The sequence below is a fragment of the Ekhidna sp. genome (genome assembly GCF_040220215.1).
Lineage (GTDB): Bacteria > Bacteroidota > Bacteroidia > Cytophagales > Cyclobacteriaceae > Ekhidna.
On record NZ_JAVJTR010000016.1, the window covers coordinates 461,372 to 519,042 of the forward strand.

Here is a 57,671-nt window from a genome sequence, read left to right on the forward strand (position 1 = left end):
ATTTTTGGTGGAACAGGTAATAATGGAGGCGATGGATTAGTCATTTCCCGTTTACTTATCGGTCGAGGATGGGATGTTAAAACATTCGTCATAGGCAACCTTGAAAAAGGGAGTCCTGATTTCACTGCTAATCTGAAAAGACTCGACTCCTTTGCGACAATATCTAAGAAAAATGAATTCCCAAAGACCCCAGACGATGCTGTCATTATCGATGGACTTTTTGGTTCTGGGCTGTCCAGGCCGGTTGAGGGGCTTTATGCTGAGTTAATTCAATACCTAAATGAGCAAAACGCTCAGCGAATAGCCATTGATATCGCATCTGGTCTTTATGCGGATCAGTCTCTGGCGAAAGATGCAGTCGCATTTAAAGCAGATTACACAATCTCTTTTCAGGTGCCAAAATTGTCTTTTTTTCTTCCCGAGTGTTCAAAATATGTAGGTGAGTGGAGGGTAATGGATATTGGTCTGGATAAGGAGTTTATTGAGAAACAAGAAACAGTATTTAGTGTTACAGAGAAAAATGATGTCATAAATCTAGTACCAGAGCGTTCAAAGTTTGCTCATAAAAATTCGGTTGGTCGGCTTTTGGTTGTAGCGGGGAGTAAAGGAAAAATGGGAGCGGCTGTTTTATGCACACGAGCCGCATTCAGGGCTGGTGTTGGATTAGTGAATGTATGCGTTCCGAAATGTGGAATTGATATTATGCAAATCACTATCCCTGAAGCCATGGTTTTGGATGGAAAGGGAACGAGTGAGATTCAATCTATTCCTAATACAGATGACACGGTAATCTTAGGTCCGGGCTTGGGCACGGGTTCGAAGACCTTGGATGCATTTGAGAATTTCATCAGATCAGCTAAACACCCACTTGTTATTGATGCTGATGGCTTGAATTTATTGGCTAAAAAGAAAAGTTTATTGAAGGAAGTTCCGGTCGACTCGATACTCACTCCGCATCCGGGTGAGTTCAAAAGATTGGTTGGCGATTGGAAAAATGATTTTGATAAGTTGGATAAGTTGAGGGCCTTTTGCCAAAAGTATAAAGTGAATGTGGTTTTGAAAGGCGCAAACTCAGCAGTTTGTAATTCAGGAGGTGCAGTCCATTTTAATCCGACAGGAAATCCCGGTATGGCAACTGCCGGAAGTGGAGATGTGCTAACAGGAATAGTAGGAGCGCTACTTGCTCAGGGCCTGATTCCATTTGATGCATTGAAGCTTGGGGTATACCTCCATGGAGCTGCCGGAGATGAGGCAGTTCGGGAATTAGAAATGCCCTGGATCCAAGCCTCAGATATTATTCGCTTTATACCTAATGCGGTAAGCGCATTACTCAATCAATAACTAGGTTTTCTTTTTTAATGAAATCCTTTTCTTATCAGCCCGTACTACTTGTTTATGAAAGTCAGCGAATTCATCATATGTATCTGGATCGAATTCGCCTTTTTGCTGGATGAATTCTCTCCGGTATAAAACCTTATCACCATCAAGTCTTGAAATCTCAGCTTTGTAGGACCCAAATTGAGATTCTATTTGTATTGGGTCAAAAAAGGCTTCAACCATATGGTTTTCTGGAAGTTTATAGATGATGGAATCTCGTTCGCTTATTGGATAATCAATACTTATAACTCGTTTTCTATCGCTATTCTTATTAGGTATGAAAGTATTCTTGTTCATTAAGTTGGGTTGAAGAAAATACCTTGTGCCAGACCTGCTTGTCAAATTTCGAGCCACAAGAGATACATTTAACTGTGCAGTTGGAAGGATTAATTTGTTATTCGTAAATTCAAAATCCTCCATAATGAAGGAAGATATTTTAATGTTTTTTTCAAGCCATTTTTTTTGATTTTCCTTTCCAGATAGTATCACACCCATTACATTGTCATACTTAAGGCCCGAATAGAATATATTACTTTTTATCCTCGCGTTACCATCTTCAAATAATTCAACCTCAGACTTAATCAACTGGACATTATCATTGGGTCCATAGGAAGGTGTTCTAACGATTTCACCTCCATTTTCTTTAATCACGAATACTTCTCTGTCACTTGTAAAGTCACCTAAAAATCCGAAAGGCACTTCCTGATTTGTGCATTCAAGCCAGATGGTATCACCATTGTTAGGAACACAAAGGATTATGTGGTTAAAGGTATCATTTGGAAAGTCCAAATCGATTTTCGGAGGGTTACTGCCTGCGTGAACCCAGGTATAATAAGATGTTATTCCCGCGGCTTTTAACAATGATTGAGTGTAAAAACTTAGCGCTTTACAGTCACCATACCCTTCTTCATCTACAAATTGGGCCGTAAACGGCTGAAACCCGCCGATTCCTAATTGAAGGCTCACATATCTTGTGTTCGACTGCATGTACTCATATATCGTTTTGATTTTATAGTAATCGGACATTCCAGCCGTCATTTCAAGAACTTTATTGACGGTTTCCTTTGGCAGCTTATCCCTACCTGCGTTTAGACTATTTTGCCATTTAGCTACGCCATCCCATGTTGACATATCACCCTGATATCCCTCGAACTCAAATTTGGACGGGGATAGCAGTACTTTTGGGGTGATATCACTGAGAGGAGAGCTGTAAGGTTCATATGAAATTGCCTGAATATTCTTTTCGGACCAAGTGGCAGAGAAACTCTTATCATCCTCTAGTATTTCAGGATCATTCACATTAAAAGTTCTGAAGCGAGGCTTAAGATCAATGGGACTCTTTACTGTATAGGAAGATGACTCTACGCTTTCATCATACGCATCAATAAAATGCCAATCTGGAATTGAGTATAAGTACTTGTAAGTTACTTCGTATTCGATCTCAATGGTATATGGAAATTGATCCTGCCGTAAATCATACCACATGATTCTACTGTCATCAAAGAAACTGCCTGATACTGCACTTTCATCATTAAAATCTGATTTTTTGATTTTCTCAATCCGTTCTCCATTGAGATCATATTTATAGGCTTCAAGGCTATTCACATTGCGTAAGTCATCATAAAAAACTCTCAACAAAGCATTGTGATTGCCCTTTTTATTAATTATGGTAATTACTCTTTTCATATGAAACCTTGCCTTGTCAATGGAAAGAATTTCAAATTCGCCAGTATAGCTCCTGGTCACTGCATCCATTCCCTCTTTCAGTTCATCCGGAATAGATGCCGCAGAATAATCCTGTGCCTTTAGTTGGCTAAAGGCTAACAATGACAGGATAAAGATGAAACAATTACAACCTGGTTTTTTCATTTTCTTTTCAATACAATTTGTTCTCCTTGTTTTTCAATCATCTGAGCATAAAATTCCCGCAGATATGGATACAGCTCGGCCGGAAACTCTGCTTCATTTATTTGAATTCGACAGGTCACGGTTAGTAAGTTTCCATTTTGCTGAACATTGTATAGAAGTCTGCCACCATTATTGGGTAATGCAAGCATAATAGGCTCAGGAACTTCATCTACTACAAATTGATCTCCTATATCGATTTGGTAATAATGAGTTTCATTTATAGGATAACCATAGTTTATCGGAAAGCTACGTGTTGGTGCCTTAAACGGATTATTTACTGTTTGCCCATAAATAATAGGATTGAGATATAAGATGTCGCCAAGGTCATCGACTTTACCTTCAATCTCAACCTCAAGCGTTTCATCAAGTTTGTACTCCTCTTCAAGTTCTCCTATTTCATGTGATTCTATCATCCACGTTTCCATGTTTTCATTAAATGATTTTTTGTAGGCTTCCTCATCTTCATTGTCGTCAAGGAAATCCCATGCGTAGTAGCCTGATCTACGTTTGGTAAACTCGCCTGTTAAGTAGCCTTCCTCTAGATTGAAAGTACCTCCATAGGTAATTGAATTGTTATCAAATGGCTTAAGTGGAACCCAGGCTGGATTGTTACTTATAAGAAGTCCTTCCCCATTCAGGCAGTATTTTGGAAGTACTCTGAAAGGAATGTTTTTCTCAGTAGCATCCATTAGAATCTTTTCATCACCGATTGTTACCTGAACCAATGTGAAGTTGAATTGACGATCGATGGGAATGTGTTTAAGGACTCTTCCATGACTTCTTGTACTGATTCGGACCAGGTTAGTCTCAAATCCAGCCTCATTCATAATTGCAGCCAGCACACGGTTGATCTGGCTTGAGGTTCCTTTTTGTTCTTCAAAGACTTTTTTCTGGTTTGATAGATCAATTTCATAGTCTTCTTTAAAGTTGTCTCTCACATAATGATAAATGCTTTCAACAAGTTGGAGGCTATCGGAGCTAGTGCTCTTAAGCACTTCGACTACATCCCTTGTGAATTTGGAATCGGTAACACTTCCGTGCCAATAGTCACTTTCATAGTATTGTTTAGCTATTTCAGAGAAACTCTCCGGTATAAAAACCTTCGGAGGCTGATTGGGCAAATCATACCTTTTTAACTCAAAGTTGATTTTGCTCATATAGTCATCCCTCGTGGTAATGTACGGTTCATTTTCAAAGGCCGGAACATTTTCAGCAACATAATTATGAATTTGATGGTTGGCTGTTAGGCCTGAGGTGATTGGTAAAACCTTATATTCAACATCTGCTTTTTTCAAAGGAAAGTAGCCCTGATAAACTCGCTCATAATTAAAGTAAGTTGGTATGATTAATTCGTATTGACTCTTTATTACTGGGAGTGATGTTTGAAAATACCAGGTGTTTAGACTTTTGATGGAACCGTAATTAACCCTGTAGGTGTATTCTATTATGGAGCCTTCTTTTACATTGGGGAAAGTGAAATTAAAGCTTCGTGTGTTGTTGTTTACATCTTCAATGATGACATCCTTCCTTTTGATTTTGCTTTCCATAACCTTTCCATCAACCATATTATATGTTGCGGCTTCAAATCCACTCACACGGTCCCCTTTGGAAAAAGGAATTTTTATATCTGCCCGATCATATTCTTCGGGAGATAAAATTTTGAGAATGACATGGTGAGTAAACTCAATTTCAAAATTGTTATCAAACCTTGATTTCCCATAGTCGCTGAGATAAAAAGCCCCCGCTGAGGAATCGTACGGGCAGTGGGACATTGTAAAGTAGCTCTCGTCGAAATTATTTAGTTTGATTTTTTTCTGACTTTGACCCGAAAGTTGGAGCAACAAGAATAAACTTGTTACAATTGCAAATCTCATTGTATTAAATAGTTAGGTTAAGCATACAATTATAGAAATCATTTATTTCAACACAACTTTGATTTCTATCCGTGCTTAATCCTTTAGACAAAAGGTTGATATTTTTCGACGTAACGCAAAATCTCACCCCAATCGATTTAAATCAATTATTTCATCGGAAAGTACAATGGAAAACGCCCTGATTAACGTTAATTAACGACTATTATTTTCTGGTCATTAGGAACAATTTGAAAAAAATTGCGTAATTTGTATATCACTACCATGCGCAATAAACTGATCATATTATCGTTCGCACTCGCCCTAAGCGGTGTATCTCTTGCCCAAGGGAGATCAGATATATCTCAGGAAGCGCAAATCAGTATATATCCAAATCCGGCGGTCGAGTCTATCATTGTTCAAATTGATGGAGACTTTAACAATGCGGAGTTTGAACTCAATTCTATGATTGGCAATAAAGTTCAAATCAAACCGGAAGAAGTAGGAATTGGAAAGTATAAGATCAATGTAAAAGATTTAGCCACTGGCTATTACTTCCTCATCATTAAAGATGAAGAAAAACGTTTCAAAAAGGCTTATAAGTTTTTAAAGCATTAATTGAGCTATTTCAAAATAAAGCATAAAAAAAGCTTCAACTCAGTTGAAGCTTTTTTTATTCATAACCTTATCTCCCACTTTGTAATTGTGAGTAATAGGTGTTGAATAGCTCTTCGTACGCCGCAGCTTTTTCCCTGTCACCATTTGCTCTATATGCTCTTGCTACTTCGTTAAGTGAAAGTAGTTGCTTTTGAAGTTCATTAGTTTCGGTACTTCCGGTAGCAAAATAATAATCCAACCACTGAGAAGCATAAGTGGATGTTCGTTCAGCAACAAAATCTGCAAGTTCCTGTTCACCTACTTCTAATAACATGCCTACTTGCTGCACACTAAAGAAATCAAATGGAACCGCTTCGTCAGGCATTACCTCAATGCATTTTTTCAGAACCTCAGCTGCTCTTTCATAATCACCTTCTGCTATTAAATCTTCGGCAAGGGTGTTGAACGTAGATCGTGAATTCAAAACAAATCCAACATAATCCTGAGTGTAATAAACACTTGGATCATCCAGGTTGGTCCATGTAAACTTGTTCATCACATTATCATACATCACTTCCGTATTTACCGGATATCCTGACTGAGCATTGCTGTTTATTGGAAGCACCCGGTATGCCATGCCTTCCTGCACCACATTACCTCTCAAGTCAAAGTTTAATTGAGCAATTGAAGTGTTATTTAAATAAATAGGTCGCTCCCAGTTGGAATTGATAAGTAGATCTAAAAAGGCAAGATCCTTTTTTTCCAAAGCTCTTCCCTTCACTTTGAGGATCATACGGTTTACAATTTTATCATGCATATCCTCCGGCACAATTTGCTTCGCTTTGGCAGTATCAATATCCAGAAACAATGTTCTGGCAGGTACTGAATTATACGCACTGATAGAGGTAGGGATTTGAAGTCCCGGATTTTCATCTTTTATGAATTTAAGAAGCAAGCGAGCATTGATGGCATTTCCTTTCAGCTCTTCCCGCTCATAGACTGGCAGGTAATCATTCAATCCTCCTTGCTGATAATGTCCGATGGGTAAACCATAGGGCAATGGATCCGATTCATATGCTTGTCTGGCAGATTGCTGAATGTACCAATCTGTGTTATAGTAACTCAGCACCAGCACTCTGGCATCTGTTCGGAATCCTTCTACCTCCTGCGCGTACCATAATGGGAAGGTGTCATTATCTCCACCAGTAAAAATGATGCCATTTGGCCCTACAGATGAAAGGTAATTTTTCGCCGCATCGACCGAAAAATACCTACCGGATCGATCATGATCATCCCAGTTTTCACTGGCCATCAAAACAGGAATAGATAACCCAAGAACAGTGGCAATGACTGCAGCAACTTTCTTTTGCTTTGAAATATTTTTAAGTACATCATAAAGTGCCATCACTCCAAACCCAATCCAAATCGTGAAAATGTAGAATGAGCCTGCATAGATGTAGTCCCGTTCACGCGGTTCTATCGGTGGGGTATTCAGGTAAAGTACAATGGCAATACCGGTCATAAAGAAGAGTAAAGCTGTTGCTGAAAAGAGTTTTACATCTTTTTTGTATTGCACGAACATTCCGAATAACCCCAATAGAAGCGGCAGTCCGTAGTAAATATTACGGCCTTTATTATTTGCCAATACATCAGGTAAATCATCAAATGCGGCTGCAATACCGACCCAGCCAGCTCCCTGAATATCATGCTCCCGACCGGAGAAATTCCACATGAAATATCGGAAATACTGGTGGCCCAGTTGATGGACAATCAGATAATAGAGATTATCACCCCAGCTTGGTTTCTCGCCATCTCGCAATCCGGTTACCTGCCGATATTTTCGAATATGGTTGGGATCCGAACTGTACATTCTTGGAAGGATAGTGGTGTGCTTCGGGTCATAGACCTGCGTTACTTTGTAGTCTTTAATCACATACTCATCCTTTCCTCTCATGTAAACAGGATTGCCTTTTTTATTTTCCTGAAGCTCTGCAGTATAGTAGGGCCCTTTGAAAAGAGGACGGCTTCCATATTGTTCTCGTTTCAGATAAGAAACGAAGGATATGATTTCTTCCGGATTGTTTTCATCAATCGGTGGGTTATAGTTACTTCTGATTACTGCAATTGAGTAAGAAGAGTATCCGATTAAGATGAAAGCCAGTGCAAGTAGTGAAGTGTTTAGTACATATTTATTGTGTTTGATGGAGTAGTGAATTCCATACACCAATCCTCCAATAACCGCCAGGCCAAAGAAAATCACGCCTGATCCAAAAGGAAGGCCTAAGCTATTGACGAAGAAAATCTCGATTTTTCCAGCCATGGAAGGAAGCCCTGGGATCACACCTTCAAGGACAATCAGTACAATTGCCGCTGAAATGGCCATGGTATAAATAATGCCTTTTCTTGTGACTTTCTCGTAATATTTGAAATAGACGATAAGTCCCAATACCGGAATTGCCACAAGGTTTAACAAGTGAACTCCGATGGAAAGCCCCATCATATAAGCAATTAAGATCAGCCATCTGGCTCGATCTTGTTCTTGCGTCATATTCTCCCACTTCAGGATAGCCCAAAATACAAATGAGGTAAAGAAGGCTGACATTCCATAAACCTCAGCTTCAACCGCTGAAAACCAAAAAGAATCTGAAAATGTACAAGCAAGAGCACCGACAAGACCTGTCCCCATAATGGCTATTGTGTCAGCGGTTGTTTCTTCGCCTTTTTTGATTTTCATCACACGTTTTGCCAGGTGTGTGATTGACCAAAAGATGAATAGTACGAAAAAGGCACTACTTACTACGCTGAGCATATTTACCCAAAAGGCTACTTGAGTAACATCACCCCCTGCAAGCATGGAAAACATTCTTCCTGTTAATAGGAAGAACGGAGCTCCCGGTGGGTGGGGAACTTCCAGCTTATAAGAACAGGCAATAAACTCTCCTGCGTCCCAGAAACTTGCGGTTGGCTCCACGGTAAGACAATAAGTAACTAAAGCAATTAAGAAGGCTATCCAGCCAGTGATGATGTTAATCTTTTGGTATCCCATAGTCGAATTTATGTGAAGGGCGAAAATAGCAATTTACCTGAAGATATCAGGAGATAATTATGTTGGTTTTAGAATAACTAATTGATTCGCAAGGTATTGAAAAAAAATGTTCGGTATCGGATGATATACGAACATCTGTGCCGATGGATGAGGTTTTTAACATCTTTTAATTTAATAGACCGCCACATAAAAGAGCAACCAAATCAAAAAGAAGAGGGCATAGGTACTCAAAACGATGTAGGATGAGATTTTCAAGTTTTTCCCACTCAAAAAATAAATGCCTAATACCAAAACCGGCCAATATAAAACCTCGAATATATTAACTGACTTTAATGGGTAATGCCATTTTGGATCGATTTGTGTGTAATCCACCAGGTTGATAAGAGAAAATGGATAGAATGCCATGTAATCGTTATAGTCAGGATCAGTATAAAAAAGAGTAAACCATAATACTTTGACTATCTCCGGTAAAAAGAAAACAATTTCTGCCAGCATCACCATTTTCCAGAGTTGATTGAAATGAAGACGATAGCCAAACATGAAACAACCGATCCATAATGTCAAAGTAGTCCATGTCCATTTCCATGTAAGAAAAATGGGTACACTTAAATATTGAATGCCGTATAAAATGTCAAAAACCCAGATATCTCCTCGCTCATTCAGCACTTCGAAAGCTGCAATGGAGTCAATGATGAAAATTCGTTTGACAAAGAGTAGCGCAATGTATGTGAGGCAGATAATGAAGAACATGCCTACACCGTTGAAATCAAACCAATCTTCTAGAAATTGTTTTCTGTATTTAGTTAATCGCTCTGTCATTTAGATTTGCGTCAAATGCAATTGAACGTCAAAAATATCACCCTGTCAGTGCTAATCCTATTCTCGGTCAACTGCTTTGCTCAACGGGCGGAGGAGACGGTCGATGGTGATAGTTTACGCTACAGTTTATTAATCAATCCATTCATTGAGATAGAGTCAACTGAGGCGATCAATTCGATGTACAATTTTGAGTTTAAGAAAGCGCATAACCATTTTAACTATTTGCAAAAGCAGTATCCATGGCATCCACTTCCTTATTTATTGAAAGGGTTGAATTATTGGTGGCGTATCGTTCCTAATTATAATAATCATGAGTGGGATGAGGAGTTTTTGGCATATATGGATACCACGAAGATGTTGGCAGAGAATGTCCGAGATAATTACAATGAAATTGAAGGGTCGTTCTTTCTTGCTGCAGCATATGCATTTGAGGGCAGGCTCTATTCGGAAAGGAGGGAGTATCGAAAGGCGGCACTGGCCGGAAGTAGATCATTAAAGTATTTAGGTGAATGTAGAGGACATGAAGAATATAGTCCCGAGCTCTTATTTGGGGATGCACTTTTTAACTATTATGCAGAATGGATTCGTGAAGAATATCCTTTATTGAGACCGCTCATGGTATTTTTTCCTCCCGGAGATAAAAAGGAGGGTATCGGGCAGTTGAAGATTGTCGCTAGAAATGCTTTCTATTCACGGACAGAAGCTCAATATTACCTGATGAGAATCCTGGCAACTGAAGAAAATGATATAGGTGGCGCGCTTCAAGTTAGTGAGTACCTGAACCAGCAGTTTCCCGACAATGCCTATTTTCATCGGTATTATGCTCGTCTTTTATATCAAGCCGGCCGATACAGTTCCACAGAAGAAGTCTCGCATGAAATTTTGGAAAGGGTAGAAAGTGGGCAAACAGGCTATGAGGCTAATAGTGGTCGGTATGCTTGCTTTTTTATCGGTCACGTAAATGAAATTCGAAAGAATTATGAGAAAGCCAAAATATACTATCTGCGAGGACTTGATTATGCAGAGGAGGCGGACGCTACCGAGATGGGATATTACTTTTTTTCGCTCATGCATTTGGGAAGAATAGCCGAGGAAGAGGGGAATGCTAAGCTTGCGAAGGAATATTATAAGCGTGTAAAAAAATCTGCTAAGAGAAGTCACTCTGCTCATGAACAGGCCAGGGAAAGATTAAAGGATTTGTGATGCCTTTTCCGTAAATTCGTTTAATGGAGGTGTTGAATGCTGATAAAGTACGGGTGAAGGAAGAAATACTTTCTTTCTTTAAGAAGGGAGTTACGAAAATTGATCCAGATGCAGAATTATACCTGTTTGGATCCAGAACCGACATGGAGAAAAGAGGAGGTGATATAGACTTTCTAATTCTGTCTGGTAAAAAATTGTCTTCCGAAACTTTGAGAGAACTTAAATATAGTTTTTGGCGGCAGTTTGGAGAACAGAAAGTAGATCTGGTCAACTTTACATTTGAGGAGGATGCTACCTTTAAAAAACTTATTATGTTGGATGCCATTAAGCTATGACAGAAAGGAAACAGCTACAAAAAAAACTATTGTTTGAGTATGAGGATATTTTGAATAAATCAATCGAAGCATTGGATTACTCATTTAATAAGTGTGTTGCTATTGGCCTCAAAAAAGACTATACACTTGATGAGTCAGAAACATTTGAGGCTCTAACCTCCAGGTTTGCAAGAACATCTGATATTTTCACTCAAAAGTATCTGAGATGCTTCTTCGAATTAATTGAGGAGTATCCCAATACAATGATTGATATGTTAAATAATGCAGAGAAAAAGGGATTGATAAATCAAACGGATGCTTTGCTTGATGCTAGAAAACTTAGAAATGACATTGCTCATGAGTATTGGATTGAAAATTTGAAACAAAAGTTTGCCGAATGTCTAAAACTCTCGCCCATTATGATTGGAGAGGTAAAAAATAGTTTTTTAAGGGTTAGGGAAATTGTTCAGTCAATTTGAAACGCCTTCAGCCACTTATCCTTATTGGCTTCCACACTGAAATCCTTTTCAACCGTTTTTCTGCCGGCCTTACCCATCTTTTTTCTTAAGTCTGCATCTTCAATAAGTATCGAAAGTTTTTCTACCCACTCATCGGTAGATGATGCATGAAAACCATTTTCACCATCCTGGATAATATCTGAATTCACTCCAACTGGTGACATAATTGTTGGAATTTCGAGTGCCATGTATTGGAGGCCTTTCATGGCGCATTTACCCCTGGTCCATTCGTTATCGGGGAGTGGCATTATGCCGATATCAAGTTCTGAAAGGTCTTCGGCTTCTGTTTCACTATTCCATTTTAAACCTTTAATTCCGAGCGGCCGAAACTCATATGTCGGGTCGCCTATTATTTTGAAATTAACTTTCTCACCAAAAGTCATCTTGATTTTTTTCAAAGCAGGTAATACAGTTTCAAAATGCTTGATGGTAGAAAAACTTCCGGTCCAGCCAATGCAAATACTATTATTTGATTTTTTTTCAACTTCATACTCTTTCAAATCAATTGTACTTGGTATGATAATTACATCGTCATTGAATTGTGAGGCATACTTTTTAAGATATTCATTGCCAACAATTACACGATCAGCAAGGGAGCAAATAGTTGCTGTTTTATCAGGATTCTTTAACCTATTAAAGATGCCCTGATTAGGATTTTCATCTCTTAGCCAGATGGCATCATCAAAGTCATAAATTATTTTAACATTCTTTCTTTTGAGCCATTTTTCAAAAAAGGCCCCAAAGAAAAAAGCATCACGGTAGATATATACAACATCGTAATTACTAGCTCTAAGAACACTGAAGAATCTTCGAAATAAAGCTTTTATGCCGACCCAAATTTTTAAGAACGTCTGATTTCCATAAAATGTTTTATCCTCCTTTTCAGTCTTTAAAAGTGGTCTAGCTGTACATTTAATACCTTTTTCAGAAAGATGCCGTAGGTATTGCTCGTGCCGGTAGCGCTGGCCAGGAGATCGATCTTTTCTATGTAAACCCAGAAACAAGGCTCTCATAACATCCACTTTTTATACCATATCTGAAAAACATAAATCGTCCACAGCGTGGAATGAACATCTCCGGGGTTTTGAGAAAATAATTTTTCCTTCAGCCCCATCACTAGTAATGGATTAAAGACTCCTTGATCTTTAAGAAACGGCTCATCAAAAACAACTTCATTGATAGAGGTATTTAACTCATTCTTCATCCAGCTAAGCATCGGCACTTCAAATCCTTTTTTCGAACGATGGTGAAGCTCTTTGGGCAGAATGTGTTCGAACGCATCCTGAAGAACGGTCTTTCTTCGATTTTTATCTACCTTATAATGAGGAGGAAGCGAACGAGCAAAAGCGACCAGATCCTTATCCAGGAAAGGCACACGAACTTCCAGGCTGTTGGCCATGGACATTAGATCAACTTTTGTAAGCATATCCCCTGGTAATACAATCTTAAGATCAAGGTCTAGAAAATCATTCAGATTGATCTCACCATTCTTGATTTGGGACTTCTCTATGAATGAGTTAATTAGATTGTAAGCTGGAGGATTAATCATCAATTCATCTGCCAACGCATTAAATGAAGCAAGATGCCAATACTTGTCATATGACTTCATTTGCAAGAGCTGTGCATACTTTCCAGCTCTTCGGGCTAAATTTCCAGATTTTGATGAACGTGATGATGGTAATGCTTTCAATAATGGAGCCAGCCATTTAATAATGCTGTTCGGCAAGGTATTTTCTCCTGATCTTTGGAATGCCAAATGCTTATAGTAACCGCCAAATAATTCATCAGCACCATCTCCTGAAAGAGCTACCTTGATGTGTTTACTTACATGTTGAGATAAAATGAATGTCGGGATAGCTGATGAATCTGCGAACGGCTCATCAATATAGTCCAGAACGCTATCCAGGCTATTAAGGAGATCGTCATTAGTAAGTGAAAAGGTGATGTGGTTTGTATTGAACTTCTTAGCAACCAATTCTGCAAAGCTGGTTTCATCGAAAAAATCATGATCCCTATAGCCAATGGAAAAAGTATGCAGGTCCTTGTCAAATTTGGAGGCCATGGCAACTACAGCAGAAGAATCTGTACCTCCACTTAAAAATGACCCCAATGGGACATCAGCAATCATCCGGCGCTGTACCGACTGCTCCAGTAGCTTAACTGTCTGATCTTTGGCATCTGTGTAATTACCATTGAATGAAGATTGCTCCTCCAAACTCCAATAGGATTCCACCTTCACACAGGAATTGGATATACGAATGAAATGACCAGGTTGTAATTTTTTTATCCCCGCAATCATACTCATGTCTGCTGGTAGATAAGTCAGGCGGAGATACCAGTATAGCGATTGCTGGTCAATTTTTCTCGCAATCGGATAACTTAACAAAGCCTTCATCTCTGATCCGAAAGCAAAGAAGTCTCCATTCTGATAATAATGAAGTGGCTTTATGCCCATCCGATCACGAGCGATAAGTAACGATTCTTCTTTTGAGTCATAAAAGGCGAAAGCAAAAAAACCATTAAGTTTCGTTAGGCATTCTTCGCCTTCCTCAATCAGGAGGTAAAGTAGAACCTCCGTATCTGATGTTGAATTAAAGTCTACCTCAAGCGCATTTGCAAGTTCCCGATAGTTGTATATCTCGCCATTGAATATGAGTGTATATCTGCCTGAATGGTCAGTCATCGGCTGATTAGCCTTATTTGAAGTATCAATAATTGAGAGCCGGGTGTGTCCCAGGCCGATTGATTTATCTAAAAAGGTAGCTTGATTGTCAGGACCTCTGGATAGCAACGATTGAGTTGCAGCTTCCAAACTTTTTTTCAGTTCGGGAGCATTATTTGAAAGAAGTATGTATCCGGTTATACCACACATTCGGTCTTAGGTCGAAATTCTGACTGCTATGTTAGCATCAATTTGTTTATTTGCTACGAAGAATAACGCAAATGTCAGTTTACGCAGGGAAAAACATAGCCATTTTAGGGGGGTCGGGTACGTTAGGTCGTGCTTTGGTACGGGAGCTTTCTGAGACAGAAGTGAGTAGAATACTCGTTTTTTCCCGGGATGAAATCAAGCAATTGGAGATGATGGAGACATTCCCTTCTGAGAAATATCCGATGCTTGATTACAAGCTGGGAGATGTTCGTGACCTTCCACGACTTAAGGAAGTTCTGGAAGGAATGGATTTTGTTATTCATGCTGCAGCCATTAAACATGTGGTTATGGCTGAAAAGAATCCTGAGGAGTGCCACAAGACAAATGTGATTGGGACTCAAAATGTAATAGAGGCTTGTAGAGTGAATAATATCACTAGAGCGATTTTGATCTCTACAGATAAGGCAGTAAATCCGATAGGCGTATACGGTAAATCCAAGAAGGAAGCTGAAAGAGGCTGGTTGACTGCTAATGAACCAAATTTTGACATGTTTAAAGTCGTTCGCCTTGGAAATATCATAGGAGCACGTGGATCCGTTTTTGAAGCTTTTGAAAAACAGCGAAAAAGTGGAGTAATTAAAGTTACTCATCCGGATGCTACTCGATTTTGTATTTCACAGGAGGAGGCTGCTCAGTTTGTTCTTCAAGCTTTTGAGTCTGAAAAGCAAGAGGTTTTAGTTCCTCAAATGAATTCATTCCATGTACTTAAGCTTGCCAAAAAGATTGGACCTGAGTGTAAAATAGATATTATTGGTTTAAGACCTGGAGATAAATTGCATGAGGAAATTAATGGGGTTAGTTCATCTTCAGCGCTTTTAGAACTAAAGAAGATTTAAAATTGGGAAGCCAGGATTTAATAGTTACACCAATCTATCTTATTCTGCTAAGTACATTGGCAATTATTGTACGACCATTTGTAACAAATAAATTTACAAGAAAGTACTTTTTAATTGCACTTTGGGCTCGATTTATTGGAGCGATTGGATTGGGCTTAGTTTATCAATTTTATTATCAAGGCGGTGATACTTTCAATTATTGGACTCATGGAAGTCGATGGATATGGGAGGCTTTTTTAGATAGTCCTCTCACCGGAATCCAATTGCTTATTGATTCGGGAGGAGGGGATCGGTCCGATGAAACATATGAGTATAGTCAGCATATATGGTATTACCGTGATATCAAGTCATTTGCCATCGTACGAATTGCAGCGCTTTTTGATTTGTTTACTTTTCATACCTATTCAGCTACAGCCTTATTATTTGCTAGCTTTAGTTTTTCGGGTCAGTGGGCTATGTATTCATCAATAGTCAAAATTTATCCTCATAATAGATATCTTCACATATCACTTTTATTTATACCGTCTGTAATTTTTTGGGGCTCAGGAATTTTAAAAGATACTATCACGCTTGGAGCCTTGGGTTGGCTGATGTGGTCCGTCATCAATTTTCTTATCTTAAAAGAGAAGAGAGGTATATCTGTTTTGGTGGCACTCTTAGCAGCAGCACTTATATTTCAGATCAAGTCCTATATTTTATTAAGCTTCATACCGGTTGTGTTTCTACTTATTTATCTGCTCAATATTGGAAAAGTAAGAAATCGGATATTGAAGATAATGATGATACCTTTTTTGTTACTTGTTTTCAGTGGCCTAGGTTTTCTCTCTACTATTTACGCTTCTACTGATGAATACAATATTAATAATATAGCCCAACGAGCAGCAATAACCTCTTATGATATCCGATACGGATGGGGAGCTCGAAATCAAGGAGATGGAGGATATGATATTGGTAGGCTTGACGGTACATGGCAAAGTATGATCAGCCATGCACCAAAGGCAATCATTGTAAGCTTATTTAGGCCTTTTATATGGGAGGTCAAAAATCCTTTAATGCTTTTAGCAGCTTTAGAATCATTCGTTGTGCTGATTTTTAGCTTAAGAATGTTTATGAAAGGGCGAATAGGACAAATATTAAAAGATCCTTTTCTCACTTTTTGCTTTACTTTTTCCATTTTATTTGCTTTTGCCGTAGGGGTTAGTACTGGAAATTTCGGAACGTTAATGAGATACAAAATACCAATGTTACCTTTCTTTTTTTCTGCTTTAATATTAGCTACAGATAAGCCATTAAAGAATTCGAGATATGCAAGTAAATAACTATTATATAAAGAAAGGATATATAGAAAATCTCAATGATGAGGGTGAAGTGGTCAAACAATATACGAGTCCTCCAATGGATAAAATATGGCAAATAGAGGTTTATAAATTTGCTGCTGCTGTTCTAAAATTACATGGACTTGAAAAGGTAATTGAATTTGGATCTGGGTCGGGATATAAATTGATTAAATATATTTCCCCTATAACTAAAAATATTACCGGAATTGATTTTGAGCATTCGATCAGATATTGCAAAAACACCTATAGAGTTGGTAATTGGATTTCGCTTGACTTAGATAAATCGAACCAGGACTTTGATGGACCATATGACCTAATTATGGCAATTGATGTTATCGAGCATTTAGTTAGTCCGGGAAAAATGCTCGAGCAAATGAAATCATGTGCTAAAGAAAATTCTCTTCTGTTGATCTCTACTCCGGAAAGGGATTTGGTTAGAGGTTATGACACGTACGGTCCACCTGACAACAAAAAACATGTTCGCGAGTGGAATTTTGAGGAATTCAACAAATATATTTCAAGTCAGGGCTTAAATATCGTTGACCATAGGCTGGTTAGAGCAAAAAAGTATACTGCAAGGGAATGGTTCTACCATATAAGGAAGCGAAAACCATTGAACACATGTCAGGTAGTGTTATGCAAACTAGCTTAACAAACCCGCTAATTAGTGTAGTCATTCCGGTTTACAATGCCTCGGATTATCTTTTATCATCCATCCAAAGCATTCTAAATCAATCATATAATAATCTTGAAATCCTGATTGCTGATGATGCATCTACCGATGAATCATGGACTAAAATTCAATCATTAAAAGATGATAGACTGAAGGTTTTTAGGAATAGCATCAATAAAGGCTATTTAGAAACTTGTAATTTTCTTTTTGAACAGTGCACCGGAGATTTAATTACATTTCAGGATGCTGATGATATTTCAGATTTACAAAGAATCGAAATTCAGGTAAATGAATTCATTAGAAATCAAAAATTAGGAATCTGTGGAACCTCTGTATACCGGATCGATACAGAAGGACGCATTATATATGAGGAAAAAAAAACGGAAAAGGATAATGAAATAAAAGCTAGAATAGCTCAATCCCCTCAATTTTGTGGTGCTACTATCATGATAACTAAATCAGTGTTAAAGGAGGTAGGCGGATACAGGACTTATTTTAATAGAATTGGTTCAGAGGATTATGACTGGTCATATCGGATAGTTGAGAATAATTATTCTCATAACATTGATCAACCATTATATTACTACCGTCAGCACTCCAGTGCTTTGTCGAAGGAAATCGACGTAAGAAAAATGATAAGTGCGAAAATGGTTCAATATTTTGGTAGGCAAAGAAGGGAATTTGGAATGGATGATCTTGATAATGGAGCATTTGAGATGATCAAACAAAAAGAGAGTGAGTTGACCGCCCCATACATTGCAGATCGATCTCTTATTTATGTAGAGTATGCTTCATGGTTTATGTATAACAGAATGTATCGTTCAGCAATAGATGCAGCTACAAAGGCGGTCAGATCAAATATTTTCTCGTTTCGGAATATCAGAACATTGGCTTATTGCTTAAGAATTACTTTATTGAATTATGTGCGGACTGGCAGGAAGGATAGGATATAATAGTCCGCTAACAGTAGATCGGAATTTTCTGTCGGGAATGGGAGCATTCTTAAAAGAGAGAGGTCCTGATTTTGAGGGTTATTACATCCATAATAATATCGGCCTGGCACACACCAGATTAAGCATCATAGATTTGTCTGAAGCAGGAAATCAACCGATGACGCACTTTGGGATCACAATTGTGTTTAATGGAGAAGTCTATAACTACAAGACCCTTAGACATGAGTTAGAAGAAGAAGGGGCCTCATTTAAATCTCATTCAGATACAGAGGTGATCATCGTGGGTTATACACATTGGGGGTTGAGTGGCTTGCTTGAAAGAATAGATGGCATGTTTGCTTTTGCATTGTTTGATAAGCGAATTGATCAGGTATTTCTTGTAAGAGATCCCTTTGGAAAAAAGCCTTTGTATTATTTCAGTGATGATACCGAGTTTCTTTTTTCTTCTGATATTCGATCAATTTGGAGTGTGGCGAGAAACAAGCTGACAATCAATTCAGATGCAATGGATTATTATTTTGCGGAATTGACCTCCCCTCAACCATCTACAATTTGGAGGGAAATTTTTCAGGTAAAACCAGGTCACTTTATTTCGATAAACACACGTCACCCATCTAAAACAGAGACTCGCTATTTTTTTCTGGAGGAACAGGATTATACAGGAATTACAGAAAAAGAGGCTCTTGAATTGACCGAAAAGCTTTTGACCCGATCAATTGTTAAGCGAACCGTGGCTGATGTTGAGGTGGGCTGCTTTTTAAGTGGTGGAATAGATTCAGGACTGGTGACCTCAATTTTAGCGGCCAATTCTTCTGAGCCTGTAAAGTCATTTACGGTAGGGTTTGAGATTGATGAATTTAATGAAATTCCTCAGGCACATCAAGTGGTAGACAGATACCAAACAGATCATGAGGATATTGTTTTAAAACCAATAGAGATATCTGAGATTGTAGATTTAATGGAGTATTATGGTGAACCTTTTGCTGATTCGTCTGCTATTCCTACGTTCATGATCAGCAAAGCAATCGGAAAGCATGTGAAGGTAGCCCTTTCAGGAGATGGTGGGGATGAAAGTTTTGGAGGATACCCACAATATCTACTCGCATATAAGGCAGAGAACTTTCAACAGAGATATCCTTCTGACTTGATTCAAAAAATAGTGACCCCCATCGATAAAGGGTTATCAAGAGTTATCCCAAAGTCCGATAACTATGGTTCTTTAAAGGAATATAATGATTGGCCTGGCTCCAAACGCTTACTTCGAGATATCGGATTCAACACGGAAGAAAGACGGTTGATCCTAAAGTCATTTAGCAACTATAGTCAGTCATATCTTGAGGAAGTTTGGTCTGCTCAAAGCCGATATAATCCGGTGAAGCAACTTTTGAGAGCTTCTTTTGAAACACGTTTACTGAACGATTACCTGGTAAAAGTGGATAGGGCCTCTATGAAGAACTCATTGGAAGTGCGATCTCCATTCCTTGATAAAGAATTGGTAAGCATGGCTATTAACCTTCCAGAGAATCTTTTATTCAAGCATAATCAAAGTAAGTATTTGCTTAAGAGACTCGCACAAAAGTATATTTCCATGGACGTGATGAAACGTCCAAAAATGGGTTTTGGAATTCCACTCGCACATTGGTTGAGAAATGAATACCGAGAGCTAATAGATGAATATCTTAGAGATGAAAAATTTCGAAATAGATCATTTTTTAATATTGATGTGGTAAATCGCATTCTTGATGAACATCAGTCTTTAAAAGCTAATCATGGGAATAAGATATGGTCACTCATCTGTTTTGAGATATGGTGTAGAAAGTTTTTAGACTAGCATAGAAAAGCCGAAAGTTTGAATATTATCTATTTTGCAAACCCGAACTCCATCCATGATATTAAGTGGATATCGTATTTTTCTGCAAAACCAGAAAACTCCTGCTACATTATACCGCAAAAACATCAATTAGAATCTGCTTCTAAAGAAATTCATCATAGGCTTGGCGAGGCAAATATTCACTACGTTCCTCCATTAGGGGTTTTTTCCATTCCTAGATTTTTCTACACACTAAGAGCATTTCGCCAATTAAAAAAGATAATCAAGGATAAAAACATTGACATTATACACGTACTTTATGGAGAACCCAATGCACTTTGGGCGCTGGGGAAAAACTACTTGGGAGTTAAATTTTTTCTAACGACAAGAGGAACTGATGTATTAGTGACCATTCCCGACCACTTTAGAAATTTCTCTATCCAAAACCTTTACGTTAGGTGCCTGTACAAAAAAGCATTTTCTTATTACGATCGTATCATTTCAACTTCCCTAAAGCAAATTGATTCAATCAAAAAACATTTTAAGATTAAATGCGAACCTGTCATCATAAGAACAGGTATTGATATTCCAAATGCGGATGAATACAGTGACTCACTTCTACCGGATGATTTGAAAAAACGCAATTTCATATTAATGCCAAGAAAAATGAGCGCGATTTATAATCATGAATTTACGATTTCAGCTTTCCAATTTTTACCGTTAGAAATTAAAGAAGACTATGTTTTTGTTTTTCTGGATGCGGATTCTGAGAAAAGGGATTATGTTCAATTAATCCAAGAATTAATAGCTGAACAAACAGATACCGAGATTCTGTTTTTACCTTCTCAAAACCAGAATGAGCTTTATACCTTATATGCTTACGCAAAAGCTGTGATAATGAATCCTAAATCAGATGGTGCCCCTGTGAGTGCAATGGAGGCAATGGCTTTCAAAAAGCCATTGATCCTGGGGCCACTTGAATATGATGAGGACCTATTCGGAAAAGGAGTGATGAGACTTTCTTCTTGGGATGAAAAGGAATTGGCGAATAAGATTCGAATGGCTGTTACAGAAGAGGTAGAAGGAATGGTAAATGCAGCTTATGAACGAGTGCTCAATTTGGGAAATAGATCAAATGAAATGAGCAAGCTTGAAAAACTATATCAGGAAGAACTGAAATAATGGAATCAAAGCAAAACATTCTCCTAATATCTCCTGAGTCCTGGGATCATCTTGCAGTTTCCAAACATCATTACGCCAGAACTCTTGCAAGAAAGGGCCACCGTGTTTACTTCTTAAATCCACCGGCAGAAGACAAAGAATATTCTGTTACTAAAACTTCGATTGAAAACTTATATATTGTTAATTATAATGGATTTGTCAAAGGGCTTCATTATTTACCCGGCTTGGTCAGAAAAATCAATCAACGAAAAATTTATAAGAGGCTGGAGGAATTGGTGCAGACCTCATTTGATATTGTATGGTCGTTTGATAATTCGGTATTCTTCGACCTGGATGCATTATCGGCATCAATTAAGATTTCTCATATCGTTGATTTAAATCAGGATTTTCAGACAAAAAGAGCTGCTAGTTCGGCAGATTTTTGTTTTGGGGTCACAGACGAGATAATAAACCGTCTCTTAAAGTTTAATCCGCGAACCTTTAAAATAAGCCATGCGCTGAATATTGGTGAGGCAGACGTAATTGCGAAACTTCCGGGCAAGAACAAGGTCAAAGCTCTTTATGCTGGAAATTTGGCAATGAAACACCTGGATTGGCAAATTCTTTATCAAGCCTCAAAACAAAATATTGATCTTGATTTCGTATTCATTGGCAGTGGAGGCAGCATTCTAGCCGCCTATAATTCTACACACGTTTGGAAAGAGAAAATAATGAATTTAGATAATGTTTTCTTCCTGCCTCCGGTTTCCAGCGATGAAATTCACAGCTATCTTAATGCTGCGGACATATTGATGGTTGCCTATCAGCAAAAGCATCATAAAGATCAAACAGATTCTCATAAAATACTAGAGTATCTTAACACGGGAAATCCGATAGTGGCAACCTTCACAGCTGAATATGAAGGAAGAAATTTGCTGAATATGGTATATCAAAACGAGGAGTGGCCGGGCCTTGTCACTAATGTTGCCAAAAACCTAACGGCATTAAATACTTCCGAACTGGTAGAAAAAAGAAAGTCATTTGCTCGCAGCAATACATATGAAAAAAGGGTTGAGCAAATAGAAAACATATTGTTTCCAAAGTGAGTGAATTAGTTTCCATAATAACTCCTGTTTTTAATGCAGAAAAGTTTTTAAGAAAAACGATTGATTCCGTTTTGAATCAAGTGTATGAAACCTGGGAACTATTAATTATAGATGATGGAAGCACAGATTTATCTTTAGCTATAGCAAAATCATTTTCGGATGAAAGGATAAGGGTTTTTCATCAAGAAAACTTCGGGGTAGGTGCTGCTCGAAACCTGGGCTTGCAGAAAATGAAAGGAGCTTTTTTCTGCTTCCTGGATGCTGATGATATTTTACCACCAAATGCAATCAATAGTAGGATATTGAAATTTAGATCAGATCGCGATTTAAATTTTGTTGATGGAGTTGTTATCTATGTAAATGATCATCTTGAGCCTATGAATGAGTGTTATAGGCCTGCTTACACAGGTAGACCCCTTGACCGGCTGATTGCTTTAGACCGTTCCTGTTTGTTTGGAAATACATGGATGATTAAAAAGCTTCCTAATGTACTTTATTGGTTCGATGAAGATATGACACATGCTGAAGACCTTTATTTCTATATAACTATATGTAGTCAGCATAATGGTAGGTATGACTTTGTGAATGACGAGGTGCTTTGGTATCGACAGACAGACTCGAATACAATGAAGAACCTTAAAGGGTTGGAGGATGGATACTATAAGCTAATAAACAGGATAGTTTCTCAACAAATAGGATCATTTTCACAAAGAGTCTACCTGAAGGCGAGGGTCACCAGAATAATGGCGCTATCTCACTTATTAGACGGGAAAGACATCTTTTCAGCATTCCGATGTTTATTGAAATACTGGATTTAAATGAAAGGTAATACGCTGGTATTTATTTACAATAGTTTCAAAGATCCGCTTTTTCAGAATTTGATGCTAAGCTATCTGAAAACCCTTGCTCCAAACAGGGTAGGCAAGTTCTATTTAATCACCTTTGAGCAGGTACGCTACCGTATGTCAAAAGAAGAAAAGCTAATAGCTAAAAAAGAATTAGCAAAGATTGATATATTCTGGTTGCCTCTAAAATTTCATACTGGTAAGTTCTTGTTACTCAAAAAAGCATGGGATTTGTTGTGCGGATTCCTTTTGGTTTCATGGATTCGCATCCGTTATCGAACTCAAATTATTTTTTGCTTTGCTAATGTCTCAGCAAGCTTTGGCTATGTTTTTAGTAGGTTTTTGAATATGAAGCTTATGGTATATTCTTATGAGCCGCATAGTGAGTTTATGGTAGATTTAGGGTATTGGTCTTCATCAGATTTTAAGTATCGGATTTTAAATAAACTGGAATGGAAAGCCGGGATGCATGCAGATGTTATTATGACCGGCACAAAGTGGATGGTAGAAGAACTGCAAAGGAGGGGATCAAATGCGAAGCTATTTAGGGCACCAACTGCAGTGGACCCTAATATTTTTAAACCTAGTCCTGAGCTGAGAAAATCAATCAGAAAAAAAATTATGATTGAGAATCATGAGAGGGTATTTATTTATGTCGGTAAGTTCGGAGGATTGTATTATGAAGAAGGTATTCCTAGATTATGTAAGCATATCTTTGAAAATATAGACTCATGTAAATTCCTTATTGTAACCTCAAATGATCACAAGGAGATATCTGCTCTTTTTTCTAAATATCTACCAACGGATTCTTTTATCATCACTGGAAATCTGTCTCAGGAAGACTTGCTTGGTTGTTTGAATGCTGCTGATTTTGGGATTAGTGGAGTACCACCAAGTCCGAATCAGAAATATCGATCACCTACCAAAGTTGCGGAATACATGCTAATAGGATTACCCTACATTACTACATCAGGCGTTGCTGAAGATGACATCTACGCAATAAAACATCAGATTGGCGTAGTAACTCCAGACTTTAACATGGCACCTGACCCTCCATTTTATAAAACGATTGAAGGCTTATTGCTTGAAGAAAAAACGGATCAAGTAGATCGAATCCGAAGGGTAGGAATTGAGTATCGTTCTAAAGAACGCATAGATGAATTACTTAGAAAAATCTATGGTATCTAGTTTTTGTGGATCAAAGATTAAATCAATTTCCTGATATCCCTTTTTACTTTGATCAGGATGTATTTTATAATCGAATACAACAAATTGATATTTTAAGTGGAGTTGATTGGCAAGCCGGTAAAAATCCGTATAGAAGGCCGGAGGCTTTCCAAATAATTCAACAATCCGTGTCCCAGGATTGCACATGAAAATATTTGTAAGACCCGCACCGTGTGCTCCGATGATGATTTTAGATTCTTGAAATACTTTCAATTGTTCTAAAACGGTTAATTCTTCCAGATAAATTTCTTCAAAGCCATTAGACTTGATCCAAGATTTATAATCTGATTCATTTAGAAACCTCCTACCTCTACTCTTTTGACGAGATACAAAAATTTTCCTGTATGCTGAAGAGGTCTTAACTTGAATGCAAGACTTTAACCATTTGAATGGTCCTGGATGTAAAAGATCCATGGGTTTCATTTTGGTTCTATTAGTGGAGTAGAGAATCAGATTATCGATCTTCATTCGCTTACCTTCCCAGCTTATTAACTTATTATCCGGAACCCCGATTTTGCTCAAAAATTGTAATTGTTGCCGTGGTATGTTGTTTGGTATAATAACATAGGGTTCCATGCCAGCTGATTTTTTAAAATGCTGCCAAGCTTCCATGAGTAGAACACTATCATTGACCCAGTGGAAATAATTAAAATTTCCACCAATATTGTAAAGATTAACGATGCTTATAGCGTTCTCGATTCTTTTTACTTTGCGCTTTAAAAATGGAATACTGAGGAAAAGCGTTCCTGAATTTTTGAGTGAATAAATGTCTAAAAGACAGCTTTGTAGATATACTCTACCAAAAGTATTTACAGCAATGGCAGCTGCACCAATCAAATTAATATTTTTTAATACTTTATAACCTACCTGAGATAATTGAAAGGTCTTGCCCATGTAAGCGGCCATTTGATTCGAAGGATCTTCTTTTAATTGTTTTTCATCGAGATCGAATGAGACTTCATTATGAGGGTGCAATTCAATGAAGGACCTGGTTGCAAAACGCTTATGATCTTCAATTCCAACTTTCAAAGATGATCTCAACCTCCAATACAGATCATATAATATTCCAGGATATATCTTCATAAGATTGGTTGTCGATTTGAATAAGGTTGCATTTGGTCTGCCAATTTTACGATTTGTTCGGAAAATGGGATGAACTCAGTGATCAAAACTTCATTTTCGCTCATTATTGTATTAACCTAGTTATTTTGCTGAAGACAGCACTTGATTAATGAAAAAAGTACTTGTACTTTCAATATTCACCTTACCTTCAGATGTCACTGCATCCTATCGGACAATGGCATATCTAAAACATTTTAGTAAAAATGGTATAGATCCAACAATATTAACCCAATTCGTCACTCCGAAAGATTCTCCGACAGAGGTGTTTAAGACAGGAAGGATCATACGGGTACCTCGTAAAAAGACCCTGACAAGTGCATGGCTAAATCTGATGGAATCACTGCCATTAGTAAATAAGGTGAGCATATTCATTAGATGGATGCTGGGATATCTTGATAGCTACATCCACGATATGGAAACCTATCAGGGCATGATTGATTATTGCCAAAACCAATTAGACTTGAAAGAATTTGATTTAATCATCGGAATTTTTTCTCCGCACCATCATCTTAAGCTTTGTTATAAACTTTCCAAAAAGTATAATATACCATACGTGCTTGATTTCAGAGACTTATGGCACAACAGAATAATTCATAAAAATTATGCACCATCCTTTGTTGAGAGGCTGCAGGATGCGATTACAAAATATTATTGGAGTAAGTGGCTAGATAGCGCACTTTTTTTTACGATTACCAGCACGGAGTGGATGGAGAAACTTAAGTCCCTGACTGCTATAAATGGATATGTTATTACTAATGGATTTGATAGGGAGGAATTCAAAAGATCTGTAAATACAAATACTGTAAATACAAATAAAGTGTTTACCATAATTCACTCTGGCTCCCTTTACGAACATCAGGATTTGGATACATTTTTAAAAGGAGCCAAACTATTTCTTGATAAAGAAAAACCAAAGCACTTTATGATCAAGTTTGTTGGAGGTGATCGTGCAGGAGGTATAAAGGAAAAAGTAAGTGGGTTTATGTATGAACCGGTGAAGAGAATAAGGCAATATTTATCTGAAGAATATTGTTTGGTGACTCATCGAATTCCAAAAAATGAAATGATAAATGAATTGACCAAGTCGGATCTTTTATTATTTCCTTCTTTTCCTGACGCTCCTGGAACCTACGCAAGTAAAATATTTGATTATCTGGGAGCTATGCGCCCCATTTTGATGGTGCCGGATGATAATGGTGTTGTTTCTAAGCTAATTAAGGAAACAAAAAGTGGGTTCATCGCTAACTCTAAAGAAGAAGTATACAAGATTTTAAAAATTCAATATCAGACCTGGTTATCTGAGCATAAACCCCCATATCGTGGTGGGGATATAAATCAGATCAATTTTTACTCCAGGGAAAATCAGGTGAAGATCATGTCAAGTCTGATTCAATCTCATCTATCTGATTCTGGAATTAATTAAATAAGCATAAAGAAGATTCTTAAATGAGTAAAGAAATACTATCTGATTTATGGAATAGCATTAAAACGATCAAAACCAAAGGATCATTTACTCAAAACGTTTCCATAGTTTTCTCAGGAAACGTTCTCAATTTTATTCTCCAGCTAGTATTCTCTCCTATAATCAGTAGGATATTTACTCCGGAGGCGTATGGCGAATATGCTTATTACAACTTGATCATTACCAATATTATATTCTTCTCATCTCTCTCTCTTTCCTCTGTCTATGTGCTCCCAAAATTTAAGCTGGATTTTTACGCACTTTTAAAGTTGGTATTTATTCAAGCAGTTGTAGCATCTATTATAGCACTCGCTATATTTCTTATCGCAGATGGCTGGCTTTTCAATTTTGAAGGATCCGTCCTGGCCATTCCACTGATACTGACCATGATCATGCTCGAAGTACTTAATGGGGGCTTTTCCTCATTCAATATTCGCGAAAAAAGATTCAAAAGGAATACGACTTCTTCACTGATTACAAATTTCATTTCCAGGGTGAGCACCATTCTTATTGGACTTTTTGCTTTTGCAAATGGTATTGGCTTGCTCTTAGGTGATTTCGTTCGATCCATCTCCTTGTTGTTCACCCAGACCTCATCAAAGACAAAACTTATATTCCTTAAATATTTTTTTAAACCAAATATTAGGCACCTTAAGCAGGTGTTTTTCGAGAATATAAATGTGCCAAAATTTATATTCCCTGTTCAACTACTTAACAAATGGGCAGCAGACCTCCCACTAATAGCTATTGGAGCATTCTATAGTATTGAGACAGTAGGTGCATATACATTCGCAGTTGCCTTGCTCAATATTCCGGGGCGTTTGTTTGAAAGCTCTCTGCGTCCTGTTTTCTTTCAGAAAGCAAATGAGGTATATCTGGAAAACCCATCTAATCTTCCATCTCTTTTCTTAAAAACATTTAGGATATCATTTTTTGGCAGCTTAATTCCCACCACTGGCCTCTCATTATTAGCACCGATCATTTTTCCATTTGTCTTTGGAGACGAGTGGCAAGTGGCAGGGTATATTGCCATGCTATTAGGTATTAAGTATGTAATTATTGCTGTTTTGTCTCCATATACAGGATTTTGGAGGATAATGAAAAGAGAAAAACAGCTTTTTAAGCTGAATACATTATCACTCGTTTTTCGGCTTGCACCACTTTTACTGCCCCTATTCGATGTTGGGGTTTATAATTTTATGATTTTATACGCTATTTTAAGCTCTTTTGGTACTCTTGTGAATTTAACTGATTTGATATGGGTACTGTTGAAAAAAAACACAGCAATCAAACTATTAATTGGTATTGTTTTCACATTTGCAGTCTGCTTCTCTGTGATTGTTTTAATTGCTTACAGCTACCATCTACTTTAACCTTGCACCATTATGAATCAATTCGAAGAGAAAATTAAGTTCTTAGAAACCCAGACTCATTTAATTGATAAGAAAATAAGGGAATGGTGGAGTAATTACTTAAAGAACAATATTGGTAGATATGAATTTTCATTGGGTTTTATAAACGCCGATAAACGGGACTCTGTGCTAGAGATAGGTAGTATCCCATGCCACCTAACCTATCTTTTGTCAAGTGAATGCAATGTTACCGGTGTAGATCTGGAACCTAATAGAAATAAGGAATTTATCAATTCGAACGGCTTGCACATTGAGAAATGTGACATTGAAACGGAAAAACTTCCCTTTGATGATCAGTCTTTCGATAAAATAGTTTTTCTCGAAGTGTTGGAGCATTTAAGGATCAATCCAATTTTTACCCTAAAGGAAATATCTCGGGTATTGAAACCCTCGGGAAGATTAATTTTAAGTACACCGAACGTTTCTGTGCTTACCAGATATGAATACTTGAAGGGGTTAGGTTATCAGGGCGATCCAGTGGAAGAATTCAGCAAATTGGAAACAATCGGCCATATGGGACATTTTAGAGTATTTGACTTTGGAGACATAAAAAGCATGCTTAATCATGTCAATCTTAATATCTGCAAAACCGACTACTATGGAGCAATCCCACAAGGGTTTGTGTCATCAATTTTGAAACCTTTTTATGGTAAAAAACTAAAACAAATCATTTTTATTGATGCGGAAAAAAATGATTCTTGATCTAATTGAGTTCATTGTAACCCTCCTTCCGCTTTTTATAAAAAAGAAGGTTTTTAAACTAATTAATATCTACCTACTTAGGAGAAATTTCAATATTTATAGATTTAATGATGTTGCTTTTATGGGAATTCTTAGGGCAACACATCCTAAAAATATAATCTTGAAAAAGGGATGCGTTATAGAACGGAATGTTAAGCTCGAAAATGAACGTCTTGTTATCGTAGAAGAAGATCAGGTTTTGGCAAAAGGATCAATAATTAGAAATGACTTGAATGACAAAGGCCCCCTAATCATAGGCTCTAGAAGCAGAAAAATCGAAAGTAAATCATCCCAAATTGTTTTTGTATTAGGTACAGGAAGGTCAGGGACTAACAGTATAATCAGAACACTCAATCAAAATACTAAAATTCATGGGATACATGAGCCTTCAGATGAACTGGTTCCTTTAGCATACGAATTTCTCAATAATGGGCCATCCAAACAAAAGATAACTTATTGCTTGCATACCATTTTAGATTCCATTGATCAAAAAGGAAAATTGGTCATTTCAGACCAAAAACTAGTTCCATTCATCGATTTTTTAGCGAACCACTATCCTGACTCAAAGTTTATATGGCTGATTAGAAACCCTGCAGATGTTGTTAATTCAACATATCACAGGGGATGGTTTGCTAATACTGAATTTGGATATGATGTGGTGGCTTCTGAACCAGATGTCTATTCATCGAAAATATTTAGCAAATTTCGGATTAATGGATATCTATGTAATGAATTTAGTGAAAAAGAATGGAGGGAAATGGACTCATTTGAAAGAAACTGCTGGTATTGGAAGTATTGGAATCAATTGATTGAAAATCAGCTATCAGCTGTAAAAAGGGAACGGTGGATGGTGCTAGGTTTGGAAAGCTTAAATAAAAAATTAGATGATCTTATCTCATTTATTGGTGAGTCTGACTTTAACTATTCCGTTACTAAATCAAACCAGGCCAAATACGCGTTAAAGGATATAAATGAATGGCCAGAACAGTGGACCGATCATCTGAGAACGTATTGTGTGGATTACTATAATCATTTAAAGCAGGATTACGCTATCTAGCAATGAGACTGGTTTTACATTTGATTTTGGCGGTGATTCTTGCTCCGACTGTTCTGACAGCTCAGGTTATAAATGTATCCTATCCCGAAGACTTATGCATAAATGAAAGATTTGAAGTAGATAATCAATCTACCGGATTCTCCGAATATCAATGGGATTTTTGCCCTGGTGATCTAAATAAAACTCCAACCGCAGGTTTTCTGACTAATTCTAGTCTCCTCAATGGTGCATTTAGTGTTGAATTACTTTACGATAATGGATGGTTAGGTTTTTTTCCAAGCCGAAATGGAGATGCTTTATACAAAGCTGATTTTGGATCAGACTTAAAAAGCACACCTTCATTAAGTGAAGTCAGTGTAGAAGATGGTTTTATAGACGGTCCCGTTTCTATCTCTTTTCTGGATAGTGCTGATCATTATTTCTGTTTTTTGATGAATAGAGATGATGGGAAAGTGATCCGATTAGACTTTGGCGATGATCTGTCTTCAGATCCTACTGCAAATGACTTGGGTAATTTCAGCCAAATACCAGCTGCTGTCGCAGATGGACTTAAGGTTGTTGCTGATTCTATTGGCTCATATGTGATTTTGGTTACTTATGGTTCTACTATTGGGATAATTAACCTTGGAGATTCTCCTACTTCAAGCGGAACATTCAGCTCGTTCTCAATTGGTAGCAGTAGCAGACTTTTTGGGATTGATGTGATAAATCATGAAGGTAATTGGTATGGATTAGCAACTTCATTCGGAAATGGAAAAGTCTACCATCTTGATTTTGGAGAACGTATCACAAATTCTGCTACAGTAACCGAACTCTCGAACGGGGGGCATTCCCTTGGGTCACCGGCTGATATAAGATATGTAAAAGATGGAACGGACTTCTATGCTCTTATGCAAACCAGGGCTGGTAGTTTATTTCTATATGACTTTGACCAAGATCCATCTTCTACATCTCCTGATATAACCAATCTGGGAGCCTTTAGCCTATTTGACAATAATAGCTCTGGATTAGATGTAGTAAAAGACAGTTCAGAGTGGATTGCAATTAATACAAACTTCTCTTCGAATGAAGTGCATTATATAAGCTTTAAAAAAACATGTGATGTTTCCGATGAATTTATAAATAGTTCTAGTCCTAATGTGTCTTATAGTTCGGCCGGAGATTTCCCCTTTGAAATTTCTTTCGTAGGAGATTCCACCATTCAGTATTTAATTGATACAATCACCATTAATAGCAATGTTGCACCCGCAATTGAATTCACATTTAACGAGAGCCGATGCATTACATCTGCCAACACCTTCACTCCTTCGATTCTGGGTCTCACATCGTATTCCTGGGACTTTGATGGTGATGGGATGGAGGATAGCAATGCGGAGAGTCCTCAGGTGTTGTTTGATACCTTGGGGGGCGCAGGTACATACATGGTTAGGCTGGAGGTAACCGATGGTACCTGTAGTAACAATTATGAGGAAGAGATTATTATTTATGCAGAGCCGCCGGTTCCATCGTTTACAGTAACCAGCAGTGGTTCATTGTGTACAAACAATGAGCTGACACTAACGAACACGACAGATGAGACTGGCTATGATGATGTACTTACGTATCAATGGGTCATAGATGGTGAAGTAGCGAGTCAGAAGGACACGGTTTATACGTTTACAGAATCGGGTGAAAAGACGATCACACTTCAGAGTTTTTTGCCAGGTTGTTCCTCAGCCATTACAGAGCAGAACATCACCATAGTAGATGGTCCATTAGTTAGCTTCACTTATTCAAACAATTGTTTTGAAGAAGCGATAGTATTTACGAGTGAGGTAGAGGGAACGGGGATTACCGGATACAGTTGGGACTTTGGAGATGGAACGGGGAGTTCTACAGATGCCAACCCTACCTACACTTATTTAGCTACCGGAGATTATACCGTAAGCCTCACGGTGACCAATGATGCTGGTTGCGAGACAGAATATTCGGAGTTGCTTACTGTGAGTGATACTCCCGCCGCGGATTTTTCTGTGGATGTCACTACAGAGAATCTTCCGACCCGTTTTTATGGGGAGGATTTAACCCACAGTGGGGATTCGGTGGAGACATGGTTATGGAATGTGGAAGGTGCGGAGTTTGGTGAAGATACTATTGAGTATACATTCACTGCACCCGGAGATTACCTGGTATCCTTGGATGTCACCACCTATCAGGGGTGTGCATTTACTGTTTCAAAGACTGTTACGATTAATGCTGCTAGCGAACCTACTTCATTATTTTCATCGGTGGACGAAGCTTGTATAGATGAGCAGGTAACCTTTGTCAACGAATCTGCTAATGCAGCATCATATGAATGGGATTTTTGTTCGGAAGATATTTTGGTGACACCACTGACATCAGAGCTGGAGTCACTGGCATTGACAAATCAGCCATTCGAGATAGAAGTGGTCGAGGATAATGGCAGTTGGTATGGGTTCATAACAAACCGTAATTCAAATACATTATTGCGTTTGGACTTTGGTGCTGATTTGCTGTCAGACCCTACTGAAGTCGATCTTGGTGATTTCGGAGAGCTACTGGATGGCCCGTCAGGTATTGGCTTACTACAAGTAGGCACAGTTTGGTACGGTATTACGGGCAATCTGGATGACGGGCTCATTCACCTTTTGACTTTTGGAGATGGTATAGACCAGTCGCCAACGATAGCGAATATATCGGTCACGGGAATCACCACCACCGATGGAGTGGAATTGATCAACGATAATGGTAGCTACAAAGCAATTATACTCTCGGGAGCAAACCTCCATATACTGGATTTTGGAAGCGATATTACATCTGCACCTACACAATCAACTGTCAGTATAAGTGGGGCCACCCGGCTGTGGGATATAAGTTTGATTCGTGAGGGTGGAAGTTGGTATGCGATTTTGGATGCTTTTACATCAGGGAAGCTATTTCATTTAGATTTCGGAGCGACGATTACAAGCACTTTCACAGTCACACAAATCGATATGAGCGGGATTACGTTTAACTCTCCGACTGACTTGAATTTGGTAAGGTCCGGCTCTGACGTATACGGTCTGGTGAACCTTCGGTCGGGTAATTTGGTAAGGTTGAATTTTGGCCCGGACGTAGAAGACCTGACACCATCAATAGAGGTATTATCAGGGTTAAACCTTGGTAATGACCTGGCTGGTCAATCTTTGGTCAGTAAGGATGGCAGCCTGATTGTATTTACAACGGATTTTATCGCCAATTCGGTGAGCAGACTGGTGTTTGAAGATAGCTGTTCGGTTAGCGGGCTGTTTTCAACGCAGGAGATGCCAGATCCGATAAGTTTTACTGAGGCAGGGAGCTATGAGGTATCCCTGACAGCCATCCATGAAAACGGAACAAAAGACATCTCAACAAAACTTATAGTTGTCAATGATCAGATGGCTCCAGATGCCAGTTTTTCCATCGATGACTCGCGCTGCATCACCAATGCCAACACCTTCACTCCTTCGATTCTGGGTCTCACATCCTATTCGTGGGATTTCAATGGTGATGGGATAGAGGACAGTGATGCGGAGAGTCCTCAGGTGTTGTTTGATACCTTGGGGGGCGCAGGTACATACATGGTTAGGCTGGAGGTAACCGATGGTACCTGTAGTAACAATTATGAGGAAGAGATTATTATTTATGCAGAGCCGCCGGTTCCGGGTTTCAATGTTTCGGCATCAAGATATTGCATTGGGGCAGACATTGATTTTAGCAATATAACAGATGATGCTTCGTATACGGGTCCTTTGACTTATGCTTGGGAGTTTGTTGATGATGCTACCTCCACCATTGTAGGAACTTCAAATGAAGAAAACCCATCATTTGCGTTTACAACATCGGGATCAAAAACAATTATTCTCACCTCTAGCATCCCAGGCTGTGAAGATCAAACTCAGCAAACGATCACTATTAATCCAAGCCCAACAGCAAACTTCTCTGCTAACTCCGTATGCCAAAATGAATCCATGCAATTCACGAATACCAGCACAGATGCAATTTCCTATCTATGGGATTTTGGCGATGGATTTACTTCAACAGATGAAAACCCAAGTCATATATTTACTGAAGCAGGAAATTATTTAGTGGACTTGACTGCTGCAAATGAAGATGGATGCGATCAAACAACAACTATTGAAGTGGCTGTCTCAGATAATCCTCAAGTCAATTTTGATTTCGAAATACCATGCGACTCGGATAATGGGGTAACATTTACTGATCTAAGCACCGTTTCCAATGCTGACCTGGTTAGTTGGATATGGTTTGTGGATGGAATGGAAGTATCTACTCAGCAAAACCCAGTTTTAAATTTCACTGAAGCAGGTATTAAGAATATTTCTCTGGCTGTCACCAGTTCCAATGGTTGCGAATCTACTTACAATGAAGACATAGATATTATGACTGCTCCTGTCCCTGATTTCACCATTACTGTAGGTTGCAAGGGTGAAGAATCACTTTTTGAAGATGCTTCAACAGGTGGTTCCCTAAATTCCTGGCTATGGACGGTGGATGGTATAAACTATAGCTCTGAAGATATCAGTCATATTTTTGTAGATGCTGGAACTTACGAAGTATCATTGGAGGTAACCGGTCAAAATTTTTGTTCTGAAAGTATTACGAAATCCATTGAAATAATTGAGCTACCCACCGTTGATTTTTCGCTAAGCGGAGATTGCGATAATGAATTGATAAGCGCTATAGATATGTCTACTAGTATGGTTGATCCAATCATTTCAAGAAGATGGATGTTGGACGGAGCTAATGTTGGGAATGGGTCGCAATTATTTCTCGAGCTTACTGATGATTCTTACGAACTTCAGCTTGAGGTGGAAACAGCCGGAGGTTGCATGACAAGCTACACTCAAACAATTCAGATTAATGATTCCCCGGTTTCATCTTTCACCAGCTCTAAAACGTATGGGACACCAAAAGAGGAATTAACATTTACCAACACCTCGAGTGGTGGCGTATCCTTTCAGTGGCTGCTAAATGGTGAGTTTATAAGTGAAAATCCCGAAGATGAGCGTATAGTTTTTACAGAATCAGGAATACACGAAGTTAGTCTGGTGGCTCAAAATAGTTTGGGTTGCGTCGATACCACCACTCAGGAAATTGAAATTGCCATCCCTGTAGTTGACCTTTCCATCGGAAGTTTCGAATTAGTAAATGAGAACAATACTGGAAAAATATTCCTTGAGATTCAAAACAATAGTAATCTGCCCGTTGAGCTAACGGATGTGGAAGTGACGCTGGAAGGCCAATTTACTATCATAGAGCAGATCTTGGAATTCATTGATGTGGGTGAATCCAGTTTGGTTAGTCTAAATCTAGGGATTCCAATTTCCACCAATTCTCAGACCAGCTATTTGTGTGCAAAACTAAACTCTCAATATGTTGGATATGATGATGTTGATCCCCTTAACAATGAAAAATGTCTAACTATTGAACCAGAAGTAAAAGTTGAAGACCCATTCCCTAATCCTGTAATTACAGATCGATTTAGGATGAAAGTCATCACACCAAGAGACGGGCAAGCCCATTTGGTTCTGACCAATTCTGCCGGTAAGATTGAAATGGATCGAATGTTTGAATCAAAAGCCGGACTCAATAACTTTTTTGTTGATATGAGTTCGCTCGATCCGGGTATTTACTTCATTTCTATTGAAGTGTTAGGAACCCTTCATAAGCGAAAAGTTGTCAAACTTTAATCGCATCATCCCGTTAGGGTCTTTCATCAATTAATTGTTAAAGGTTTGTAGTTTATTTAAATGGCAGCCAAAACTTTTGATAATCCTATTAAATTTGCAGCGAATAAAATTCTGTTATTCCGAATCGGACTAATGAAACCGAAAGAAAATCAACAATTCACATGAAAATACAATCATCGCGTATTAAGCTGGACAAAATCGATCGCAAGATTTTGGATATTTTACAGTCAAACGCAAAAATCACCAACGCACAACTTTCTAAAGACATTGGACTATCGCCTGCTCCAACATTGGAGCGTGTGAAAAAGCTGGAAACTTCAGGTATCATCAAAAGCTATCATGCTAAGCTAGATACTGACAAGGTAGGGCTCGGTGTTCACACATTTGTTCAGGTTTCCTTAAAAGGTCACAATAAGCGTAACATTGATGCTTTTATCAATGCCATCAATGCCATTTCTGAAGTTATTGAATGTCATCATATTACAGGTTCCGGAGATTTCATTTTGAAAATTATCTCAAGTGACATCCAATCTTATCAAAAGCTGATGCTGGAAAAAGTATCGGAAATTGAGGTAGTAGATGGCTTGCAATCCATGATAATACTCTCTACTTTCAAGGACAGCAAAGTAATGCCTGTGCCTGAAAATGAGTAGCAATCAGATTTTAACTCAGCCCAAAGTAGATCAGATCATTCGAAGGATCGCCTACCAGATTTATGAAAATAACATGAATGATGAAGTGGTGCTGGTAGGTGTTGATTCTGGTGGAAGAAAATTAGCTGATCAAATCAACGAAACACTTGCTGAGATTGCGGGGAAAAAGTCCATATGCCACACAATTTCATTGGACAAAGAAAATCCGCTAAACAAAGACATCCTCATTGATGGGGATGTCTCTGATTTGAAGAACAAAACGGTTATTCTATGTGACGATGTGCTTAATAGCGGACGAACACTCGCATATAGCCTTACTAAGCTTTTAACCCTCCATGTCAAAAAGGTAGAGACTGCTGTTCTGGTTTTGAGGACTCATGGTAGATTCCCTATTTACGCCAACTATAAAGGGTATGAACTTTCAACGACCATTAAAGAGCATGTGGAAGTAAAGCCTGGTGATGGGGTGTTTTTAAATTGAGATAAATTCTTCTCTCTAAGTCCTAATGTACATTTTAGTTGGTTAGAATTTAGCGACAGGAGTAATAGAATTATTAATGCCTACGCACACCCTTTCATCCCTGAAAGGATCCTGCCCTCCAGCGTTGGTTGTGCTTGAATGGCACCCCTTTAGGGGCTGGGGGTTATTTATTAGTAATCCTTATAAAGATTTGGTTTTCTCGTGAGCATTTCCAGGCTCATTTCTACCAAATCACCCATACATTCACATTTCAAGAACTCTTTCTCTTCGTAAAAATCAGCAAGCTCTTTCTTTAGCCTCTCAATATTTTCAGGTTTCGAGAGTTTGTCTTTTTTCATAGCCATTAGTAGGTCCTTCACACGTTTGTGCTCAACCTTTAGTCGGTTGGCGATATTAGACCTTTCTTCCCGTTGATATTGTTTCACTGTTTCAGGGGTCATGTGTTTCAGTCCGATTTTAATGATGGGATTGTTCTGTGTATAATATTGAGGTAGGTAAATAGCCCTTCTACCTTCATAGGATTGCTGGTCAAAATCTATCGCCCTTAATCGATACTCAACATCTTCAAAATCAGGGGTGATGTCAATGACAAAGTTGCTGCTATGCATATCTCCAAGTAATCGAACAAAGCACCGCTCATTGAATTTCACAAATTCTTTTGCGAGGCGGATTTCATTCAAATTGGCACTTCCAAGGTATTTTTTAATAAAGAGTTCAGCAGGGATGCCTATTATATGCTCCTCAATCAGTGTTTCTCTATTGACCACATAGCTGATTTTATTTGGGGACAATAGGTGTTCCAGCTCCAGCCCATAAATTCGTGATGCATCTGCATTCTTAATGTAGAAATAGTCGAAGTTGTCATTGATCTGATTGACAACCCGCACTCGAAAAGGCTGTGTGTTCCCATATGCGCACAAGTCCACACGATCGATGATGAGGTGATCCATCACGGAAAGATCCCCATCTGATTTCATTATGGCATAGACTTTCTTTAATGAGGCATTAATGTGCTGCATATCTCCCTGCGGGAAAAACACCGTTTCCCAAAGTGTATCGTTACCCACCTTATCATAAAGTGGAATCGAATTATCATAGCGAAGAAGGTCGCCATAGTAGATGGGCAAATCCATCTCTCGATCATATTTTTTTATGTAGGATCGGAGGGCTTTCGTTATTGGAAAAATTTCTTTCTTCTTACTGATTATTGCCATGTAGCAATTTGTTTAATCCATATACTTTACTCCAAACCGACCAATTTTAGGCTCGATCGGGGCAGGTACTGTTTCGCTTCTGATCATTTCCAATAAATCAATTTCGATATTACGAGTGATCGAATTGATTGGAGTATCAGCAGCTCGTCCTTCAAAAGGATCTTCCGTAACTGCACCTGATTTTTCCAAAATAGTAAAAACAAAAGAGATGGCTATAGACATGGGTATAGCTCCCCATTGCATTTGTGAAGCAAGTGCAAAAGGTAAACATATCACAAAAAGCCATAGAAAAACTCCGGTAAAGTAATTATAGTAATAAGGAAATATTGTGCCTTTAATTCGTTCAGCTTTTCCTTGTAAATCGTAAAACTCTTTTATGACATTCATCAATTCCATATGTCGGAAATCTTCGATTATTTGATCTTCATAAGCGTTTTGAAGTCTTTCGCTTTGTTTATGAAGAATTTGAGTAGGTTTATTATGCAGTTTTTTTATTGCCTCTATTTCTTTTTCAGATATATATCGTTCCAGATCACTCCAATGATTGTGCTTTCTAAGATGCATGATCAAGGCATATAGCCACCCGATATGACGGTGGATTAATTCCTTCCTCCAGGCCTGTACTTTATCGTCATTGACCTTGCCTTTTGAAAAATGGGTGGAAGAGAAGGTACATATCATCACCCCAAATGTTCTACTGGCATTTACAATCCCACCCCAGATTTTTCGGGCTTCCCACCACCGATCATAAGCGCTATTATTTCTAAATCCTAGAAATATGGCTAATGCTCCCCCAAGTATGGTTACTGGCACCATGGGCAGTATAATAGGATCCCACATGAAAATCTCACCAAATTCATTTTGCAAAACGGCAAAGATGGAAATAATAGTAAATAGCAAAATGTTCCTTCGGTTGTAGAAAGTAATCCCCAGGATTTGTTTGAAGGGATTATCAGAGTATTTAATGATCATCTGTCAGCATTTTTAGGTACGTTTTTGAAGAGGTATGACACCACTTTCTGAATTCATCCCCAACATCTTTGTGATTTGGAAGATACTCTAACAAAATATCTAAGTCAAAAATTTCACTCGATACCCCGGCACCAGCCTTCCTGGCATCTAAGGCATTGCATGCTTGTTCATAATGTCCCTCTACCGGAACCATTAAAACTGGTTTGCCCAGATACATTGCCTCACATACTGATTCAAAACCTGCGGTGGTCAGGTACCCTTTACATGAGGTCATGTAGTGAATAAATTTCTTATCATCAAGCTGGTGAAATGTAAGTGTCTCATCAATTTTTAAAACTGAAGGCTCATCCTTTTTGTCCCAGAAACAATGGATTGGAACCTCAGGATGTTTTTTGTGAAAGGCCTCAACTTCTGCAGAATACCCATGATTAACCATATATATCAGAAAATGATCACCTACCAAGGGTGATTGTTTTTTTATTTCTTCCCTAAGTAATGGCGGTACAACAAAGAGTCTTTTCTCTGATTCATCCTTCATAAATTGAAAGGATAAGCCTAATTTTTTGTCTGCCTTATATCCTGCTAGCTTATTACCGGCAAGTAATGACGATTTATCATAAAATCTTCCTTTGGGAAACTCAAACTCAGAGTGACTTAGCAAAAATTGATGTGCCAAAGCAATATGTCGAAACTTGGGTCGCTTCAAGAGAAAATAAAGTCCTCCTAGAAAATCGTAAAAATTTATAATGGCAACCGGCTGTTCTTTTTTAGCAATCCGTTCTATTTCATTGATGCTGTTTAGAAACGTTTGATACTTTCTGAGATTTGCTGTTAATGTTTTAAATACATTAACAGATCTGTTGTTTTTGTCAGTGACAAAATTCGGACTTTCTAGCTGAGTAATGGGAGCTTTGATTTGCTCTAGGAAAAATTTCGGCAATTCCCTCCGTTTACTTTTCCCAACGATCACATGAGGTACTTCATGTCCATTTTCTGTAAGAATCCGGAACAAAGAAATGGCTTGGGTCATGTGTCCACGCCCTTCTCCCTGCACGATAAAGATATACTTCAATAGAGCTGATATTTAGCTCGCAAACTTAAGGAGAAACTCAGTGCCTTCACCGATCTGGGACTTTGCGGTTATGTTACCGCCATGCTTCCTCATTATTTGTTTAGAAAGGCTTAATCCAATGCCGGAACCATTTTTCTTGGTGGTGAAGAAAGGAATGAAGATTTTCTTGAGAGCTTCTTCTTCAATACCGGTCCCATTATCGGCTACAGAGATATAAGCCCCACCACCCTCTATTGGCATAGCCGTAATCGTCATAGATTTATTTTGTTTATCATCTGACGCCAAAGCCTGAATTGCATTTTTTACCACATTAATGATTACCTGCTCGATCTGCTCCCGATCGATATTTATCTTGAGGTTAGGTTTTACAGAACAGTTTACGGAGATATTGGAAGCTTCAATGTCCGGTTTTAAAAGCACTAAGATGTGCTTAATCATATCTTCAACTCCTGTTGGCTCAAGGTTTGGGAGTTTGATTCGGGTCATGTTTCTGAAATCAGAAACAAACTTGATCAGGCTCTCGCTTCTGTTATGAATGGTTTTTACCGATAGATAAAAGTCTTCAATCGTGTCATCTTTTATCTGGTTGATATTCATTCCATTTTCCAGAAATTCTGCTAACTCGGTTTCAACAGTTGCAGCTAATGATGAAATTGGCGTTACTGAATTCATGATTTCATGGGTTAATACCCGAATCAGGTTTTGCCACGCCTCCATCTCTTTTTCTTCCAGCTCAGACTGGATGTTTTGAATGGAAATGAGTTTGAATGGTTTGCCTCTAAGAGATAATTCAATGGCATAAACTGCAAGCTGAACCTCGTCATCATTTTTGGAGATTTTCACCAAATCTCGCCCGCCAGTCCTAAGATCAGTTATGGATTCCTGGAGAGCGGGATGATCCCTGCCGATTTGCTTGATGTTTTTTATCAGTTTAATGCCTAGCAACTTTTTGGCAGCATTATTCATGATCTGAACCTCCCCATCCGAATCAAATGTGATGATTCCAATGCCAATGTGTTGAACAATGGTTCGCAAATACTGATGCTGAGCTTCTTTGTCTGCTCGTATCTCTCTGAATTTTTTTAAAATTTCATTGAATTCGTGGTAAAGCAAATCCCTGCTGGATCCGGTTTTTTTCTCCGGATAAGTATTTGTGAAATCATCATAATGGATGCTTTCCAAAAAATGAACGATCTCCCTATTTGACTTTTCTAAAAAGTGATACAAATACCAGATTTGAAAAAGCCCAAGACAGAAGACAAGAAACTTTGTGAAAAAATACGATTCCGAATAGTACAAATCCGTAAATAGAAACATGATCAGAATGAGCAAGCCCAGTCTGATGGTTAGTTGAAATCTGAATGATTTATAAACCATGTTTTTCTAGTCTTCTGTATAATGAGGCACGGGTTAACCCCAATTCTTTAGCTGCTTTTGATATGTTTCCCTCATACTTATTCACTACTTTTTGGATTGCAATCCTCTCCATATCTTCCAGGTTATAAGAGTCTGGCTCAAGAGAAAGGTTGCTATCCGGCTTTTGAGCCAGGAAGAAAAAATCTTCTGGCATTAGTTGTGAATTATCACTCATGATAATAGCTCGCTCTATTGCATGCTGCAATTCACGAATATTCCCTGGCCATGGGTACTTCTGGAGTTTGCTTACTGTGACAGGAGCGACACCATCTATGTTTTTCCTGTATTTACCGGCATACATTTTCACGAAATGGTTGGCCAGCATTTCCATATCCTCCATTCGTTCTCGAAGTGGTGGAAGCTGGATTTCTACCGTATTGATTCGATAGAGCAAATCCTGCCTGAATGTATTTTCATTTACCATCTCATACACAGGCATATTGGTTGCGCTCACCAAGCGTATATCAATTGGAATTTCTTGATTGCTGCCTATTCGGGTTACTTTCCTGTTTTGGATAGCCGTCAAAAGTTTTGACTGGAGAGGCTGGCTTAAATTTGCAATTTCATCCAGAAAAAGGGTACCTCCGGAAGCAACCTCGAACCTTCCGGCTCGATCCTCCTTTGCATCTGTGAATGATCCTTTCTTGTGACCAAAAAGCTCACTTTCAAAAAGGGACTCAGTGATTGCTCCCATATCCACACCGATGAAAGGCATATCTTTTCTGAGTGATTTCTGATGAATAGCTCGAGCAATTAACTCTTTTCCTGTTCCATTTTCACCAAGAATTAAAACGTTAGCATCTGTGGAAGCTACTTTATCTATTAGCTTAAAAACTTTTTTGATAGCATCACTTTCTCCAATGATGTCTTTAAATGCTTTGCTACTGTCAGCTTGAAGGGTCTTGCTGGTTTGCTTGAGTTTTGAAACTTCCTTACGGCTCTTCGTCAATTTAGAAGCACTTGAAAGTGTGGCCAGCAGTTTTTCATTTTGCCATGGCTTCAGTACGAAATCAGTAGCTCCAGCTTTAAGTGCCCGAACAGCCATTTCAACATCGCCGAATGCAGTAATCAATATAACCACAGCCTCAGGATCCTTTTCCAGTATTTGCTCTAGCCAATAGAACCCTTCTTTACCACTGGTGGTATCCTGACTGAAATTCATATCCAAAAGAATGACATCAAAACTGTCATTATTTAAAAGGAAAGGAATTTTACGAGGATCCTTTTCGATCACTACTTCTTTGATATGTTTTTTAAGCAACATTTTGGCTGCCAAAAGCACATCCTCGTCATCGTCTATTATGAGTATTTTATTAATTTCTTCTTCCACCTTTTTTCTGATTTTGTAATTGAGAGTTTGCTACAACTGTGCCAAGAGCAAAAAACGGCTCTGGTATGGTTCAAATGCTAAAAGTAGTTTAATTATTGTTCGAAAATGAACACGGAACAATTAATTTGTTGCGAAATCGAACATTTGTGAAAGCCCAAGCATAGGAAAACCTACAACATGATAGAATTCTGCTTTGCTTTTCTCCCATTTAATAAAAGCATCATAGTAGTCTGTTTGCGCTTCTATGTATTTGTCCTGCTGGATATTCAATTTAAAAAGATCGGTTTCTCCATTTTGCAGGTTAACTATTTCCGCTTGCAGAAGCCTTCTGTAATTTTCAGACATGCCCAGGTATTGGCTCAAAAGATCCTGAAATGCTATGCTTTGGGCATAGGCTCCCAAAACTTCATTTTTTAACTCGACCTGGCTTTGTGCCAGTTGATACTCGTTACTTTGCAGTTTCAGTCTGGTCTGCTGTAGTTTTCCACGTTCTTTTCTGAGTAGGATAGGGAATGAAAAATCGACTCCCATCTTATAATTATCGCCAAACTCCGGTGAATTTGCCTCCAAGTTAGGATTGAAAGGGGCATCTATAAAAGAATACGAAAGATCAATCTGAGGTTTTATACTTTCTCTAGCCCATTTCATGTCAGCATCAAGCTGTTCTCTCTTCCCCTCCAGCTTGCTAATCTCCGGGTGATTTGTCATCGCAAATTCGATAGCATTCCTGATGCTGCTGTCTTTAGGAGTCTCAAAAAGGGTAAGTGAATCAGGAAATACATTGGAAAGAATTTCAAGGGGGATAAGGTTTTCAGACCAAAGGTGTTTGCCAAGGCTTAGCTTAGCGAGTTCATACTCAAGTGTTGCCTTTCGATAATCCACGGTTCGCTTCTGAAAGTTGATTTTAGCTTGCAAAGTATCTACCACTGCTGCTTCTCCGAATTCATAGTCAATAAGCGTTCGATCAAACAGGTTTTGAGCCAAAACAATGGCTTGCTGCATTAATTCTCTTTTTTGGCTGGCTAAATACCAATTCCAATAATCCTTGATAATGGTGAAAAGAATCTTGTTTACTTCTTTGATTTGCTCCGCCTCTGCTATTTGCGAAAAAGCTTCTGCTTTTCTAATGGCATTTCTTCGTTCATCATAAAACAAACCCTTTCCGATCGGCACGGAAAGCCCAACTGCTATTTGTTCATTATCTGTTTCAGGAGAAATAAAGTTTTCAGGATTTAAATACTCACCACTGTTTTTGTAAAACTCAACTTTAGGATCAATCCCGATCCAGGTCGGTATTTTAAAGGAAGTGTTCAGCAGATTGTAGTACTCCTTTTCTTTGAATTCTTTCAGGTTGTAATCCGCCTCTAATTTCGGATCCATGTTTCCTCGAGCTTCTCGAATTACCGCATCAGCATTTTGATTCAATAAGTTGGCTTGTTTAACAACTGGATGATATGATAGGGTCATTTTTATCACATCTTCAATGGGTAGGTAGGTAGTGTCAGCTAGAGAAACAGAATCCTGTGCAAATAGCGTTTGAGTAGTGAATAAAAGAAGGATCAAGTACCTTTTCATTTCATTTTACCATTTTCAGGAGTTTCACCATCTTCATAGATCATAGGAGGGAAGCCATTCATCTGACGCCAGATTTCATACCAGATCGACACATTGTTCAGCATCACCCATCCTTTAATTCCGGATCCTAGTCGTAATTGTTCCGGCCACTGCTCATCGTCAGGATCAGGCTTAACCAAAATTCTGAACATACCATTGTTGCTTTGAACGCGATCCACATTGGCGACTATTCCTCCGAAAGTTCCTACGGACACATTAGGCCATCCTGAAAACTGCAAGGCTGGCCAGCCATCAAATTGAACCCGTACTTTTTTCCCACTTTCAATAAGCGGGATATCCATTGCCTTGACATACATTTCTACTGCCTTATCGTCTGATTCGGGTAGAATCGTAGCTACAGCATCCCCTTCTTTGATGGTCTCACCAATCCCGACTTTAATCGCTTTTACAACATATCCGCTTTGTGGAGCAATGATTTGATAATTTTCTCTTCTGATACGCACATTGGAAAGCTCATTTTCCATTTTAGCTATCTGAGCCTTGGTTTCATTCAGGCTTGAGATAGTTTCATTCAAATTTGATTGTGCTTTGCTGATTTTATCCGCGTAATCCGCTGCTATAGAAGTAAGCTCCAGTTCGGCGTTTGCAAGATCAGCTTTTCGCTGAAGCCACTCATTTTCAGCCTTTAGCACCTTAGCCGCACTCATTTGAAATTTCGACTCTATTTCCTGAAACTTGGTTAGCGTAATGTTCCCCGCTTCATATAGATTTTTGTTTCGATCAAAAATGCTCGCCGCATTTTGATAGTTTACTTGCTCTGCAACAAATTCAAGGCTGTCAGCCTCAAGTTTCAATGATGCTTGATTGAGTTTGTTTTTTGCCTGACTGTTTTTGGCTACCAAAGCTTTTCTCAATGCTGTGATCTGGTTGCGCAAAGCAACAGTTTTATTTGCTTTTGCATCTTGTGAATTCTTCTTTGCCTCAAGTTGCTCTTCTATCCTGGAAATAAGATTTGGATCGAAATATTTATCCTTAATCTCAGAAATACTCAGAAGCGTATCGCCTTTATTTACATAGTCACCCTCAGCGATATGCCATTGGGTGATTCTTCCTGCTATGGCTGACTGGATCATCTGTGGTCGATTTTTTGGACTAAGAGCTGTTAATTTCCCTTTACCTCTGATATTTTGTTGCCATGGGAGAAACAGGAAGAGGATAAAAAGTAATGTGAGAACCATTAGAACCTTGGCTACCATTCTTCCTATTCCGGGAGTTTTTAGCGTCCTAAGGGAATAAAGATGTGTTTCAGAAAGTTTATCTAAATGGTCCATTAGTAGATCTCTTTAATTATTTCTTCTCTTTTTATAAGCTCATCAAATGGCTCTAATGCTTTAGCTTCACCATTTTCCAAATACAGCACTCGGTCGCAGGCTGCCATTACCAGTGGGTCGTTAGAAACGACGATCAACGTCCAATTTTTACCTTCTCTGGTTAACATTTCAATGAGTTTCAGCCGCTCGGCTTTAGTGAAATTGTTGAAAAAGTCATTGAGAATAAGCATTGCCGGCCTTTTTGCTAAGCACCTGGCAAGTATCAGTTTGTTTACAAATGAGGAAGAAAAGCCCTTTCCGGCACTGAGAATTTGTGTGTTCAATCCGTTTTCCAACGCATTGATTTCCCTGGAAAGCCCAACCTCTTTGATCGCAGCAATAGCATGGTCTATATCTGATGTTGGTTTCCCTACCAGAATATTTTCCAACACAGATCCTTCGAAAATATCTTCCTGAGAAACATTTTTTCCAATCCTGTCTCTGATGTAAGTGGAATCCAAATCGCGTAAGGAAAGGTCATTGTAGGTTAGAATACCCTCGTAATTTTGATGGATTCCGGCAATGATATTGGTCAATGTGGTTTTTCCGGCACCACTACCGCCACTTATGCATAGCGTTCCACCTTTTGGTATTTCAATGTTTAGGTGTCCGAGGGAAGGTCGTTTTGATCCGGGATATGTATATGAAACATCCTCCAATTTTACTTCCAATCCATCAGCCATTTGAGAATGAGGAATATCAATACCACCAGGCTCTTCCAGTGGTAAATCTGTAACATGTGATATTTTATCTACGGCGGTAAGCATGTCATATACTACATCCATGTACATGATGATTTTTTCAACTGAATTCAGAACCAGTATTATGATAACTTCTGAAGCCACAAACTGGCCAAGTGTAATTTCCCTTTGAACAACCAAAATGGTACCTAGGATAAGTAGACCTCCTGTTACAATCGCTTTGAATAGAAGTATAAATGAATACTGCGAAATCAAAACTTTGAAGTGAGCACTTCTATGTTTTAGGTAATTGTTGACAAAGTAGTCAGTTTTCTTCAGTGGCAGGATAGTATTTCCTGCAAGCTTAAAGGAATAAAGTGTTCGGGCCATTTCCTCCAGCCAATAGACCACTTTGTATTTATATTTTGACTCCTGAATAGAGCTTTTTAGTCCTTTCGGACCTGTCAAGTAAAAGATGAGGAATAACAATCCTAAAAGCCCTAATCCGAAAATGATGAAAAATGGATGATAAAAAGAGAGTAATAACAATCCAAAAAGAATTTGAATCAGTCCCGTTGATAAGTCAATCAGAAGTTTAGGCAATCCCTTTTGCAATGTTAGAACATCAAAAAACCGGTTCATGAGTTCCGGCATGTGAAGATTGAGTACCGACTCCATCTTTATTCGTGGGACTCTGAATGCAAACTCAAAGGCAGCTTTAGTAAATACTCTTCGTTGCAAATACTCTACAATAGTGATTTGCAAAACCTGGAGTACTCCAGTTCCCAATACACCCAAAATGATAAGTGTTATTAGTAAGTAGACTGAACTAAAGACTACTCCTCCGGAAATAAGCTCCACGGCTGCCTGGATTCCCAGAGGTAGTGTTAAGCTGACCAACCCAATAAGAGCGGCATACACATACACATAGAAGATATCCTTCTTGTCAGCTTTAAGTAAATTAAAAAGTCTTTTCACAGGTGTCATCAAAGAGGATTCACCTTCTACTGTGAAGCTTTGGTATGCAAAGCATGTCAGTGTGAATACTTCCCCAGCATCATTTGTGGAGAACTTAATTTTATTAAAATCTGGTGTTCTTAATTCCCTAAGCTGACCTCCAGGTGTGATGAATTCGAGAACAATTTCTTTTTTACGCTTGCTTATAAAAGCAGGGTGAAAGCCATCCTGTTCTATAAAAACGATAGTTGGAGAGGCACTATCAGAAATAAACTGATACAGGACATCATGATCCATGTATTTTTCAAAAAGGACAATTCCGCCTTCGTTACCAGCCTCTATTAAATCCCTCTGAAACTCCGACAGCTCAGTATCTTCATAGAATCTGGATATAATATCTACTCTTTCCAGTTTTGATATGTTTAAATCAATATCAAGCTTAGTAGCACATTCCTGCAGGCACCTTATAATTTGCTGATTGTTCATTTTTTCAATGAGTTGAAAATGATGGATAATAAATACTGATAGTTCTGCTCATGCGCATCTTCCTCTTTTCGTATATCAGAAAGTCTCGGAAGATGTTCTGCAAAAAATAATTGCTGATGAGCAGCTTCCAAACATGTACTGGACAATGATGTCGGGAACTTAAACTTCGGATTGATTTCTTTCATATAAGATGCGATAGTTTCACAAAGGGATTTATAACCCCTAAAAACGCCCTCTTTATTTATTTGATCTACATTTTTGGTCAGATAGGTTTTGTCAGACTCGCTTATTACTATCTGCTGAAGTACCGATTCGCTGATACCGGGAAAATGATCATCATCTTCGAGTTTGCCTGTTACTAGCCGAATAGCAATTTTAAGTTTGTCTTCAGGGTCTGAAATATTATTGGTCGCAAATGCAATCCGGTACTCTAAGTAGCTCCAATACCAGGAAATAAGGTATACGAGTAGCCGATGTTTATTTTCAAAATAGCGATAAATAGATGCTTCCGTAGAGTTAATTATTGCAGATAATTTTTTAAAAGTAAAAGCTTCAAATCCAATGTCATTGATCAAAAAAATGCTTTCACGCACTATTTTTTGGCCTAAATCACTTGATTGAGGATCCCTTAAATAGAGGACTGAATTTAATTGAATTTGAAGCTTTGCTATCATTAAATATTATTTCACTATCAAATATAATAGTAAAACTATCACAACAATTATTTTTCTTATTGGTTTCATTTTTTTTTCATTTGATATTTTACTAATATTGAAGTCATTAGTCCTTTTTATTTTGAGTTTTTGACCTTTGGGTTCAGGTGTTAGTCCTCCTGAACCTTTTTTTTGCCTTTCACCCAAAACAACCCCTTCACATTTTTTAGAATTCTTGATCTGCTAAGGTTTTGTGATCGATAGCGAACAGTTTTATGTATCAAACTGTACAGGGGAAACATTGTGCTTTTTTACAAATTCAATGTAACTAATTGAAATATAGCCTCTTACAATTAATGGCATTTTTATTGGCATAGTGGACGATCGAAAACCTAAACAACCAAATTGTCAATGGACAGAAAGATTAAAAAGAAAAAGTGGACCGTAAAGAAAATTGCGATATACGCAGGAGCTGCTTTACTTGTCATTTTCATCGGTTACAACTTTTTCCTCTCTGGTGGTGGAACCAGACTCAATGTAGAAAGGAATAAAATCAATATTGCGACGGTGCACGAAGGGGACTTTCAGGAATTCATTCCGGTAGATGGTAATGTGCTACCAATCAAAACCATTCGACTGGATGCAATTGAAGGTGGGGTTGTTTCAAGAAAGCATTATGATGGAGGGATCCTTGTAGATAAAGGGGATACCATTCTTGAACTTGCGAACAATGATCTCCTACAAAGTTTTGTGAGAGAGGAAACCCAGGCCTTTATTCTTGTCAATAATCTTGAAAACACAAAACTGGGGCTACAGCGAAACCAATTTGAGCTTAGAAGGAGCTTGTTACAATTGGATTATCAAATTGATGCAGCAAAAGATGCATTTGAAAGAGGAAAAAAACTTTATGATGATAGCATTATTTCAGAACAAGAATTCTTAAACCTTAAGCGAGAGTTTAACAGATTAAAGGATAACCGGAAGATTCAAATTGAGACAAATAAGTTCGATTCATTGAATGCGAGGCTTCAGATCAGGCAAACAGAAGTAACGTTGGACCGAACAAGGGAGAACCTTGAGATGATCAAGCGTAATCTTGATAACCTTTACATCAAGGCACCAATAGACGGAAGATTGTCTACCGTAGATGTTGAAGTAGGGGAGTCAATAGCTCCAGGACAGAACATCGGACAGATAGATGACCTAGATGGATTTAAGGTTCGTGCAACTATTGACGAACATTATATATCTAGAATATATGCGGGCTTGAATGGCACGTTCACTTTTGCCGGAAATGATTTCGGTTTGGCGATTACAAAAGTGTATCCTGAAGTGAACAATGGCTTGTTTGAAGTGGACATGGCGTTTGACACTATTCCAAATGGAATACGTAGAGGTCAGACACTCCAGATTAGACTTCAGCTAAGTGAAAACATAACTGCAGTTCAAATCCCAAGAGGAAGCTTTTATCAGACTACAGGCGGGAACTGGATTTTCGTAGTGAATGAAGATGAAACAGAGGCGGTAAGACGAGACATCAGGCTGGGTAGACAAAACCAACGATACTATGAAGTTGTCGAAGGATTGCAACCTGGAGAAAAAGTTGTTGTCTCTTCATACAGAGGATATGAAGATAAGGACATACTTGTCATCAAGTAACCAAATAGAAAACAAAAAGTATATAAATAGAACCCAAAGACTAAACTCAATAAAATCATGGAAAACGCTAAAGCACTTATTCGAACAAAAGATTTAAAGAAATTTTACTACACGGATGAAATCGAAACCACCGCATTGGCTGGTGTGAACCTGACCATCAAAGAAGGCGAATTTGTAGCCATCATGGGTCCATCTGGATGTGGTAAATCGACATTACTCAACATAATTGGACTATTGGATAACCCCTCTGAAGGAGAATTTCATTTTACTGACAAGGAAATCTCAGGATACAAGGAGCGTCAACGAGCTGACCTGAGAAAGGCGAATATTGGGTTCGTATTCCAGAGCTTCAACTTGATTGATGAGCTTACTGTATTTGAAAACATTGAGCTACCATTGATCTACTTGAAGTACTCTGCTGCAGAAAGAAAGAAAAGAGTGGAAGAGGTGATGGAGCATATGAAAATTATGCACAGAAGAAATCATTTCCCACAACAACTTTCAGGTGGTCAGCAGCAGCGTGTGGCTATTTCAAGAGCAGTTGTTGCTAAGCCTAAGTTAATCCTTGCGGATGAGCCTACTGGTAACCTTGACTCTGCTAACGGACAAGAAGTGATGAATTTGCTTACTGAGCTGAATGAAGCTGGGACTACAGTAATCATGGTAACTCACTCTCCGGTAGATGCGGAATACTCGCACCGAGTAGTTCACCTGTTTGATGGTCAGATTGTATCTGAAAACATCAATGCAAAAGAAGCTTTAGTGTAACTCTCTTCATATTTACACTTATCAGTTACCCGGTCTATCCATTGAAAGATAGATCGGGAAAACTGTAATCTTGAAAACCTTGAAAGACCTTTATAACATGCGGAAATTTATTTTCGGAATCTTATTAACAACTGGCTTTATTGTCACCTCTCAAGAAGTGAGAGAACTTACTCTTGAGGAATGTATTTCAGTAGCGCTAGAAAAAAATATTGATCTGAGGAGGTCAAGAAACAATGAAATAATAGCCAGAGCTAATCGATTTCAATCGATAATGAATTTTTTTCCAACTCTTACCGCAGGTATTAATTATGATTATTTCTTCGGAAACTTTTTTGATCAAAATGCTGCACGTCAGGTATCAGAGACCACTAATAGCTCAAATCCTAACTTATCATCGTCACTAACCATCTTCAATGGCTTCTCTAATCAGTACAACCTTAAGCAAAGAATAAATGAACAGAAAGCAGCTGAAGCCGGAGTGGATAATGCTCAGCTAAATGTTAGAGCTAATATTATGACTTTTTACCTCAACGCAGTTTTGAGTAGGGAAAATTTAAAGATAGCCGAAGACCGTGTACAGCTTTTAGAAAAACAGCTGGACCGAGAGGAAAAACGGGTCTCTGTTGGTGTTGGAAGCTTAGATGCCGTTTACAATTTGCGGTCACAATTAGCGAATGAAAAACTAAACTTAATCACTGCGAAAAATACTGTTGCAACAAACCGGCTGGCTTTAATTCAAGCTATGCAACTCGACCCTAAAGATAATTATGACATTCAACCGCTGAATATTTCAGAAGAACAACTACTAGTAGAATTGGATCCATTCGATCAGGTTTTGTCTGAGTCGTTAGGATATAGTCCTTCAATCATGCAAGCGGAATCAAATAGAGACGCTGCAAAATATTCCATGAAAGGAACTTCAGCCGATAGGTTCCCGACTATTGCAGCTTTTGGCCGAGTTGGGTCAAACTATTCTTCAAATGGTGCCAGAAACCCTGAAACTGGCGCTTTCGAACCGGATGCAGAGTTTTTTGATCAACTGGAGTTCAATCAATTTGAGTATGTGAATTTCTCTTTGAACATTCCGATTTTCAATCGATTTCAAACGAGTAGAGATGTCCAGATGGCAAAAGTTGGGGTGTTAAATGCCGACTTGGACTATCAGCAAGCAAGAAATACAGTTACAAATATTGTTCAACAAGCATATTTGGATATGCTCAACGCTCAAACAACTTACCAGTCAGCAAAAGAGAATTTGGAAGCTCAAAATTCAACATTCGAGTTTATTAAAAAACGATTTGAAACGGGCAATACGGATTTTTACTCATATCAGGAAAGCCTTAACAATAAGAACAGGGCAGAGGCGCAGTTAATCAATGCAAAGTACACAATCGTTCTTCGTAAGCGAATCCTGGATCTTTATCGAGGAAAGTAATATTGAAAATCTTTCTAATTTTCATTAAGCTGATAAAAGGTCAGTTTTTTATTCCTTATGAAAAGGGAGTTGTCTTTCAGCTTTAGAATAGCATCAGGCTTTAATTCAGGAAGTTTTACAGAGTTTAAAACCTCACTTTTAGATAAACTGTATTCCCTCAGTTCTTCATTGGTATAAACGAAAAGGATTCCGTCCCTAACTTGAAAGTTTAATAGCCCTTGAATAAGATGCGACCTTAAAAAGCCACCGAACTGATCAAAAAAATGGATACCCATTTCATCTGCTATGAAAAGCAGATTCTGATAGGCCTGTATTTTCTTAATAGAATCACCAATTGAGATCTGAACTTCCAGAACGATAGCTTTTCTAAGCGGATTGATTTTCTTCAACCGCTGTGGATTGTTTTCCACCATCCAGAAATCTCCATCAGGGGATGGACACGCCATCATCCCAAACTGAACTCCTAAATCAGAAATGTCATAGTTTTTAGGCACTGAAGAAAATCGATCTAAAACTGTTATCTGCTGATTATCGAAATAAAACAGAAAGGGCTTTAGGTTATTTTGAACATCGATAAGGCTAATCGCGGATACATTTGATAAAGAGTAGTTCTCTTGCAAAATTCCTCTGGAATTGTACTTAGCAAGACTGCCATCAGCGAATCCCAAGTAGAAATTACCCTGAATATCAGCAGCATAGGAAGTGGGGGCGTTCTTTATATTGAATTCGTTTATTTTTTCCCAATTCTGAGCCGAAATCAGAGAGGGTAAAAAAAGGATACTAATCTTTAAAAGTTTTAAGAATTGCTTGTTTGCCATCAAATTCCAGATAGTTGCATTGAGTTACCCATTCGCCTAAATTAAAGTATGTGGAATTATCAGCAACAGGTAATTCAAGTGCAAGGTGTCGATGACCAAACACATAATAGTCATGATGTGCCTGTTGATTCACTATTTCGCAGTATTTCCATAATCGCTCATCTTCCCCTTCAAATTTTTCATCTGCACTATCAATGCGACTTTTCTTACTCCAGTACTTGGCCAGTCTCACTCCTATGTCCGGATGCAACCACCTGAAAAACCATTGACAGATTGGATTGGTGAAAATAGCTTTAACTACCTTGTAGAAGGTGTCACCTGATCCCAGGCCATCTCCATGCCCAATGAATAGCTTCTTTTCATTTACCTGGATTGTAATAGGATTTTTGATGATAGGAATATCTAACTCTTGGGGAAAGTAATCTTTCATCCATAAGTCATGATTCCCTGTAAAAAGAATAATTGGAATGCCTCTTTCGCGTAGTTCTGCAAGTTTTCCTTGAAAACGAATAAAACCCTTGGGAACCGTGGTTTTATACTCAAACCAGAAATCAAAAATGTCCCCCAATAAAAAAATGGCTGCAGCATCGTTAGATATATGCTCCAGCCATCTTACTATTTTTTTTTCGCGTGTCAGGCTTTCATCGCCATTGGGCACGCCTAGATGAAAGTCACTGGCGAAATACACTTTCTTGCCTGAAGGTAGCTCCTTTAAAGAGCGTAAAAGCTCAGGATTTACCCCCATGGCTAAATATCCTTCTCAGCCGGGGTGGACTCTTCTTTTTCTACGGCCTCTTTCACATCACTCTTTACCTTGTCCAGATCTTTTGACTTTTTCTTCTTCTTTTTATCATCAGCATCGTCATCAGATCCATTTGTGAAAGCATCATACGTGGTAGGGGTTTTAAACGGACGCTTACCAATCAATCCTTCGAGATCAGATTGGAAGATAATCTCACGTTTCAGCAACTCCTTCGCTAATATTTCAAGCTCGTTCTTTTTTGAAAGAAGTAGCTCTTTGGTTCTGGCGTAAGCTTTATCTATAAGTGCTTTTACCTCTTTATCGATGAGCTCTGCTGTAGCATCAGAATACGGCTTAGTAAAGTTATAATCAGACTGTTTTGAATCATAGAATGAAACATTTCCGATCTTATCATTCATGCCATATATAGAGACGATGCTATAGGCTAGTTTTGTAATTCTTTCTAAATCACTTAGTGCTCCGGTAGATATTTTTCCGAAGATGATATCCTCTGCAACTCTGCCTCCCAGCGCCATACACATCTCATCAAATAGCTGCTCTGTTTGATATAGAAACTGCTCTTTTGGTAAATACTGCGCATAACCTAGAGCAGCAACGCCTCTTGGGACGATGCTAACCTTTACCAATGGATCTGCGTGCTCAAGGAACCAGCCTGCTACCGCGTGCCCGGCCTCATGATAAGCTACAATTTTCTTCTCTTCTGGCGAGATGATTTTATTCTTTTTCTCTAGTCCTCCAATCACGCGATCAATCGCATCATGGAAGTCGTCCATATCAACTTTTGCTTTGTCTTTTCGCGCAGCAATCAATGCAGCTTCATTACATACATTGGCAATTTCCGCTCCGGCAAACCCTGGTGTTTGTGCAGCCAACTTTCTGGTGTCAACTTCTTTTGAGAGTTGGATTGGTTTTATATGAACCTTAAATATTGCTTCTCTTCCAACTATGTCAGGTTTGTCAATGCTTATTTGTCTATCAAATCGACCAGGTCTTAAAAGAGCAGAATCCAGAACATCCGGTCTATTTGTTGCTGCCAAAATGATTACTCCAGCATCGGTAGAGAACCCATCCATCTCAACCAATAGGGAGTTAAGTGTATTCTCACGTTCATCATTCGAGCCAGGCATCTGACCTCTACCACGAGATCGGCCAATCGCATCAATCTCATCAATAAAGACAATACATGGAGCTTTTTCTTTGGCTTGCTTAAACAGGTCTCTTACTCTGGCAGCACCCACACCTACAAACATTTCCACGAAATCAGATCCTGAAAGTGTGAAAAATGGTACGCCAGCTTCTCCTGCAACAGCCTTTGCTAATAATGTCTTACCTGTTCCCGGAGGGCCTACTAGTAAAGCACCCTTTGGAATTTTACCACCAAGCTTGGTGAACTTGCCCGGGTTTCTAAGGAATTCTACAATTTCTTTGATTTCCTCTTTCGCTTCCTCTAGACCAGCAGCATCAGAAAATGTAATTTTTACCTTATTTTCAGCATCGAATAGAGAAGCTCTTGATTTTCCAATATTGAAAATTTGTCCACCGGGACCACCGCCACCAGTCATTCTTCTCATCAGGAACCAGAAGCCAAATATGAGGAGGATCAGGAAACCCCAATTAAAGAAGATATTGGTGTAATCACCTCTTTCAACGACTTCATAGTCGAATCGCTGGTCTTCAGGCAGGTCTGCCATTAATTCTTCATAGTCTCGAACAAACTTCTCTAAGCTGACAATATCCACTTTGTAATGAGGACCGCCACCAGCATCCAGAATACTGCGGTTTTGCTCAAGTTCGATTTTGTATTTAGTGTTACTTAATGCCTCAGGTTTTAGGGTGATCTCAATAAAATCTTGATTCTTAACGAGCACTACTTTTTGCACATCATTGGATCGAACCATTTTCTCAAACGACCTGAAAGTCGTGGAAACAGCACCACTGTCATTGGAAAATATAGTCAATCCTATAACAAGTGCTAGTAATCCTCCGATGAGCCAACCCTGGAATCCGGGTCTTGGTTTCGGTGCATCTTTTCTTTTTTTATCGGGCATTCTCTTTTTATTCTTCTTCTAGTAAAATTTCTGTTTAGCTAACGAGGTGACTAGTTATTAGTTCTCTTGAATATGGGTAACCTTCGCATCACCCCATAACTCCTCTAATCCGTAAAACGTTCTCTTTTCTTTATTAAATACGTGGGCAACCACATCTACATAATCCAATAATATCCACTCTTTGTTTTGCTGCCCCTCACGTTTCCAGGGGTTCTGTTTTGAGTTTTTATGGATTTGAGCCTCAATTGAGTCAGATATGGCGTCAATTTGGGTATCAGAATTTCCGCTGCAAATCACAAAATAATCGGCTATTGCGTGCTTCACTTTCCTTAAATCCATCACCACAACGTCAATGGCTTTTTTATCCAACATCCCCTCAACAACCCATTCACTCAATATTTCCGAACTGACGTCTTTACTTACTTTCTGATTCACTAATAGTTTACAATTAATTTTGCCGCAAATTTACATTAATTCTATTGCATAAAATCTTTGCCAAACCCATATTCTTAGGTAAAAAAGTGGTTTTCCTGCCACAATGTCACTCAACCAATGATGAGTTGGTGATGCTAACCAAAAAATCGCAGCTTCCTGAAGGGACTGTGGTCTACACTGACCATCAAGAGAAAGGGAAAGGTCAGCGAGGAAATGTATGGGTCGCAGAACCAGGAAAAAATGTTCTCATGTCTATACTGCTACTTCCAAAGTTTTTGAATCCTCAGGATCAATTCTTTTTAAATCTAATAGCAGGGCTAGCGATAGTTGATACCTTAGGGCAGTACTTTTCAGGTCAAATCCAGTTGAAGTGGCCAAATGACATTTATGTGAATCAAAAGAAGATTTCTGGAGTACTTGTAGAAAGCAACACACGGGGAAGTGTACTAGAGTCATGTGTAGTTGGTATTGGATTAAACCTGAATCAGAATGGTTTTCATGTACCGAATGCAACTTCACTTTTGATTGAAACTGAAATAGAGCATGATAAGTTTGATGTGATGGATTTCTTATTGAGAGATATTGAAAAATGGTATCTGAAGCTTAAGAGCAATCGGAAGAATGAAGTACTAGCAGCATATCATGCTTTACTGATGTGGCGTGGAGAGAAGAGGTTATTTAAATCATCAGAGCAAGAATTTATCGGAGAAATTATTGGAATAGATAGTTATGGAAGACTAGTAATCAATGTGCAAGACAAGTTAAAATCATTCGGAATTAAAGAGGTTGAGTTTGTCAGATGACAATTTATGATTGATGATAGGAACCTTAAAGATGAATGATGGTTATAT

At 38.4% G+C, this 57,671-nt stretch carries 45 protein-coding genes (1 of these 45 cut by a window edge); 25 read left to right on the forward strand and 20 right to left on the reverse strand.

Annotated elements, in window-relative coordinates; translation table 11 throughout:
- Window positions 1–1,341, forward strand: partial view of an NAD(P)H-hydrate dehydratase gene (locus RIC88_RS10695; protein WP_350217533.1) — the 3' portion only. It extends 150 nt beyond the left edge of the window; only the last 1,341 of its 1,491 coding nucleotides appear in the window; its start codon lies beyond the left edge, outside the window; the stop codon is at window positions 1,339–1,341.
- On the opposite strand, the gene RIC88_RS10700 is transcribed toward RIC88_RS10695, so the two are convergent.
- Window positions 1,342–3,246, reverse strand: coding sequence for a DUF3858 domain-containing protein (locus RIC88_RS10700; RefSeq protein WP_350217534.1), 1,905 nt, complete (start codon window positions 3,244–3,246; stop codon window positions 1,342–1,344).
- Window positions 3,243–5,159 carry a DUF3857 domain-containing protein gene (locus tag RIC88_RS10705; RefSeq protein ID WP_350217535.1) on the reverse strand — a complete coding sequence of 639 codons (1,917 nt, stop codon included), beginning with the start codon at window positions 5,157–5,159 and terminating at the stop codon, window positions 3,243–3,245. The genes RIC88_RS10700 and RIC88_RS10705 overlap by 4 nt, the downstream gene beginning before the upstream one ends.
- A 261-nt stretch (window positions 5,160–5,420) precedes the next feature.
- Here RIC88_RS10705 and RIC88_RS10710 point away from each other — a divergent pair, with 261 nt between their 5' ends.
- The gene (locus RIC88_RS10710) at window positions 5,421–5,753 is read left to right on the forward strand and encodes a T9SS type A sorting domain-containing protein (RefSeq protein WP_350217536.1); all 333 of its coding nucleotides are present in this window, start codon (window positions 5,421–5,423) and stop codon (window positions 5,751–5,753) included.
- Between the two features lie 67 nt (window positions 5,754–5,820).
- Here RIC88_RS10710 and RIC88_RS10715 read toward each other — a convergent pair whose 3' ends face one another.
- Window positions 5,821–8,778, reverse strand: a complete 2,958-nt coding sequence (locus RIC88_RS10715; protein ID WP_350217537.1) for a protein O-mannosyl-transferase family — start codon at window positions 8,776–8,778, stop codon at window positions 5,821–5,823.
- A gap of 171 nt (window positions 8,779–8,949) precedes the next feature.
- Window positions 8,950–9,597, reverse strand: coding sequence for a hypothetical protein (locus RIC88_RS10720; RefSeq protein WP_350217538.1), 648 nt, complete (start codon window positions 9,595–9,597; stop codon window positions 8,950–8,952).
- A gap of 15 nt (window positions 9,598–9,612) precedes the next feature.
- Between RIC88_RS10720 and RIC88_RS10725 the strand changes: the two genes are divergently transcribed.
- From RIC88_RS10725 to RIC88_RS10735, 3 genes are read left to right on the forward strand one after another with little or no spacing between them, the layout of a single operon-like run.
- A complete protein-coding gene (locus tag RIC88_RS10725) occupies window positions 9,613–10,800 on the forward strand; it encodes a tetratricopeptide repeat protein (RefSeq protein WP_350217539.1) in 1,188 nt (395 codons plus the stop codon).
- Window positions 10,801–10,823: 23 nt separating this feature from the next.
- The gene (locus tag RIC88_RS10730; protein WP_350217540.1) at window positions 10,824–11,135 is read left to right on the forward strand and encodes a nucleotidyltransferase domain-containing protein; all 312 of its coding nucleotides are present in this window, start codon (window positions 10,824–10,826) and stop codon (window positions 11,133–11,135) included.
- On the forward strand, window positions 11,132–11,593 hold the full coding sequence (locus RIC88_RS10735; RefSeq protein ID WP_350217541.1) for a hypothetical protein: 462 nt from the start codon (window positions 11,132–11,134) through the stop codon (window positions 11,591–11,593). The genes RIC88_RS10730 and RIC88_RS10735 overlap by 4 nt, the downstream gene beginning before the upstream one ends.
- Here the strand turns inward: RIC88_RS10735 and RIC88_RS10740 are convergent.
- The gene (locus RIC88_RS10740; RefSeq protein ID WP_350217542.1) at window positions 11,581–12,645 is read right to left on the reverse strand and encodes a glycosyltransferase family 4 protein; all 1,065 of its coding nucleotides are present in this window, start codon (window positions 12,643–12,645) and stop codon (window positions 11,581–11,583) included. The genes RIC88_RS10735 and RIC88_RS10740 overlap by 13 nt on opposite strands.
- Window positions 12,642–14,504 (reverse strand): asparagine synthase (glutamine-hydrolyzing), encoded by a 1,863-nt coding sequence (asnB, locus tag RIC88_RS10745; RefSeq protein ID WP_350217543.1) that lies wholly within the window; start codon window positions 14,502–14,504, stop codon window positions 12,642–12,644. Before asnB (RIC88_RS10745) ends, RIC88_RS10740 begins: the two co-directional genes overlap by 4 nt.
- 71 nt (window positions 14,505–14,575) lie before the next feature.
- Between asnB (RIC88_RS10745) and RIC88_RS10750 the strand changes: the two genes are divergently transcribed.
- The 9 genes from RIC88_RS10750 to RIC88_RS10790 are packed head-to-tail and all read left to right on the forward strand — an operon-like array spanning window position 14,576 to window position 24,473.
- A complete protein-coding gene (locus RIC88_RS10750; RefSeq protein WP_350217544.1) occupies window positions 14,576–15,400 on the forward strand; it encodes a polysaccharide biosynthesis protein in 825 nt (274 codons plus the stop codon).
- 2 nt (window positions 15,401–15,402) lie between these two features.
- Window positions 15,403–16,719, forward strand: coding sequence for a hypothetical protein (locus RIC88_RS10755; protein WP_350217545.1), 1,317 nt, complete (start codon window positions 15,403–15,405; stop codon window positions 16,717–16,719).
- Window positions 16,706–17,389 carry a class I SAM-dependent methyltransferase gene (locus tag RIC88_RS10760; RefSeq protein ID WP_350217546.1) on the forward strand — a complete coding sequence of 228 codons (684 nt, stop codon included), beginning with the start codon at window positions 16,706–16,708 and terminating at the stop codon, window positions 17,387–17,389. The genes RIC88_RS10755 and RIC88_RS10760 overlap by 14 nt, the downstream gene beginning before the upstream one ends.
- Window positions 17,359–18,363 (forward strand): glycosyltransferase family 2 protein, encoded by a 1,005-nt coding sequence (locus RIC88_RS10765; protein WP_350217547.1) that lies wholly within the window; start codon window positions 17,359–17,361, stop codon window positions 18,361–18,363. Before RIC88_RS10760 ends, RIC88_RS10765 begins: the two co-directional genes overlap by 31 nt.
- Window positions 18,332–20,194, forward strand: a complete 1,863-nt coding sequence (gene asnB / locus RIC88_RS10770) for an asparagine synthase (glutamine-hydrolyzing) (protein WP_350217548.1) — start codon at window positions 18,332–18,334, stop codon at window positions 20,192–20,194. The genes RIC88_RS10765 and asnB (RIC88_RS10770) overlap by 32 nt, the downstream gene beginning before the upstream one ends.
- A gap of 18 nt (window positions 20,195–20,212) precedes the next feature.
- A complete protein-coding gene (locus tag RIC88_RS10775) occupies window positions 20,213–21,355 on the forward strand; it encodes a glycosyltransferase (protein WP_350217549.1) in 1,143 nt (380 codons plus the stop codon).
- Window positions 21,355–22,440 carry a glycosyltransferase gene (locus RIC88_RS10780; protein ID WP_350217550.1) on the forward strand — a complete coding sequence of 362 codons (1,086 nt, stop codon included), beginning with the start codon at window positions 21,355–21,357 and terminating at the stop codon, window positions 22,438–22,440. Before RIC88_RS10775 ends, RIC88_RS10780 begins: the two co-directional genes overlap by 1 nt.
- The gene (locus RIC88_RS10785) at window positions 22,437–23,258 is read left to right on the forward strand and encodes a glycosyltransferase family 2 protein (RefSeq protein ID WP_350217551.1); all 822 of its coding nucleotides are present in this window, start codon (window positions 22,437–22,439) and stop codon (window positions 23,256–23,258) included. The genes RIC88_RS10780 and RIC88_RS10785 overlap by 4 nt, the downstream gene beginning before the upstream one ends.
- Complete coding sequence (locus RIC88_RS10790; protein WP_350217552.1) at window positions 23,259–24,473, forward strand: glycosyltransferase family protein; 1,215 nt, start codon at window positions 23,259–23,261, stop codon at window positions 24,471–24,473.
- On the opposite strand, the gene RIC88_RS10795 is transcribed toward RIC88_RS10790, so the two are convergent.
- Window positions 24,447–25,406 (reverse strand): glycosyltransferase family 61 protein, encoded by a 960-nt coding sequence (locus tag RIC88_RS10795; RefSeq protein WP_350217553.1) that lies wholly within the window; start codon window positions 25,404–25,406, stop codon window positions 24,447–24,449. The genes RIC88_RS10790 and RIC88_RS10795 overlap by 27 nt on opposite strands.
- Before the next feature lie 337 nt (window positions 25,407–25,743).
- Here RIC88_RS10795 and RIC88_RS10800 point away from each other — a divergent pair, with 337 nt between their 5' ends.
- From RIC88_RS10800 to RIC88_RS10830, 7 genes are all read left to right on the forward strand, one after another.
- Entirely contained in the window at window positions 25,744–27,057 is a 1,314-nt protein-coding gene (locus tag RIC88_RS10800) for a glycosyltransferase family protein (protein WP_350217554.1), read from the forward strand.
- A gap of 23 nt (window positions 27,058–27,080) precedes the next feature.
- The gene (locus RIC88_RS10805) at window positions 27,081–28,469 is read left to right on the forward strand and encodes an oligosaccharide flippase family protein (RefSeq protein WP_350217555.1); all 1,389 of its coding nucleotides are present in this window, start codon (window positions 27,081–27,083) and stop codon (window positions 28,467–28,469) included.
- Between the two features lie 12 nt (window positions 28,470–28,481).
- Window positions 28,482–29,210 carry a class I SAM-dependent methyltransferase gene (locus RIC88_RS10810; protein WP_350217556.1) on the forward strand — a complete coding sequence of 243 codons (729 nt, stop codon included), beginning with the start codon at window positions 28,482–28,484 and terminating at the stop codon, window positions 29,208–29,210.
- A gap of 160 nt (window positions 29,211–29,370) precedes the next feature.
- Window positions 29,371–30,306 (forward strand): sulfotransferase, encoded by a 936-nt coding sequence (locus tag RIC88_RS10815; RefSeq protein ID WP_350217557.1) that lies wholly within the window; start codon window positions 29,371–29,373, stop codon window positions 30,304–30,306.
- A gap of 2 nt (window positions 30,307–30,308) precedes the next feature.
- Window positions 30,309–36,035, forward strand: a complete 5,727-nt coding sequence (locus tag RIC88_RS10820; RefSeq protein WP_350217558.1) for a PKD domain-containing protein — start codon at window positions 30,309–30,311, stop codon at window positions 36,033–36,035.
- Between the two features lie 161 nt (window positions 36,036–36,196).
- Window positions 36,197–36,688 (forward strand): Lrp/AsnC family transcriptional regulator, encoded by a 492-nt coding sequence (locus RIC88_RS10825; protein ID WP_350217559.1) that lies wholly within the window; start codon window positions 36,197–36,199, stop codon window positions 36,686–36,688.
- Entirely contained in the window at window positions 36,681–37,169 is a 489-nt protein-coding gene (locus RIC88_RS10830) for a phosphoribosyltransferase family protein (protein WP_350217560.1), read from the forward strand. Before RIC88_RS10825 ends, RIC88_RS10830 begins: the two co-directional genes overlap by 8 nt.
- A gap of 170 nt (window positions 37,170–37,339) precedes the next feature.
- On the opposite strand, the gene RIC88_RS10835 is transcribed toward RIC88_RS10830, so the two are convergent.
- From RIC88_RS10835 to RIC88_RS10875, 9 genes are all read right to left on the reverse strand, one after another.
- A complete protein-coding gene (locus tag RIC88_RS10835; RefSeq protein WP_350217561.1) occupies window positions 37,340–38,383 on the reverse strand; it encodes a hypothetical protein in 1,044 nt (347 codons plus the stop codon).
- 12 nt (window positions 38,384–38,395) lie between these two features.
- The gene (locus RIC88_RS10840; RefSeq protein WP_350217562.1) at window positions 38,396–39,355 is read right to left on the reverse strand and encodes a bestrophin family protein; all 960 of its coding nucleotides are present in this window, start codon (window positions 39,353–39,355) and stop codon (window positions 38,396–38,398) included.
- Complete coding sequence (locus RIC88_RS10845; RefSeq protein ID WP_350217563.1) at window positions 39,345–40,427, reverse strand: glycosyltransferase family protein; 1,083 nt, start codon at window positions 40,425–40,427, stop codon at window positions 39,345–39,347. The genes RIC88_RS10840 and RIC88_RS10845 overlap by 11 nt, the downstream gene beginning before the upstream one ends.
- Before the next feature lie 12 nt (window positions 40,428–40,439).
- Window positions 40,440–41,804, reverse strand: a complete 1,365-nt coding sequence (locus RIC88_RS10850) for a sensor histidine kinase (RefSeq protein WP_350217564.1) — start codon at window positions 41,802–41,804, stop codon at window positions 40,440–40,442.
- On the reverse strand, window positions 41,794–43,107 hold the full coding sequence (locus RIC88_RS10855; RefSeq protein ID WP_502880004.1) for a sigma-54-dependent transcriptional regulator: 1,314 nt from the start codon (window positions 43,105–43,107) through the stop codon (window positions 41,794–41,796). The genes RIC88_RS10850 and RIC88_RS10855 overlap by 11 nt, the downstream gene beginning before the upstream one ends.
- A gap of 186 nt (window positions 43,108–43,293) precedes the next feature.
- Complete coding sequence (locus RIC88_RS10860) at window positions 43,294–44,748, reverse strand: TolC family protein (protein WP_350217566.1); 1,455 nt, start codon at window positions 44,746–44,748, stop codon at window positions 43,294–43,296.
- Window positions 44,745–46,079 carry an HlyD family secretion protein gene (locus RIC88_RS10865; protein ID WP_350217567.1) on the reverse strand — a complete coding sequence of 445 codons (1,335 nt, stop codon included), beginning with the start codon at window positions 46,077–46,079 and terminating at the stop codon, window positions 44,745–44,747. The genes RIC88_RS10860 and RIC88_RS10865 overlap by 4 nt, the downstream gene beginning before the upstream one ends.
- A complete protein-coding gene (locus RIC88_RS10870) occupies window positions 46,079–48,241 on the reverse strand; it encodes a peptidase domain-containing ABC transporter (protein WP_350217568.1) in 2,163 nt (720 codons plus the stop codon). Before RIC88_RS10870 ends, RIC88_RS10865 begins: the two co-directional genes overlap by 1 nt.
- Window positions 48,238–48,915 carry a TetR/AcrR family transcriptional regulator gene (locus tag RIC88_RS10875; RefSeq protein ID WP_350217569.1) on the reverse strand — a complete coding sequence of 226 codons (678 nt, stop codon included), beginning with the start codon at window positions 48,913–48,915 and terminating at the stop codon, window positions 48,238–48,240. The genes RIC88_RS10870 and RIC88_RS10875 overlap by 4 nt, the downstream gene beginning before the upstream one ends.
- Before the next feature lie 390 nt (window positions 48,916–49,305).
- Here RIC88_RS10875 and RIC88_RS10880 point away from each other — a divergent pair, with 390 nt between their 5' ends.
- From RIC88_RS10880 to RIC88_RS10890, 3 genes are all read left to right on the forward strand, one after another.
- Window positions 49,306–50,553, forward strand: a complete 1,248-nt coding sequence (locus RIC88_RS10880) for an efflux RND transporter periplasmic adaptor subunit (protein ID WP_350217570.1) — start codon at window positions 49,306–49,308, stop codon at window positions 50,551–50,553.
- A 57-nt stretch (window positions 50,554–50,610) separates the two neighbouring features.
- Window positions 50,611–51,321, forward strand: coding sequence for an ABC transporter ATP-binding protein (locus tag RIC88_RS10885; RefSeq protein ID WP_350217571.1), 711 nt, complete (start codon window positions 50,611–50,613; stop codon window positions 51,319–51,321).
- Window positions 51,322–51,418: 97 nt separating this feature from the next.
- Window positions 51,419–52,756 carry a TolC family protein gene (locus tag RIC88_RS10890; RefSeq protein ID WP_350217572.1) on the forward strand — a complete coding sequence of 446 codons (1,338 nt, stop codon included), beginning with the start codon at window positions 51,419–51,421 and terminating at the stop codon, window positions 52,754–52,756.
- A 14-nt stretch (window positions 52,757–52,770) separates the two neighbouring features.
- Here RIC88_RS10890 and RIC88_RS10895 read toward each other — a convergent pair whose 3' ends face one another.
- From RIC88_RS10895 to rsfS, 4 genes are read right to left on the reverse strand one after another with little or no spacing between them, the layout of a single operon-like run.
- Window positions 52,771–53,574: a hypothetical protein gene (locus tag RIC88_RS10895; protein WP_350217573.1), complete on the reverse strand. Its 804-nt coding sequence runs from the start codon at window positions 53,572–53,574 to the stop codon at window positions 52,771–52,773.
- A complete protein-coding gene (locus tag RIC88_RS10900; protein WP_350217574.1) occupies window positions 53,537–54,319 on the reverse strand; it encodes a UDP-2,3-diacylglucosamine diphosphatase in 783 nt (260 codons plus the stop codon). The genes RIC88_RS10895 and RIC88_RS10900 overlap by 38 nt, the downstream gene beginning before the upstream one ends.
- A gap of 2 nt (window positions 54,320–54,321) precedes the next feature.
- Window positions 54,322–56,385, reverse strand: a complete 2,064-nt coding sequence (ftsH, locus tag RIC88_RS10905) for an ATP-dependent zinc metalloprotease FtsH (RefSeq protein ID WP_350217575.1) — start codon at window positions 56,383–56,385, stop codon at window positions 54,322–54,324.
- A 57-nt stretch (window positions 56,386–56,442) separates the two neighbouring features.
- Window positions 56,443–56,820, reverse strand: a complete 378-nt coding sequence (gene rsfS / locus RIC88_RS10910; RefSeq protein WP_350217576.1) for a ribosome silencing factor — start codon at window positions 56,818–56,820, stop codon at window positions 56,443–56,445.
- Window positions 56,821–56,864: 44 nt separating this feature from the next.
- Between rsfS and RIC88_RS10915 the strand changes: the two genes are divergently transcribed.
- Window positions 56,865–57,623 (forward strand): biotin--[acetyl-CoA-carboxylase] ligase, encoded by a 759-nt coding sequence (locus RIC88_RS10915; protein ID WP_350217577.1) that lies wholly within the window; start codon window positions 56,865–56,867, stop codon window positions 57,621–57,623.
- Window positions 57,624–57,671: the final 48 nt, after the last annotated feature.

Coding starts and splice junctions, on each gene's coding strand:
- RIC88_RS10830 (WP_350217560.1), top strand. CDS start 36,681: ATGAGTAGCAATCAGATTTTAACTCAGCCCAAAGTAGATCAGATCATT.
- RIC88_RS10855 (WP_502880004.1), bottom strand. CDS start 43,107: ATGTTGCTTAAAAAACATATCAAAGAAGTAGTGATCGAAAAGGATCCT.
- RIC88_RS10825 (WP_350217559.1), top strand. CDS start 36,197: ATGAAAATACAATCATCGCGTATTAAGCTGGACAAAATCGATCGCAAG.
- RIC88_RS10835 (WP_350217561.1), bottom strand. CDS start 38,383: ATGGCAATAATCAGTAAGAAGAAAGAAATTTTTCCAATAACGAAAGCC.
- RIC88_RS10760 (WP_350217546.1), top strand. CDS start 16,706: ATGCAAGTAAATAACTATTATATAAAGAAAGGATATATAGAAAATCTC.
- asnB (WP_350217548.1), top strand. CDS start 18,332: ATGTGCGGACTGGCAGGAAGGATAGGATATAATAGTCCGCTAACAGTA.
- RIC88_RS10870 (WP_350217568.1), bottom strand. CDS start 48,241: ATGAACAATCAGCAAATTATAAGGTGCCTGCAGGAATGTGCTACTAAG.
- RIC88_RS10715 (WP_350217537.1), bottom strand. CDS start 8,778: ATGGGATACCAAAAGATTAACATCATCACTGGCTGGATAGCCTTCTTA.
- RIC88_RS10740 (WP_350217542.1), bottom strand. CDS start 12,645: ATGAGAGCCTTGTTTCTGGGTTTACATAGAAAAGATCGATCTCCTGGC.
- RIC88_RS10720 (WP_350217538.1), bottom strand. CDS start 9,597: ATGACAGAGCGATTAACTAAATACAGAAAACAATTTCTAGAAGATTGG.
- RIC88_RS10820 (WP_350217558.1), top strand. CDS start 30,309: ATGAGACTGGTTTTACATTTGATTTTGGCGGTGATTCTTGCTCCGACT.
- ftsH (WP_350217575.1), bottom strand. CDS start 56,385: ATGCCCGATAAAAAAAGAAAAGATGCACCGAAACCAAGACCCGGATTC.
- RIC88_RS10800 (WP_350217554.1), top strand. CDS start 25,744: ATGAAAAAAGTACTTGTACTTTCAATATTCACCTTACCTTCAGATGTC.
- RIC88_RS10700 (WP_350217534.1), bottom strand. CDS start 3,246: ATGAAAAAACCAGGTTGTAATTGTTTCATCTTTATCCTGTCATTGTTA.
- RIC88_RS10880 (WP_350217570.1), top strand. CDS start 49,306: ATGGACAGAAAGATTAAAAAGAAAAAGTGGACCGTAAAGAAAATTGCG.
- RIC88_RS10895 (WP_350217573.1), bottom strand. CDS start 53,574: ATGGCAAACAAGCAATTCTTAAAACTTTTAAAGATTAGTATCCTTTTT.
- RIC88_RS10850 (WP_350217564.1), bottom strand. CDS start 41,804: ATGGTTTATAAATCATTCAGATTTCAACTAACCATCAGACTGGGCTTG.
- RIC88_RS10735 (WP_350217541.1), top strand. CDS start 11,132: ATGACAGAAAGGAAACAGCTACAAAAAAAACTATTGTTTGAGTATGAG.
- RIC88_RS10705 (WP_350217535.1), bottom strand. CDS start 5,159: ATGAGATTTGCAATTGTAACAAGTTTATTCTTGTTGCTCCAACTTTCG.
- RIC88_RS10890 (WP_350217572.1), top strand. CDS start 51,419: ATGCGGAAATTTATTTTCGGAATCTTATTAACAACTGGCTTTATTGTC.
- RIC88_RS10885 (WP_350217571.1), top strand. CDS start 50,611: ATGGAAAACGCTAAAGCACTTATTCGAACAAAAGATTTAAAGAAATTT.
- RIC88_RS10725 (WP_350217539.1), top strand. CDS start 9,613: ATGCAATTGAACGTCAAAAATATCACCCTGTCAGTGCTAATCCTATTC.
- RIC88_RS10860 (WP_350217566.1), bottom strand. CDS start 44,748: ATGAAAAGGTACTTGATCCTTCTTTTATTCACTACTCAAACGCTATTT.
- RIC88_RS10865 (WP_350217567.1), bottom strand. CDS start 46,079: ATGGACCATTTAGATAAACTTTCTGAAACACATCTTTATTCCCTTAGG.
- RIC88_RS10795 (WP_350217553.1), bottom strand. CDS start 25,406: ATGGGCAAGACCTTTCAATTATCTCAGGTAGGTTATAAAGTATTAAAA.
- RIC88_RS10730 (WP_350217540.1), top strand. CDS start 10,824: ATGGAGGTGTTGAATGCTGATAAAGTACGGGTGAAGGAAGAAATACTT.
- RIC88_RS10810 (WP_350217556.1), top strand. CDS start 28,482: ATGAATCAATTCGAAGAGAAAATTAAGTTCTTAGAAACCCAGACTCAT.
- RIC88_RS10790 (WP_350217552.1), top strand. CDS start 23,259: ATGAAAGGTAATACGCTGGTATTTATTTACAATAGTTTCAAAGATCCG.
- RIC88_RS10805 (WP_350217555.1), top strand. CDS start 27,081: ATGAGTAAAGAAATACTATCTGATTTATGGAATAGCATTAAAACGATC.
- RIC88_RS10765 (WP_350217547.1), top strand. CDS start 17,359: ATGTCAGGTAGTGTTATGCAAACTAGCTTAACAAACCCGCTAATTAGT.
- RIC88_RS10780 (WP_350217550.1), top strand. CDS start 21,355: ATGGAATCAAAGCAAAACATTCTCCTAATATCTCCTGAGTCCTGGGAT.
- RIC88_RS10875 (WP_350217569.1), bottom strand. CDS start 48,915: ATGATAGCAAAGCTTCAAATTCAATTAAATTCAGTCCTCTATTTAAGG.
- asnB (WP_350217543.1), bottom strand. CDS start 14,504: ATGTGTGGTATAACCGGATACATACTTCTTTCAAATAATGCTCCCGAA.
- RIC88_RS10710 (WP_350217536.1), top strand. CDS start 5,421: ATGCGCAATAAACTGATCATATTATCGTTCGCACTCGCCCTAAGCGGT.
- RIC88_RS10840 (WP_350217562.1), bottom strand. CDS start 39,355: ATGATCATTAAATACTCTGATAATCCCTTCAAACAAATCCTGGGGATT.
- RIC88_RS10750 (WP_350217544.1), top strand. CDS start 14,576: ATGTCAGTTTACGCAGGGAAAAACATAGCCATTTTAGGGGGGTCGGGT.
- RIC88_RS10900 (WP_350217574.1), bottom strand. CDS start 54,319: ATGGGGGTAAATCCTGAGCTTTTACGCTCTTTAAAGGAGCTACCTTCA.